57 protein-coding genes (1 of these 57 cut by a window edge) are annotated in these 56,416 nt (G+C 70.1%); 37 read left to right on the top strand and 20 right to left on the bottom strand.

The genetic code is table 11. The features are described from left to right. From rplF to rplQ, 15 genes are all read left to right on the top strand, one after another. On the top strand, positions 1–474 hold the 3' portion of the coding sequence (gene rplF, locus ASG95_RS16415; RefSeq protein WP_056923988.1) for a 50S ribosomal protein L6. Its footprint begins 63 nt before the window's first position; only the last 474 of its 537 coding nucleotides appear in the window; its start codon lies off the left edge, out of view; its stop codon occupies positions 472–474. A gap of 3 nt (positions 475–477) precedes the next feature. After that, a complete protein-coding gene (rplR, locus tag ASG95_RS16410; RefSeq protein WP_056923987.1) occupies positions 478–852 on the top strand; it encodes a 50S ribosomal protein L18 in 375 nt (124 codons plus the stop codon). Positions 853–892: 40 nt separating this feature from the next. After that, on the top strand, positions 893–1,549 hold the full coding sequence (gene rpsE, locus ASG95_RS16405) for a 30S ribosomal protein S5 (protein ID WP_056923986.1): 657 nt from the start codon (positions 893–895) through the stop codon (positions 1,547–1,549). Then, positions 1,546–1,728, top strand: a complete 183-nt coding sequence (gene rpmD / locus ASG95_RS16400; RefSeq protein ID WP_056924254.1) for a 50S ribosomal protein L30 — start codon at positions 1,546–1,548, stop codon at positions 1,726–1,728. Before rpsE ends, rpmD begins: the two co-directional genes overlap by 4 nt. A 2-nt stretch (positions 1,729–1,730) precedes the next feature. Beyond that, positions 1,731–2,216 (top strand): 50S ribosomal protein L15, encoded by a 486-nt coding sequence (gene rplO / locus ASG95_RS16395; protein ID WP_057378149.1) that lies wholly within the window; start codon positions 1,731–1,733, stop codon positions 2,214–2,216. 159 nt (positions 2,217–2,375) lie between these two features. Beyond that, positions 2,376–3,689 (top strand): preprotein translocase subunit SecY, encoded by a 1,314-nt coding sequence (secY, locus tag ASG95_RS16390; protein ID WP_056923984.1) that lies wholly within the window; start codon positions 2,376–2,378, stop codon positions 3,687–3,689. Next, on the top strand, positions 3,689–4,264 hold the full coding sequence (locus ASG95_RS16385; protein ID WP_057378148.1) for an adenylate kinase: 576 nt from the start codon (positions 3,689–3,691) through the stop codon (positions 4,262–4,264). The genes secY and ASG95_RS16385 overlap by 1 nt, the downstream gene beginning before the upstream one ends. Continuing rightward, on the top strand, positions 4,264–5,106 hold the full coding sequence (gene map, locus ASG95_RS16380; protein WP_057378147.1) for a type I methionyl aminopeptidase: 843 nt from the start codon (positions 4,264–4,266) through the stop codon (positions 5,104–5,106). Before ASG95_RS16385 ends, map begins: the two co-directional genes overlap by 1 nt. Before the next feature lie 263 nt (positions 5,107–5,369). Then, entirely contained in the window at positions 5,370–5,591 is a 222-nt protein-coding gene (gene infA, locus ASG95_RS16375; RefSeq protein WP_006946284.1) for a translation initiation factor IF-1, read from the top strand. A gap of 76 nt (positions 5,592–5,667) precedes the next feature. Next, positions 5,668–5,781: a 50S ribosomal protein L36 gene (gene rpmJ / locus ASG95_RS16370; RefSeq protein ID WP_010148647.1), complete on the top strand. Its 114-nt coding sequence runs from the start codon at positions 5,668–5,670 to the stop codon at positions 5,779–5,781. Between the two features lie 236 nt (positions 5,782–6,017). Further along, positions 6,018–6,395: a 30S ribosomal protein S13 gene (gene rpsM, locus ASG95_RS16365; protein ID WP_056923981.1), complete on the top strand. Its 378-nt coding sequence runs from the start codon at positions 6,018–6,020 to the stop codon at positions 6,393–6,395. Continuing rightward, on the top strand, positions 6,395–6,799 hold the full coding sequence (gene rpsK / locus ASG95_RS16360) for a 30S ribosomal protein S11 (RefSeq protein ID WP_057378146.1): 405 nt from the start codon (positions 6,395–6,397) through the stop codon (positions 6,797–6,799). Before rpsM ends, rpsK begins: the two co-directional genes overlap by 1 nt. 35 nt (positions 6,800–6,834) lie before the next feature. Beyond that, positions 6,835–7,443: a 30S ribosomal protein S4 gene (rpsD, locus tag ASG95_RS16355; protein ID WP_056923979.1), complete on the top strand. Its 609-nt coding sequence runs from the start codon at positions 6,835–6,837 to the stop codon at positions 7,441–7,443. Positions 7,444–7,594: 151 nt separating this feature from the next. Next, complete coding sequence (locus ASG95_RS16350; protein WP_056923978.1) at positions 7,595–8,629, top strand: DNA-directed RNA polymerase subunit alpha; 1,035 nt, start codon at positions 7,595–7,597, stop codon at positions 8,627–8,629. Between the two features lie 69 nt (positions 8,630–8,698). After that, positions 8,699–9,436 (top strand): 50S ribosomal protein L17, encoded by a 738-nt coding sequence (rplQ, locus tag ASG95_RS16345; RefSeq protein WP_056923977.1) that lies wholly within the window; start codon positions 8,699–8,701, stop codon positions 9,434–9,436. A gap of 280 nt (positions 9,437–9,716) precedes the next feature. On the opposite strand, the gene ASG95_RS16340 is transcribed toward rplQ, so the two are convergent. Further along, complete coding sequence (locus tag ASG95_RS16340; RefSeq protein ID WP_235543945.1) at positions 9,717–10,910, bottom strand: MFS transporter; 1,194 nt, start codon at positions 10,908–10,910, stop codon at positions 9,717–9,719. A gap of 64 nt (positions 10,911–10,974) precedes the next feature. Between ASG95_RS16340 and truA the strand changes: the two genes are divergently transcribed. Then, a complete protein-coding gene (truA, locus tag ASG95_RS16335) occupies positions 10,975–11,856 on the top strand; it encodes a tRNA pseudouridine(38-40) synthase TruA (protein WP_057378145.1) in 882 nt (293 codons plus the stop codon). Here the strand turns inward: truA and ASG95_RS16330 are convergent. Beyond that, positions 11,853–12,392 carry a cupin domain-containing protein gene (locus tag ASG95_RS16330; protein ID WP_162259413.1) on the bottom strand — a complete coding sequence of 180 codons (540 nt, stop codon included), beginning with the start codon at positions 12,390–12,392 and terminating at the stop codon, positions 11,853–11,855. The two genes, truA and ASG95_RS16330, sit on opposite strands and share 4 nt — an antisense overlap. 104 nt (positions 12,393–12,496) lie before the next feature. Here ASG95_RS16330 and ASG95_RS16325 point away from each other — a divergent pair, with 104 nt between their 5' ends. Continuing rightward, the gene (locus tag ASG95_RS16325; RefSeq protein WP_057378143.1) at positions 12,497–13,150 is read left to right on the top strand and encodes a TetR/AcrR family transcriptional regulator; all 654 of its coding nucleotides are present in this window, start codon (positions 12,497–12,499) and stop codon (positions 13,148–13,150) included. Positions 13,151–13,180: 30 nt separating this feature from the next. On the opposite strand, the gene ASG95_RS16320 is transcribed toward ASG95_RS16325, so the two are convergent. Continuing rightward, entirely contained in the window at positions 13,181–14,047 is an 867-nt protein-coding gene (locus tag ASG95_RS16320) for a hypothetical protein (protein ID WP_157582190.1), read from the bottom strand. Between the two features lie 190 nt (positions 14,048–14,237). On the opposite strand from ASG95_RS16320, the gene ASG95_RS16315 reads away from it, so the two are divergent. Together ASG95_RS16315 and pulA are read left to right on the top strand one after the other, a co-directional pair. After that, a complete protein-coding gene (locus tag ASG95_RS16315) occupies positions 14,238–15,962 on the top strand; it encodes an ABC-F family ATP-binding cassette domain-containing protein (RefSeq protein ID WP_057378141.1) in 1,725 nt (574 codons plus the stop codon). Positions 15,963–16,055: 93 nt separating this feature from the next. Then, a complete protein-coding gene (gene pulA, locus ASG95_RS16310; protein ID WP_057378140.1) occupies positions 16,056–21,848 on the top strand; it encodes a pullulanase-type alpha-1,6-glucosidase in 5,793 nt (1,930 codons plus the stop codon). A gap of 31 nt (positions 21,849–21,879) precedes the next feature. On the opposite strand, the gene ASG95_RS16305 is transcribed toward pulA, so the two are convergent. Beyond that, positions 21,880–22,383: a MarR family winged helix-turn-helix transcriptional regulator gene (locus ASG95_RS16305; protein ID WP_057378139.1), complete on the bottom strand. Its 504-nt coding sequence runs from the start codon at positions 22,381–22,383 to the stop codon at positions 21,880–21,882. 77 nt (positions 22,384–22,460) lie between these two features. Between ASG95_RS16305 and ASG95_RS16300 the strand changes: the two genes are divergently transcribed. Then, positions 22,461–23,693 (top strand): MFS transporter, encoded by a 1,233-nt coding sequence (locus ASG95_RS16300; RefSeq protein ID WP_057378138.1) that lies wholly within the window; start codon positions 22,461–22,463, stop codon positions 23,691–23,693. 23 nt (positions 23,694–23,716) lie between these two features. Here ASG95_RS16300 and ASG95_RS16295 read toward each other — a convergent pair whose 3' ends face one another. Next, on the bottom strand, positions 23,717–25,000 hold the full coding sequence (locus ASG95_RS16295) for an MFS transporter (RefSeq protein ID WP_057378137.1): 1,284 nt from the start codon (positions 24,998–25,000) through the stop codon (positions 23,717–23,719). Beyond that, the gene (locus ASG95_RS16290) at positions 24,997–25,608 is read right to left on the bottom strand and encodes a helix-turn-helix domain-containing protein (RefSeq protein WP_157582187.1); all 612 of its coding nucleotides are present in this window, start codon (positions 25,606–25,608) and stop codon (positions 24,997–24,999) included. The genes ASG95_RS16295 and ASG95_RS16290 overlap by 4 nt, the downstream gene beginning before the upstream one ends. A 270-nt stretch (positions 25,609–25,878) precedes the next feature. Between ASG95_RS16290 and rplM the strand changes: the two genes are divergently transcribed. The 3 genes from rplM (at position 25,879) to glmM (ending at position 28,342) form a co-directional block, all read left to right on the top strand. After that, the gene (rplM, locus tag ASG95_RS16285) at positions 25,879–26,322 is read left to right on the top strand and encodes a 50S ribosomal protein L13 (protein ID WP_056923968.1); all 444 of its coding nucleotides are present in this window, start codon (positions 25,879–25,881) and stop codon (positions 26,320–26,322) included. A gap of 9 nt (positions 26,323–26,331) precedes the next feature. Then, a complete protein-coding gene (gene rpsI, locus ASG95_RS16280) occupies positions 26,332–26,838 on the top strand; it encodes a 30S ribosomal protein S9 (protein WP_056923967.1) in 507 nt (168 codons plus the stop codon). Between the two features lie 148 nt (positions 26,839–26,986). Then, complete coding sequence (glmM, locus tag ASG95_RS16275) at positions 26,987–28,342, top strand: phosphoglucosamine mutase (RefSeq protein WP_057378136.1); 1,356 nt, start codon at positions 26,987–26,989, stop codon at positions 28,340–28,342. 177 nt (positions 28,343–28,519) lie between these two features. On the opposite strand, the gene lhgO is transcribed toward glmM, so the two are convergent. Further along, positions 28,520–29,764 carry an L-2-hydroxyglutarate oxidase gene (gene lhgO, locus ASG95_RS16270; RefSeq protein WP_057378953.1) on the bottom strand — a complete coding sequence of 415 codons (1,245 nt, stop codon included), beginning with the start codon at positions 29,762–29,764 and terminating at the stop codon, positions 28,520–28,522. A gap of 129 nt (positions 29,765–29,893) precedes the next feature. Between lhgO and ASG95_RS16265 the strand changes: the two genes are divergently transcribed. After that, a complete protein-coding gene (locus ASG95_RS16265; protein WP_056924248.1) occupies positions 29,894–30,316 on the top strand; it encodes an Ohr family peroxiredoxin in 423 nt (140 codons plus the stop codon). Between the two features lie 94 nt (positions 30,317–30,410). On the opposite strand, the gene ASG95_RS16260 is transcribed toward ASG95_RS16265, so the two are convergent. The 4 genes from ASG95_RS16260 to glpX are packed head-to-tail and all read right to left on the bottom strand — an operon-like array spanning position 30,411 to position 34,631. After that, entirely contained in the window at positions 30,411–30,929 is a 519-nt protein-coding gene (locus tag ASG95_RS16260; RefSeq protein WP_056923965.1) for a carbonic anhydrase, read from the bottom strand. A 14-nt stretch (positions 30,930–30,943) separates the two neighbouring features. After that, on the bottom strand, positions 30,944–32,623 hold the full coding sequence (locus ASG95_RS16255) for a fumarate hydratase (RefSeq protein ID WP_057378135.1): 1,680 nt from the start codon (positions 32,621–32,623) through the stop codon (positions 30,944–30,946). Between the two features lie 50 nt (positions 32,624–32,673). Further along, on the bottom strand, positions 32,674–33,588 hold the full coding sequence (locus ASG95_RS16250) for a carbohydrate kinase (protein WP_056923963.1): 915 nt from the start codon (positions 33,586–33,588) through the stop codon (positions 32,674–32,676). Then, positions 33,585–34,631, bottom strand: coding sequence for a class II fructose-bisphosphatase (gene glpX, locus ASG95_RS16245; protein ID WP_057378134.1), 1,047 nt, complete (start codon positions 34,629–34,631; stop codon positions 33,585–33,587). The genes ASG95_RS16250 and glpX overlap by 4 nt, the downstream gene beginning before the upstream one ends. Positions 34,632–34,728: 97 nt before the next feature. Between glpX and ASG95_RS16240 the strand changes: the two genes are divergently transcribed. Beyond that, positions 34,729–35,286 carry a DUF4245 domain-containing protein gene (locus ASG95_RS16240; protein WP_235543936.1) on the top strand — a complete coding sequence of 186 codons (558 nt, stop codon included), beginning with the start codon at positions 34,729–34,731 and terminating at the stop codon, positions 35,284–35,286. A 41-nt stretch (positions 35,287–35,327) separates the two neighbouring features. Here ASG95_RS16240 and ASG95_RS16235 read toward each other — a convergent pair whose 3' ends face one another. From ASG95_RS16235 to ASG95_RS16225, 3 genes are read right to left on the bottom strand one after another with little or no spacing between them, the layout of a single operon-like run. Further along, positions 35,328–35,594, bottom strand: coding sequence for an exodeoxyribonuclease VII small subunit (locus tag ASG95_RS16235; RefSeq protein ID WP_056923960.1), 267 nt, complete (start codon positions 35,592–35,594; stop codon positions 35,328–35,330). Between the two features lie 11 nt (positions 35,595–35,605). Continuing rightward, complete coding sequence (xseA, locus tag ASG95_RS16230; protein WP_057378132.1) at positions 35,606–36,868, bottom strand: exodeoxyribonuclease VII large subunit; 1,263 nt, start codon at positions 36,866–36,868, stop codon at positions 35,606–35,608. 9 nt (positions 36,869–36,877) lie between these two features. Beyond that, positions 36,878–37,600, bottom strand: a complete 723-nt coding sequence (locus tag ASG95_RS16225; protein ID WP_057378131.1) for a TetR/AcrR family transcriptional regulator — start codon at positions 37,598–37,600, stop codon at positions 36,878–36,880. A gap of 111 nt (positions 37,601–37,711) precedes the next feature. Between ASG95_RS16225 and ASG95_RS16220 the strand changes: the two genes are divergently transcribed. The 3 genes from ASG95_RS16220 (at position 37,712) to ASG95_RS16210 (ending at position 40,682) form a co-directional block, all read left to right on the top strand. Further along, positions 37,712–38,080, top strand: a complete 369-nt coding sequence (locus ASG95_RS16220) for a DoxX family protein (RefSeq protein WP_057378130.1) — start codon at positions 37,712–37,714, stop codon at positions 38,078–38,080. A 95-nt stretch (positions 38,081–38,175) separates the two neighbouring features. After that, positions 38,176–39,201, top strand: a complete 1,026-nt coding sequence (locus ASG95_RS16215; protein WP_056923956.1) for a 4-hydroxy-3-methylbut-2-enyl diphosphate reductase — start codon at positions 38,176–38,178, stop codon at positions 39,199–39,201. A 194-nt stretch (positions 39,202–39,395) separates the two neighbouring features. After that, entirely contained in the window at positions 39,396–40,682 is a 1,287-nt protein-coding gene (locus tag ASG95_RS16210; RefSeq protein WP_056923955.1) for a cytochrome P450, read from the top strand. Here ASG95_RS16210 and ASG95_RS16205 read toward each other — a convergent pair. Then, complete coding sequence (locus ASG95_RS16205) at positions 40,619–41,815, bottom strand: DNA recombination protein RmuC (protein ID WP_082592710.1); 1,197 nt, start codon at positions 41,813–41,815, stop codon at positions 40,619–40,621. The two genes, ASG95_RS16210 and ASG95_RS16205, sit on opposite strands and share 64 nt — an antisense overlap. A gap of 93 nt (positions 41,816–41,908) precedes the next feature. Beyond that, a complete protein-coding gene (locus ASG95_RS16200; protein ID WP_057378128.1) occupies positions 41,909–42,790 on the bottom strand; it encodes a LysR family transcriptional regulator in 882 nt (293 codons plus the stop codon). A gap of 144 nt (positions 42,791–42,934) precedes the next feature. Here ASG95_RS16200 and ASG95_RS16195 point away from each other — a divergent pair, with 144 nt between their 5' ends. Next, complete coding sequence (locus ASG95_RS16195; protein ID WP_057378127.1) at positions 42,935–43,795, top strand: aldo/keto reductase; 861 nt, start codon at positions 42,935–42,937, stop codon at positions 43,793–43,795. A gap of 41 nt (positions 43,796–43,836) precedes the next feature. Here the strand turns inward: ASG95_RS16195 and ASG95_RS16190 are convergent, their stop codons facing one another. Beyond that, positions 43,837–44,031 carry a hypothetical protein gene (locus ASG95_RS16190; RefSeq protein WP_057378126.1) on the bottom strand — a complete coding sequence of 65 codons (195 nt, stop codon included), beginning with the start codon at positions 44,029–44,031 and terminating at the stop codon, positions 43,837–43,839. Positions 44,032–44,155: 124 nt separating this feature from the next. Between ASG95_RS16190 and ASG95_RS22120 the strand changes: the two genes are divergently transcribed. The 5 genes from ASG95_RS22120 to ychF all read left to right on the top strand — a co-directional run bounded on the left by ASG95_RS22120 (position 44,156) and on the right by ychF (position 50,368). Next, on the top strand, positions 44,156–45,073 hold the full coding sequence (locus ASG95_RS22120) for an NUDIX hydrolase (protein WP_082592709.1): 918 nt from the start codon (positions 44,156–44,158) through the stop codon (positions 45,071–45,073). Positions 45,074–45,266: 193 nt separating this feature from the next. Further along, positions 45,267–45,923, top strand: a complete 657-nt coding sequence (locus ASG95_RS16180; RefSeq protein ID WP_057378125.1) for a hypothetical protein — start codon at positions 45,267–45,269, stop codon at positions 45,921–45,923. Positions 45,924–45,944: 21 nt separating this feature from the next. After that, entirely contained in the window at positions 45,945–48,326 is a 2,382-nt protein-coding gene (locus tag ASG95_RS16175; RefSeq protein ID WP_057378124.1) for a hypothetical protein, read from the top strand. Between the two features lie 71 nt (positions 48,327–48,397). Further along, positions 48,398–49,270 (top strand): thioesterase family protein, encoded by an 873-nt coding sequence (locus ASG95_RS16170; protein ID WP_235543934.1) that lies wholly within the window; start codon positions 48,398–48,400, stop codon positions 49,268–49,270. Positions 49,271–49,282: 12 nt separating this feature from the next. Continuing rightward, positions 49,283–50,368 carry a redox-regulated ATPase YchF gene (gene ychF, locus ASG95_RS16165; protein ID WP_057378122.1) on the top strand — a complete coding sequence of 362 codons (1,086 nt, stop codon included), beginning with the start codon at positions 49,283–49,285 and terminating at the stop codon, positions 50,366–50,368. A 20-nt stretch (positions 50,369–50,388) separates the two neighbouring features. Here the strand turns inward: ychF and ASG95_RS16160 are convergent, their stop codons facing one another. Genes ASG95_RS16160 through ASG95_RS16150 form a run of 3 tightly spaced genes read right to left on the bottom strand, consistent with a single transcriptional unit; the run spans position 50,389 to position 53,264 of the window. Beyond that, positions 50,389–51,498: a site-specific integrase gene (locus ASG95_RS16160; protein WP_056923946.1), complete on the bottom strand. Its 1,110-nt coding sequence runs from the start codon at positions 51,496–51,498 to the stop codon at positions 50,389–50,391. Position 51,499: 1 nt separating this feature from the next. Next, entirely contained in the window at positions 51,500–51,727 is a 228-nt protein-coding gene (locus tag ASG95_RS22225) for a helix-turn-helix domain-containing protein (RefSeq protein ID WP_082592705.1), read from the bottom strand. Continuing rightward, positions 51,696–53,264, bottom strand: coding sequence for a replication initiator (locus ASG95_RS16150; RefSeq protein ID WP_200961352.1), 1,569 nt, complete (start codon positions 53,262–53,264; stop codon positions 51,696–51,698). Before ASG95_RS16150 ends, ASG95_RS22225 begins: the two co-directional genes overlap by 32 nt. 439 nt (positions 53,265–53,703) lie before the next feature. Between ASG95_RS16150 and ASG95_RS16145 the strand changes: the two genes are divergently transcribed. The 3 genes from ASG95_RS16145 (at position 53,704) to ASG95_RS16130 (ending at position 56,104) form a co-directional block, all read left to right on the top strand. Continuing rightward, positions 53,704–54,339: a hypothetical protein gene (locus tag ASG95_RS16145; RefSeq protein WP_157582184.1), complete on the top strand. Its 636-nt coding sequence runs from the start codon at positions 53,704–53,706 to the stop codon at positions 54,337–54,339. A gap of 130 nt (positions 54,340–54,469) precedes the next feature. Continuing rightward, positions 54,470–55,150 carry an SRPBCC domain-containing protein gene (locus ASG95_RS16140; RefSeq protein ID WP_082592703.1) on the top strand — a complete coding sequence of 227 codons (681 nt, stop codon included), beginning with the start codon at positions 54,470–54,472 and terminating at the stop codon, positions 55,148–55,150. Between the two features lie 585 nt (positions 55,151–55,735). Further along, positions 55,736–56,104 (top strand): hypothetical protein, encoded by a 369-nt coding sequence (locus ASG95_RS16130; protein WP_057378119.1) that lies wholly within the window; start codon positions 55,736–55,738, stop codon positions 56,102–56,104. Positions 56,105–56,416: the final 312 nt, after the last annotated feature.

Below are 56,416 nucleotides of genomic sequence, written 5' to 3'. Positions count from 1 at the left end.
CAGTCCGTCACGGTGAAGGGCCCCAAGGGCCAGCTCAGCCACGTCGTGGCCGAGCCGATCACGGTCGAGAAGGGCGACGCTGACCTCGAGGTCAAGCGCCCCAACGACGAGCGCCAGTCCCGTGCCCTGCACGGCCTGACCCGCTCGCTCATCAACAACATGGTGCTCGGTGTGACCGAGGGCTATGAGAAGAAGCTGGAGATCCACGGCACGGGTTACCGCGTGGCCAACAAGGGCGGCGACCTCGAGTTCGCGCTCGGCTACAGCCACTCGATCACCGTCAAGGCCCCCGAGGGCATCTCCTTCGCCGTCGAGAACCCGACCCGCTTCGCGGTCCAGGGCATCGACAAGCAGCTCGTTGGCGAGGTTGCTGCGAACATCCGCAAGCTGCGCAAGCCCGACCCGTACAAGGGCAAGGGCGTTCGCTATGCGGGCGAGCAGATCCGTCGCAAGGTCGGAAAGGCCGGTAAGTAAGCCATGGCAATGATCGTCAAGCGCGCCAAGGGCAAGTCCGCTGCACGCGGCCGTCGCCACCTGCGCCTGCGCAAGAAGGTGACTGGTACGACTGTGCGTCCGCGCCTGGTCGTGTCACGCTCCTCGCGCCACGTCTTCGTGCAGATCGTCGACGACACCATCGGCAAGACCGTGGCGTCGGCCTCCACCATGGAGGCGGACCTGCGCTCGTTCGAGGGTGACAAGACCGCCAAGGCCCGCAAGGTGGGCGAGCTGCTCGCCGAGCGCGCCAAGAGCGCCGGTGTCGAGGCCGTCGTGTTCGACCGTGGTGGCAACAAGTACCACGGCCGCGTCGCGGCCATCGCCGAGGGCGCCCGCGAGGGTGGACTGGCCCTGTGAGCACCGTGACCGAAACTGTTATTGAGATGAGGAACATCTGATGCCCGGACCCCAGCGTCGAGGCACTGGTGCCGCTGCTGGCGGCGACGCAGCTCGTGGTGAGCGCGGCGACCGCCGCGGTGGCCGCGACAACCGTCGTGACGGCGGCCGCGACCAGGCCGAGAAGAGCGCCTACGTCGAGCGCGTCGTGACCATCAACCGCGTGTCCAAGGTCGTCAAGGGTGGTCGTCGCTTCAGCTTCACCGCCCTCGTGGTCGTGGGCGACGGCGACGGAACCGTCGGCGTCGGCTACGGCAAGGCCAAGGAAGTTCCCGCGGCGATCGCCAAGGGTGTCGAGGAGGCCAAGAAGGAGTTCTTCAAGGTCCCGCGCATCCAGGGCACCATCCCGCACCCCGTCCAGGGTGAGGCCGCTGCCGGTGTCGTCATGCTCCGCCCCGCCGCTCCCGGTACCGGTGTCATCGCCGGTGGTCCGGTGCGCGCGGTGCTCGAGTGCGCCGGCATCCACGACGTGCTGAGCAAGTCGCTCGGCTCGGACAACGCCATCAACGTCGTCCACGCGACCGTCGCGGCCCTCCGGGGTCTCGAGCGTCCGGAGGAAGTGGCTGCCCGCCGCGGCCTCCCGGTCGACCAGGTCGCCCCGGCCGCCATGCTGCGCGCCCAGGCTGCCGGTCGCGAAGCTGCGAAGGCAGGTGCCTGATGCGTCTCAAGGTGACCCAGACCCGTTCCGAGATCGGTGGCAAGCAGAACCAGCGTGACACGCTGCGCAGCCTCGGTCTGAAGCGCATTGGCGACGTCGTCGTCAAGGAGGACCGTCCCGAGATCCGCGGGATGGTCAAGACAGTGACCCACCTGGTCGCTGTCGAGGAGGTTGACTGACCATGGCAGAGAAGAAGGCCGCCAAGGCCGCTGCCGCTCCTGAGGGCACGGCCCTCAAGGTGCACCACCTGCGTCCCGCCCCGGGTGCCAAGACCGCCAAGACCCGCGTGGGTCGCGGTGAGGGCTCCAAGGGCAAGACCGCCGGTCGCGGCACCAAGGGCACCAAGGCCCGCTACCAGGTCCCGGAGCGCTTCGAGGGTGGCGCCATGCCGCTCCACATGCGTCTCCCGAAGCTGCGTGGCTTCAAGAACCCGTTCCGCGTGGAGTACCAGGTCGTCAACCTGGACAAGCTGTCCGCCCTGTTCCCCGAGGGTGGCGATGTGACCATCGCCGACCTCGTGGCCAAGGGTGCGGTCCGCGACAACTCCCCGGTCAAGGTTCTCGGCACCGGCGAGATCACCGTCAAGGTCAACGTGACCGCTGACAAGTTCTCGGCGACCGCCAAGGAGAAGATCGAAGCCGCTGGCGGCTCGGTCACCTCCGCCTGACCACGCCAGAACGACAGGGTATGCCGCGGGCTCACCGCTGAGGTGAGCGCGCGGCATACCCCGTTTGCTGTCCCCAGCCGTCACCCGGGGTAGCCTTCGTAGGATTGCCTGACCATCATCATCGCGTGGCCCCACGGGCCCGCGTCACCAGGAGGACCTGTGCTCACCGCCTTCACCCGTGCGTTCAAGACGCCGGACCTGCGCAGGAAGCTGCTGTTCACCCTCGCGATCGTCGTCGTCTTCCGGCTCGGCTCGCACGTGCCCGTCCCCGGCGTGAGCTACACCGCCGTGCAGGCCTGCATCAAGGGTGCTGACGCGACCACCGGCGTGCTGGGTCTGGCCAACCTCTTCAGTGGTGGCGCCCTCCTGCAGCTGTCGATCTTCGCGCTCGGCATCATGCCGTACATCACGGCGAGCATCATCGTGCAGCTCCTCACCGTGGTCATCCCGCGGTTCGAGGCCCTCAAGAAGGAGGGCCAGCAGGGCCAGACGAAGATGACGCAGTACACCCGCTACCTGACCATCGGCCTGGCGGTCCTGCAGTCCTCCACCCTCATCACGTTCGCCCAGAACCCGTCCGCGCTGTTCGGCCCGAACTGCACGAGCATCCTGCCCGACGAGTCGATCCCGACCCTGGTCATCATGGTGCTCACGATGACCGCCGGCACCGGCGTCGTCATGTGGCTCGGTGAGCTGGTCACCGACAAGGGCATCGGCAACGGCATGTCGCTGCTGATCTTCACCTCGATCGCCAGCTCGTTCCCCAGCTCGCTCTGGGCGATCCAGCAGCAGGACGGCCGCTGGGACGTCTTCATCGGCGTCATCCTGCTCGGCTTCCTCATCATCGCCCTGGTCGTGTTCGTCGAGCAGAGCCAGCGCCGCATCCCGGTGCAGTACGCCAAGCGCCAGGTCGGCCGCCAGATGTACGGCGGGACCTCGACCTACATCCCGCTCAAGGTCAACATGGCCGGCGTCATCCCCGTGATCTTCGCCTCGTCGCTGCTCGCGCTGCCCTCTTTGCTGTCACAGTTCAACAGGTCCACCACCGGCGACCAGCCCGGCTGGGTGACCTGGATCGACGCGCACCTGGTGCGCGGCGACCACCCGATCTACATGGCGACCTACATCGCGCTGATCCTGTTCTTCACGTTCTTCTACGTGTCGATCACGTTCAACCCGGTGGAAGTGGCCGACAACATGAAGCGCTACGGAGGCTTCATCCCAGGTATCCGCGCCGGGCGACCCACGGCCGAGTACCTCGACTACGTGCTCACCCGCATCACCGTTCCAGGGGCCATCTACCTCGGCCTCGTCTCGCTGATCCCGCTCATCGCACTGAAGCTCGTCGGCGCCAACCAGAACTTCCCGTTCGGTGGCACCTCCATCCTGATCATCGTCGGCGTCGGCCTCGAGACGGTGAAGCAGATCGAGTCGCAGCTGCAGCAGCGGCACTACGAAGGGTTCCTTCGGTAATGCGTCTGATCATCCTGGGTCCGCCCGGTGCCGGTAAGGGCACGCAGGCGGCCAAGATCGCCGACACGTTCGGCATCCCGGCGATCTCGACCGGCGACATCTTCCGCGCCAACATCAAGAACGAGACCCCCCTCGGTCTGCAGGTCAAGGAGGTGCTCGCGTCCGGTGGCTACGTCACCGACGGGATCACCAACGCGATCGTGCGCGACCGGCTGTTCGAGGACGACGCCGAGCAGGGCTTCCTGCTCGACGGCTACCCGCGCACGGCCGCCCAGGTCGAGACGCTCGACGCGATCCTGGCCGAGCACGGCCACGCGCTCGGTGCCGTCCTGGAGCTGACCGTGGACGAAGAGGCCGTGGTCCAGCGGCTGCTCAAGCGGGCCGAGATCGAGGGACGCGAGGACGACACCGAAGAGGTCATCCGCGAGCGCCAGGCGATCTACCGTCGCGAGACCGCCCCGCTGACCGAGGTCTACTCCGCCCGCGGCCTGCTCGTGCAGGTCGACGGCATGGGGTCGGTCGACGACGTCTTCACCCGCATCTCCGAAGCCCTCGAAGGGGTTGCTCGATCCTGATGTTCGGCAGGTCCCGCATCGAGACCAAGACCCCCGACCAGATCCTGCGCATGCGCAAGGCTGGTCTGGTGGTCGGTCAGACCCTCCAGCTGATGGCCCAGACGGTCCGTCCGGGGATGACCACCAAGCAGCTCGACGAGCTGGCCGAGGAGCACATCCGTGGGTGTGGGGCGACACCGTCGTTCCTCGGCTACCACGGGTTCACCGGCTCGCTGTGCACGTCGGTCAACGACGAGGTCGTGCACGGCATCCCCGGCTCGCGGGTGCTGGCCGAAGGTGACCTCATCTCGATCGACTGCGGGGCCATCGTGGACGGCTGGCACGGCGACGCCGCGATCTCCGTCATCGTGGGCGGCCGCGACGCCGGGCGCCCCGAGGACCTCGCCCTGATCGACGCGACCGAGGACTCCATGTGGGCCGGCATCGCCGCGCTCACCGTGGGGGAGTCGCTGTATGCCGTGGGCGCCGGGGTCGAGGACAGCATCGTCGCCTCTGGCGAGCGCGACGGGCACGACTACGGGATCATCGAGGACTACGTCGGCCACGGCATCGGCACCGAGATGCACATGGACCCCCAGGTGCCGAACTACCGCGTCCGCGACCGCGGTCCCACGGTGCGTTCCGGCGTGACCGTGGCGATCGAGCCGATGGTGACCCTCGGCAGCGCCGAGACCACCGTGCTCGAGGACGACTGGACCGTCGTGACCACCGACAAGTCCAGGGCGGCCCACTGGGAGAACACCGTGGCCGTCACCGACGCCGGGCTGTGGGTGCTGACCGCCCTCGACGGCGGCAAGGAGCGGCTGGAAGCCGCCGGCGCGGCATACGCCCCCTTGGCCTGACCCCCTTGGCCTGACCCCCCTTGGCCTGACCCCCTTCCGCACGCTCCTTCCCCCCACTTCTGGCCACTGGTGCGGCACCTGAGGCCGCAATCGGCGTCCTGGTGCGCCATGAGTGGCCAGAAGTCGGGTGATTGGGGGGCCTGGAGCGCGATTTCGTGCTCAGGCAGTCCTGGCGTAGACTGATCTGTCGGTGCGCGACCTCGCGTGCCGTATTCGTGTGTGCGCCCCAGCCGGGGGCGCCACGACGACAGATTGTGGAGGATATGGCCAAGAAGGACGGTGTCATCGAGATCGAGGGCACGATCGTCGAGGCTCTCCCGAACGCAATGTTCCGGGTCGAGCTCACGAACGGTCACAAGGTTCTCGCTCACATCTCGGGCAAGATGCGTCAGCACTACATCCGGATCCTCCCCGAGGACCGCGTGGTGGTGGAGCTCAGCCCGTACGACCTGACCCGTGGCCGGATCGTCTTCCGCTACCGCTAGACGCACGACCAGCACCACCCGTTAGACCTGTCGGTCCGCCCGGAGCGACAGTGCCAGATCGACTGAAGCAGAGGCTATGAAGGTCCAGCCGAGCGTCAAGAAGATCTGCGACAAGTGCAAGGTGATCCGCCGTCACGGCCGGGTCATGGTGATCTGCGAGAACCTGCGCCACAAGCAGCGCCAGGGCTGACCAGCTCCACCTGAGGCCCGGGTTCGGGACTCGCCCAGCACGACTCGCATCTCTTCGAGAAGCGCAGACAAGTGAATCGACCGCAGTACCCGGCCCCTGAGAGCAGCGTCGTCGACGCAGCCCAGGACGTCACCCCCGGCCCGGAGGCCGAGGACCGGTGCCCCGAGGAAAGCTTCGGGAAGCAGCCCGGAACGGTACTGCTCCAGACCTCCGGTGAAACAAAGGAAACACACAAGATGGCACGTCTTGTTGGTGTGGATCTCCCGCGCGAGAAGCGCGTCGAGATCGCTCTCACCTACATCTTCGGAGTGGGTCGTACCCGCTCCCAGCAGGCCCTGGCCGCGACGGGTGTCAACCCGAACACGCGCGTCCGCGACCTGACCGACACCGAGCTGGTCGCCCTCCGCGACCACCTCGAGGCGAACGTCAAGATCGAGGGTGACCTCCGTCGCGAGATCGCCGCCGACATCCGCCGCAAGGTCGAGATCGGCTCCTACGAGGGTCTGCGCCACCGCCGTGGCCTGCCTGTGCGCGGTCAGCGCACCAAGACCAACGCGCGCACCCGCAAGGGCCCCAAGCGCACCGTCGCCGGCAAGAAGAAGGTTGGTAAGTAATGCCTCCCAAGGCTCGTACGGCCGGCGCCAAGAAGGTGCGCCGCAAGGAAAAGAAGAACATCGCCCACGGGCACGCTCACATCAAGAGCACCTTCAACAACACGATCATCTCGATCACGGACCCCACTGGTGCCGTCATCGCCTGGGCCTCTGCCGGCCAGGTGGGCTTCAAGGGTTCGCGCAAGTCCACCCCGTTCGCCGCTCAGATGGCCGCCGAGGCTGCTGCCCGTCGCGCGATGGAGCACGGCATGCGCAAGGTCGACGTCTTCGTCAAGGGCCCCGGCTCCGGTCGTGAGACCGCCATCCGTTCCCTGACCGCGACCGGCCTGGAGGTCGGCGCCATCAGCGACGTCACCCCCTCGCCGCACAACGGTGTCCGTCCGCCCAAGCGCCGTCGCGTCTGAGCCGTCGGTAAAGAACAGGGAGATAGAGAAAACTCATGGCTCGTTACACCGGCCCCATCACCAAGAAGTCGCGTCGCCTCAAGGTCGACCTCGTCGGCGGCGACAAGAACTTCGAGCTCCGTCCCTTCCCGCCCGGCCAGCACGGCCGTCGCCGGATGCAGGAGAAGGAGTACCTCACCCAGCTGCAGGAGAAGCAGAAGGCTCGCTTCACCTACGGCGTCATGGAGAAGCAGTTCCGCGGGTACTACCAGGAGGCCTCGCGCCGCTCTGGCAAGACCGGTGAGACCCTGCTGCAGATCCTCGAGTCCCGCCTGGACAACGTGGTCTACCGCGCCGGCCTGGCCCGCACCCGTCGTGCGGCTCGCCAGCTCGTCACGCACGGCCACTTCGAGGTCAACGGCGTGCGCGTGGACGTCCCGTCCTACCGCGTCGAGCAGTACGACATCATCACCGTTCGCAAGCAGTCCGTGAACACCTTCCCGATCGAGCTGGCTCGCCAGACCTTCGGCGAGCGCCCCACCCCGGCCTGGCTCCAGGTCGTCCCGGGCACGCTGCAGATCATGATCCACCAGCTCCCGGAGCGTGCGCAGATCGACACGATCCTCACGGAGCAGCTGATCGTCGAGCTCTACTCGAAGAACTGACAACGAGCTTCGGTATGCCGCGGGCGCGCTCGTGCGCGCGGCATACCGAAGCGTTGTGGTCCACGCCGCAGACAGAGGTGGCATGGACAGCCGGTCGGACCGGCACATCATCGGCGTCATATAGCGGTCGCCGAAGAGAAAGGAAACACCCGTGCTCATTGCACAGCGCCCCTCACTCAGCGAAGACGTCGTTGCGGACAACCGCAGCCGCTTCGTCATCGAGCCCCTCGAGCCCGGCTTCGGCTACACGCTCGGCAACTCCATGCGCCGCACGCTCCTCTCGAGCATCCCCGGCGCAGCCGTGACCAGCATCCGCATCGACGGCGTGCTGCATGAGTTCTCCACGATCCCCGGGGTCAAGGAGGACGTCACCGAGATCATCCTCAACATCAAGGGCCTGGTCGTCTCCTCGGAGCACGACGAGCCGGTCGTCATGTACCTGCGCAAGCAGGGTGCGGGCGCCGTCACCGCCGCGGACATCGCTCCGCCGGCCGGCGTCGAGGTGCACAACCCCGACCTGCACATCGCCACGCTCAACGGCAAGGGCAAGATCGAGATGGAGCTGACCGTCGAGCGCGGTCGCGGCTACGTCTCGGCCAACCAGAACAAGTCCGGTGACCAGGAGATCGGCCGCATCCCGGTCGACTCCATCTACTCGCCGGTGCTCGCCGTGACCTACAAGGTCGAGGCGACCCGTGTCGAGCAGCGCACCGACTTCGACAAGCTGATCGTCGACGTCGAGACCAAGAACTCGATGGCCCCCCGCGACGCCATGGCCTCCGCCGGCAAGACCCTGGTCGAGCTGTTCGGCCTGGCCCGCGAGCTCAACGTCGAGGCCGAGGGCATCGACATGGGCCCGTCGCCGACCGACGCCGCCCTGGCTGCCGACCTGGCGCTGCCGATCGAGGACCTCGACCTCACCGTCCGGTCCTACAACTGCCTCAAGCGCGAGGGCATCCACACCGTGGGTGAGCTCGTCGGACGCAGCGAGGCCGACCTGCTCGACATCCGCAACTTCGGTGCGAAGTCGATCGACGAGGTCAAGGCCAAGCTCGTCGGCATGGGCCTGGCCCTCAAGGACAGCCCGCCCGGGTTCGACCCGTCCGCCATCGCCGACAACTACGGCGACTACGACGACGACTTCGTTGACGACGGCCGCGCCCTGGCCGAAGACGAGCAGCTCTGACCAACCGCCGCTGACCAGTCGGCACCGTCCGCGGTGCCGGCAGGTCACACACCAAGGAGAACCTGAACCATGCCTACCCCCACCAAGGGTCCCCGTCTCGGCGGCGGTCCGGCTCACGAGCGCCTGATCCTGGCCAACCTGGCCAGCTCGCTGTTCGAGCACGACTCGATCACCACCACCGAGGCCAAGGCCAAGCGCCTGCGCCCGCTGGCCGAGCGTCTCGTGACGTTCGCCAAGCGCGGTGACCTCCACGCCCGTCGTCGCGTCCTGTCGGTCATCTCCGACAAGGGCGTCGTGCACCGTCTCTTCACCGAGATCGCGCCCGACATGGCCGAGCGCCCCGGCGGCTACACCCGCATCACCAAGATCGGCGCCCGCAAGGGTGACAACGCCCCCATGGCCGTGATCGAGCTCGTCCGCGAGCCGCTGGCCAAGAAGGCGACGGTCAAGGAGGCGGAGGCCGCCACCAAGCGTTCCGCCAAGCAGGCCGAGGCCAAGCAGGCTGCGGTCGAGACCAAGGCTGCGGAGGACGACGCCAAGGCCGAGGAGACCACCGAGGCGACTGAGTCCACCGAGGCGACCGAGACCGAGACCACCGAGGCTGCCGCCAAGGAGGTCCCGGCCGGTGCCATCGCCGCGAACGAGGACGGCTCGTCCCCCGACGCGGAGTACACCGTCAAGGGCAACGCCGACTCCGGCAAGTTCCACGAGCCCGACGGCCAGTGGTACGACCAGACCCACGCGGAGTTCTGGTTCAAGTCCGCCGCCGACGCCGAGGCCGCTGGCTTCGAGAAGGCCGGCGCCTGACCCAGGCAGCCACCCGGCACCGACGAGGGCCGCTCACCCCATGGGGTGAGCGGCCCTCGTCGTCGTACCCCCGCCCCGCCCCACCCCCGGACTTGTTGCCACTGGTGCCTCACGGGACGGCGGTTCCGGGGGTCTGGTGAGGTGCTGGTGGCAGGAAGTGGGGGTGGTGCCCGACTTGTTGCCACCTGTGCCTCACGGGACGGCGGTTCTGGGGGTGTGGTGAGGTGCTGGTGGCCAGAAGTGGGGGTGGTCTGCCACCTGCGGGTGGCGGGTGCGCGGGTCAGGTCTGCCGGGTCGCCGGCTCGGTGCGGAAGGCCCCGGCGAGGGGGAGGATGGCCAGGATCAGCACCATGGGTACGGCGAACCCCGGCCGTAGCGACTGCGACCCGACCACGCCGGTCAGGACCGCCCCCAGCAGCCCTCCCACGTAGTTGAACTGGTTGAACCGGGCGATCACCGCATCCACCCGCGCCCGTCGCGCCTCGGGGTCCAGCCCGCCACCGGCGACCACCGCGGCGGCGGAGAAGGACAACGGCGCGATCACGGCCACCGAGCCACCGAGGATGGTGAACCCGAGGACGGCGACCCACCACGACGGGGAGAAGACGATGACGGCCAGGGCCCCGCACGCCACGACCGCACCGCCGCGGAGCAGGGACACGGCCCCGACCCTGGCGACCGCGGCGTCACCGGCGAGCCGGGTGGCCAGGCTGGCGACGAGGTAGGGGAGGGTGGCGAGCGGGAGCAGCCAGTCGGGGGCGTCGTGGACCGACTTGAGGAAGACCGGCCCCCAGGTCGTCGCGGCGGTGTCGACCATGTAGAAGAGCACCATCGCGGCACCGAGCAGGAGGATCTTGCGCCACGGGACGTCCAGGCCGGGCGCAGTCGTCACCGGCGGGTCGGCGCTCGCGGGTAGGAGGGGGGCGGCCAGCAGGATGAGCGCCACGGCGCACAACGGCAGCAACCCGGCGAGCAGGCCGACCTGCGTCACCGCGATCGTGACGACGGTCGCAACGATCCCGCCCGCCGTCCAGGCGCCGTGGAACGACGGCAGGATGGTGCGGCCGTAGCGGTGCTCGACCGCCACCGCCTGCATGTTGGAGGCGGCGTCCACCACGCCGAGGCCCAGGCCGTAGAGAGCGAGCCCGCCCACGAAGACACCCCGCTGTGGCGCCCCGGCGACCGCGGCCAACCCGAGGGCCTGCAGGACGAACCCGACCCGCAACGTCGTGGCACTGCCCCGGCGGGTGGCGGCCAGCTCGGCCAGGGCCGACCCGGCGCCGGCCAACAGCACGACCATCAGCAGGAGCCCGGACACGAACAGCTCCGACAGGTCCCACCGGTCCTGGAACCTCGGCAGCCGGGTGGTCAGGGAGATGAACAGCAAGCCCTGGACGGCGAAGGCGGCGGCGACGGCCGCGCGGTGCCGGGCCAGCCCGGCAGCGGTCGGCGCCGCGGTGGTGGCGATCCTCACCCGCCCACTCTGGCAGACCGCCGGCCGGCATCGTCGGAGCCGTGCCCGTGGCTAGGCTGGCGGGATGGACGACGAGCAGGGCGTGGAGCCGACCGCGCCCCTGCGGATCCGCCTCGACCTCGGCTACGACGGCACCGACTTCTCCGGCTGGGCGGCCCAACCGGGTCTGCGCACCGTCGAGGGGGAGCTCTCGGCCGCCCTGACCACCCTGCTGCGCTCCAGCGAACCGGTGCGCCTCACCGTGGCGGGGCGCACCGACGCCGGCGTGCACGCCCGCGGACAGGTGGCTCACCTCGACGCAGACCCGTCGGCCTGGGCGGCCCTGCGCGGTCGGTCGGAGCGCTCCGCCGAGGCGGCGGCGCTGTCGCGACTGCGCGGCATACTCCCCGCAGACATCGGCGTGCGGGCGGTCGGCGTCGTGCCCGAGGGCTTCGACGCGCGGTTCTCGGCGCTGCAGCGCCGCTACCTCTACCGACTGTGCGACCGACCCGCGACGGCCGACCCGCTCCGGCGACGTGACACGGTCCTCACCAAGCGTGAGCTGGACGTCGAGGCCATGCACTCCGCGGCGCAGAAACTGTTGGGGCTGAACGACTTCGGCGCGTTCTGCAAGAAGCGGGACGGCGCCACCACGGTGCGCACGCTGCTCGACTACTCGTGGCGCAGGGCCGCGGACGGCACCCTCGAGGCGACCGTCGTGGCCGACGCGTTCTGCCACTCGATGGTGCGGTCGCTGGTCGGGGCGGTGCTGCCGGTCGGCGAGGGGCGTCGGTCGGTCGAGTGGCCCGCCGAGGTGATGCGCGCCGCCGTCAGAGACACCGGCGTCACCGTCATGCCACCCCACGGCCTGTCGCTGGAGGAGGTCACCTACCCCGACGACACCGGGCTGGCCTCCCGTGCGGACGAGGCGCGGGCCGTGCGCACCCTGGGCGAGCGGAGGGGCTAGGAGCCCTCGGGCAGGGGCGGTCCGACCACCTCGAGCCCGTACCGCGGGCCCACGACGTTCCACCGGGCGATCTCCTCAGGCATCGGGCGACCATCCGCTCCCGGCAGCCGGTGCTCGAGCGCAGGCAGCCCGACCTCGTCGTAGAGGTCGAACAGGTGCCCGGGGTCGGTGAGGCCCAGGAACCGGACCGGCCGGTCGCCGGTCACCCGGAAGGCGTGGGGCAGCATCGCCGGCAGCCAGATGAAGTCACCGGCCGCGAGGTGGAAGACCTCGTCCCCGGCGCGGTAGGTCATGGTGCCATCGAGGAGGTAGAAGGCCTCTGCCTCACGGGTGTGCCGGTGCAGCGGGGTGGCGATGCCGGGGGGCTGGGTCACGATCGCGACGCCGAGTCGCCCGCCCGACTCGTCAGCAGTGAGGAGGTGCTCGAACAACGAGCCCATCGCCCACGTCCCCCGTCCCGTGCCCGCCGGCCGGTGGACCACCCCGGGGCCATCGTCGGTGGTGGGAGTCGTGGCGGTCGTCCCGAGCTCGCTCATCTGACGCTCCTCGTGCTGCATCCGGGCCACGGCTCCCGACCCGTCGTCGGGCCAAGCCATTTCATCCGAATCATCTTCGGACGAATATTGCTAAGGTAGGCCCGATGACCAGGCCCGTCAAGACCCGCACCTACCGGTCGACGCTGCGCGCCGAGCAGGCACAGCGCACCCGGCTCGCCGTCCTGCGCGCAGCCAAGGACCTGTTGACCGAGCACGGCTACGAGGCGACGACCGTGGCGATGGTCGCGGCTGCGGCCGGCGTCTCGGTCGACACCGTCTACACCAGCGTGGGGCGCAAGCCCGAGCTGGCGGTCGCCGTGGTCGACATGGTGCTGGGTTCCAGCGACCAGCCGGTGCCCGCCCAGGAGCGCGACTACGTGCGGGCCGTGCAGGCCGCCCGCACCGGCCGGGACAAGCTCGCGGTGTATGCCGCGGCGTTGCGGACCCTCGTGCCGCGCACCGCCCCGCTGCTCGAGGCTCTGCGCAGGGCGGGGGAGTCCGACCCCGCCTCGGCCTCGGCCTGGGCGATGGTGATGGACCGCCGGGCCGCCAACATGCTGCTGCTGGCCGCCGACCTGCGCGCGACGGGCGACCTGCGGGCAGACCTCACCGACCACGAGGTGGCCGACCTGATCTGGTCGACCAACTCACCCGACTACTGGCTGCTGCTCCGCTCGCGCGGCTGGTCGGCCCAGCGCTACGCCGACCTGCTCGAGGACCTGTGGTGCCGCCTGCTCCTGGAGCCCGAGAGGCCCTGAGCCCCAGCGGAGGAAGTCCGGGGGGACCGGTCAGCCGGTGACGGCCGCGTAGCCGACCGAGTCGTGGATCGCCAGCCCCGCGAACGCGGGGGAGCCCGAGAACGCGTCCCGCACGAGCGCGAGCTGGGCGTCCATCTGCGCCAGCGTCATGCCGTGGAAGGTCTGCTTGACCTCCGTCGGGTCGGCGCCGAGGAAGTTCGTCTCCTGACCGACCCGCACCGGGCGGCCGAGCAGTGCGCCCGCGGCCAGCTCGGCCGAGGCGAGGGCGATCGTGCCGTCGGTCCCGTCGGCGGTGTTGCGGTAGGCCATCACGGTGACCGCGTCGGTGCGACGCATGATCTCGCGGTCCAGCGTGGAGCCGTTCGCGGCGATCTCGTCGAACCAGAACGGGATGTCCGCCTCGATCGGGGTTGCTGCGGCGGCGGCGCCGAGCGTGTCGAGGGTCGTGAGGTACTTCTTGATGACGGCCTTGCGGTTCTTCGTCCACGCGGGGGTCGTGTAGGGCTCGATGTCGACGTGGACCCCGGTGAACAGTCCGGTGGCGAGCGCCGGCTGGAGCCAGTTGGTGACCACCCACGTGGGGTTGTCGACCCAGCCCGGGTCGCCGCCGAGCGCGTCGACCCGCAGCCCCGCGGCGTCGGCCAGGGCGACGAGCTGCTGGAGCTCGGCGAGCTTCGGTGAGCCGTCCACGTGCGGGGGGACGGCGGCATACAGCTGACCGATGCCCCGAGCCGCGGCGAGGCTGACGACCGCCTGCGGGTCGGACGTGTCCCAGACCCACATGGCTCGCGCAGCGGCCGGCCGACCGGTGCGGTCCACCTCCGGGGCAGCCATCGCCTGGCCTGCCACCGTCACGCCGACGGCACCGACGATCGCCACGAGGGCGACCATAGCCATGAGGCGCAGGGGGGAGGCAGAGCGGGGCACGGGATGTCCTTTCGGGGTGAGGTTTCCATGGTCGGGGGTCTGGACCGGTGCTCCCTGCCAACTTTGACAAGCCTTTACCTTCGTCTAGTCCCTTCGTCCGGCGTTGGCCGCCAGACAACTGAGATGACGGGCGGGGGTCGCGTGCAGCACCCTTGACCCCGTGGGACACCTCGACATCAACACCGTGAGCTTCGTGCTGCCGGACGGCCGGCCCCTGCTGAGCGAGGTCTCCCTCCGCGTGGGTGAGGGCGCCAAGGTGGCCCTCATCGGTCCCAACGGCACGGGTAAGACGACGCTGGGCCGGATCATCGCCGGTGACCTCGTGGCCCACGAGGGCGCGGTGACGCGCTCGGGCGGCCTCGGGGTGATGCGGCAGTTCGTGGGCTCGGTGCGCGACGACTCGACCGTGCGCGACCTGCTGCTGTCGGTCGCGCCGGAGCCGGTGCGCGAGGCCGCCGCCGAGATCGACCGCACCGAGATGCTGATGATGGAACGCGACAGCGAGGCCGACCAGATGGCCTACGCGCACGCCCTCGTCGCGTGGGGCGACGTGGGTGGCTACGACTACGAGACCCTGTGGGACGTCTGCACCGTGGCAGCCCTCGGTATGCCGTTCGACAAGGCCCAGTGGCGCAAGGTCACCACCCTGTCGGGCGGGGAGCAGAAGCGGGTCGTCCTCGAGGCGTTGCTGCGCGGGCCCGAGGAGGTGCTGCTGCTCGACGAGCCGGACAACTACCTCGACGTGCCGGCCAAGCGGTGGCTCGAGGAGCAGCTCATCGCCTCGCCGAAGACGGTGCTGTTCGTCAGCCACGACCGGGAGCTGCTCAACCGGGTCGCGACGCGGGTCGCCACCCTCGAACCCGGGGGTGCCGGCTCGACCCTGTGGGTCCACCCGGGGCGGTTCGTGACCTACCACCAGGCCCGGGAGGACCGGAACTCCCGCCTCGAGGAGCTGCGCCGGCGCTGGGACGAGGAGCACCAGAAGATCAAGGACCTGGTGCAGATGCTCAAGGTCAAGGCCAAGTACAACGACGGCATGGCGCCCCGCTACCACGCTGCCCAGACCCGCCTGCGCAAGTTCGAGGAGGCCGGCCCACCGCAGGAGACGCCGTTGCGGCAGAACGTGAACATGCGGCTCAAGGGTGGTCGCACCGCCAAGCGCGCCGTCATCGCCGAGCGGCTCGAGCTGAAGGCGGGGGCACCTCCCGATGGCACGCTTTCTCCCGCCATGGGGGGCCTCATGAAGCCGTTCGACCTCGAGATCTGGTTCGGGGAGCGGGTCGCGGTCCTCGGCAGCAACGGCTCGGGCAAGTCGCACTTCCTGCGCCTCGTGGCGGCCGGTGGGAGCGACCCCGACGCCGAGCACCGCCCGGTCGGCGACCTCCAGCCGGTCTCGGTGACCCACACCGGTCGGCTGCGACTGGGGTCGAGGGTGCGGCCGGGCTGGTTCGCCCAGACGCACGAGCAGCCCGCCCTCGTCGGCCGCACGCTCCTCGAGATCCTGCACCGGGGCGACGAGCACCGCGCCGGACGGCCCCGCGAGGAGGCCGCCCGGGTCTTGGACCGCTACGGCCTGGCGCGGGCCAGCGAGCAGACCTTCGACTCGCTCTCCGGTGGCCAGCAGGCACGGTTCCAGATCCTGCTGCTCGAGCTGTCGGGTGCGACCTGCCTGCTGCTCGACGAACCCACCGACAACCTCGACCTGCACTCGGCCGAGGCGCTCGAGGAGGGCCTCGAGGCGTTCGAGGGCACCGTCATCGCAGTGACCCACGACCGGTGGTTCGCGCGGGGCTTCGACCGGTTCCTGGTGTTCGGGTCGGACGGCCGGGTCTACGAGTCGGACGAGCCGGTCTGGGACGAGGGCCGGGTGGCCCGCGCCCGCTGAGCCGGACCCGTCGTTCTCGGCGAGCGCTGCGGGCCGGGCGGGAATACATTGCCTTGGTTCCCCCGAACTCCCGTTGACCAGGACGGTGCTGTCATGGCGCGTACCAAGACCCTTCTTGCTGCCCTCAGCAGCGCTGCCGTCATCTTCGCCGGGGTGGGGGTGCCGTTGGCGGCCGGTCCCGCGTCCGCCGCGGACCCGGTGCCCCGGACGGCCACGCTGGCCGGCTCGTTGCAGAGCGAGCTCGGCTGCCCCGGTGACTGGGCTCCGGACTGCACGACGACGGACCTGACGCAGGTGGGCAACACCACGGCATACGCGAAGGTCTTCGACGTGCCCGCGGGCTCGTACGAGTTCAAGGTGGTCATCAACCACTCCTGGGACGAGAACTACGGTGCGGGTGGGGCGAAGAACGGCGGCAACATCCCGCTGGTCCTCAAGGGTCCGGCGCGCATCGAGTTCTCCTACGACGACGTCAGCCACCAGGTGGGCATGCGACCGGTCCAGCTGTCGGGGCCGGCCACCAGTGCCGACCAGGCGTATGCCGCGGACTCGTTGCGCGAGCCGCTCACCAAGGAGCGGTACTACTTCGTCATGGCGGACCGGTTCGCGAACGGGGACCCGACCAACGACAAGGGTGGGCTGACCGGCGACAAGTTCCAGACCGGCTACGACCCGACGAACAGCGGGTACTACCACGGTGGTGACCTCAAGGGGATCCAGTCGAAGCTCGACTACATCAAGGGTCTGGGCACCACGGCCATCTGGCTCACGCCGTCGTTCAAGAACCGTCCGGTGCAGGGCGCGCCGCCGAACGACAGTGCCGGCTACCACGGGTACTGGATCACCGACTTCACCCAGGTCGACCCGCACCTCGGCACCAACGCCGACCTCACGGCCCTGATCTCGGCAGCCCATGCGAAGGGGATGAAGGTCTTCTTCGACATCATCACCAACCACACGGCGGACGTCATCAACTACTCCGAGGGCCAGTACTCCTACATCGACAAGGCGACCTCTCCCTACAAGGACGCCGATGGGAACGTCTTCGACGACAAGGCGTATGCCGGCAAACCCGGCTTCCCGGCCCTGGACCCGAACACCTCGTTCCCGTACCACCCGGTCTTCAACACCCCCGCCGACGCGACGGTGAAGGTGCCGGCGTGGCTGAACGACCGGACCAACTACCACAACCGGGGCGACTCCACCTTCGCCGGTGAGTCCTCGGAGTACGGCGACTTCGTGGGGCTCGACGACCTGTTCACCGAGCAGGCCGACGTCGAGCAGGGCATGGAGGACATCTACAAGGCGTGGGTGGACTTCGGCGTCGACGGCTTCCGGATCGACACCGTGAAGCACGTCAACATGGAGTTCTGGCAGAAGTTCAGCCCGGCGATGCTGGAGCAGGCCAGGAAGGACGGCAACGACGACTTCTTCATGTTCGGCGAGGTCTTCGACTCGCGGCCGTCCTACATGTCGACCTTCACGACCACCGGCAAGCTCCCGGCCACGCTCGACTTCGGCTTCCAGGCGCAGTCGGTCAACTGGGTGCAGGGCAAGTCGGGGACCGACCTGCGCGACCTCTATGCCGACGACGACTACTACACCGACACCGACTCCAACGCCTACGAGCTGCCGACCTTCACGGGCAACCACGACATGGGTCGGGTCGCCATGCTCCTCAAGGGTCCCAGCGCGGACGCCGCAGACCTCATGCGTCGCGTCAAGCTGGTCGACTCGTTGATGTTCCTCACCCGGGGCCAGCCGATCACCTACTACGGCGACGAGCAGGGCTTCATGGGCTCCGGTGGCGACAAGGCGGCCCGGCAGGACATGTTCGCCACCCAGGTCCCCACCTACGCGAGCGAGCAGGTGCTGGGCGGGGAGCCGGGCGCCAAGGAGCGGTTCGACACCAGCGCGCCGCTCTACCAGCACATCAAGGAGCTGTCCGCGGTCCGGGCGGCCAACCCCGCCCTCGCCGACGGTGCGCAGGTGCACCGCTACGCCAGCAGCAACGCGGGCCTGTTCGCCTTCTCCCGCATCGACAAGGACCAGCGCGTCGAGTACGTCGTCGCCCTGAACAACGCGACGACGGCCAAGTCCGCGACCTTCGCGACGTACGGCCACAACCAGACGTTCGCGCCCGTCTACGGCACCACGTCGTCGGTGCGCTCGGCCAAGGACGGCCGCCTCGCCGTCACCCTCCCGGCGCAGTCGGTCTCGGTGTGGAAGGCCACGAGCCCGATGGACAAGCCCAAGTCGGCGCCCGCGGTCTACCTGACCTCGCCGGGTGCCGGTGACGTCGTCGGCGGCCGTGCCGAGATCGGCGCGGGCATCGCGGACAACACGTTCGCGCAGGTCTCCTTCCTCGCCCGCCCCGTGGGGACGACCGCGTGGCAGGAGCTGGGCACCGACGACAACGCGCCCTACCGCGTCTTCCACGACGTCAGCGACCCGACGGCCTGGCCCAAGGGCACGCTGGTGGAGTACCGCGCGGTGGCCAAGGACTCGGTGGGCCACCTCTCGGCGTCGTCGAGCTACGGCATCGTGGGCGACCCGAAGGCCGCCGGCGGCGGTGGCAACGTCGGGCCGGTCACCCAGCCGGATGCAGCCAGCGTCCCCGGTGACCACAACTCCGAGATGGGGTGTGCCGCGGACTGGTCGCCGGACTGCCCGCAGGCCCAGCTCGCGCTCGACCCCAAGGACCAGATCTGGAAGGGCACCTACACCACCCTCCCGGTCAAGACCTATGCCTACAAGGTCGCGATCAACAAGTCCTGGGACGAGAACTACGGGGCCGGAGGAGTGCCGGGGGGTGACAACATCGGCTACACGCCGCCCGCCACCGGCGTGACGTTCTACTACGACCACGGCACGCACTACGTGACCTCGGACGCCCAGGGTCCGATCGTCACCGCGCCCGGGTCGTTCCAGTCCGAGCTGGGCTGCCCGGCCGACTGGAGCCCGGACTGCATGCGACCGTGGCTGCAGGACCCCAACGGCGACGGCATCTACACCTGGTCTAGTGACCAGGTGCCGGCCGGCACCTACGAGTTCAAGATCACCCACGGCCTGAGCTGGGACGTGAACTTCGGCGCCGGTGGCGCGCCGGGTGGTGGCAACATCTCGCTGACCGTGCCGGCCGACGGCATGGTGGTCTCGATCTCCTACGACATCAGCACGCACGTCGCGACGGCCAAGGCGGCCAGGGCTGGGGCTGCCCCCGACCTGACCAAGCAGCGGGCGGGCTGGGTCGGCAAGGACCTCATCGCCGTGCCTGCCGGCATGGTCCCCGAAGGCGCCAACCCCGCGCTGCTGCGCTGGCGGCTGGCCTGGTCGGCGACCGGTGGGCTCAGTGTCGACGCGGAGGACATCGTCGGCGGCTCGTCGGCCCCGCTGACGTGGGACCCGCGGGGACTGTCGGCCGCGGTGGTCGCCGCCCATCCAGAGCTCGCCGGCTACCTCGCGCTGCGGCTCGATGACAAGACCGCCAAGCAGGTGCCCGAGATCCTGCAGGGACAGGTCGCGGTCGGGGTCTTCGACTCCCTCAACCGGGTCATCGACGCCACGGGTGTGCAGATCGCCTACGTCCTCGACGACCTGTATGCCGCGGACGCGGGCAAGCGCGTCTACGGCGTCACCTTCGCGGGGCGCTCGCCGGCCTACCGGATCTGGGCGCCCACGGCACAGCGGGTGGACCTGCTCACCTGGGCCCCTGGCGCGGCCGCCGATGCGCCGGCCAGCGCCGCGACCCGGACCCACCTGGCGCGCGGGTCCGACGGCTCGTGGTCGGGGTCTGCAGGGGTGCGCAACGCGCGCTACCTCTACGAGGTGACCGTCTACGTCCCCAGCACCGGAAAGGTCGAGACGACGCAGGTGACCGACCCCTACTCGGTCGCCCTGACCCTCGACTCGACCCGGTCGGTGGCCGTCGACCTCAGCGACGCGGCATACCAACCCGCGTCGTGGCGCACGGCCAAGGCGCCGGCGCTGGCCAAGGACGTCGACTCGACCATCTACGAGCTGCACGTCCGTGACTTCTCGGTCAACGACCCGACGGTGAGCGCCGAGAACCGCGGCTCCTACCTGGCCTTCGCGGAGAACGGCAACGGCACCAAGCACCTCAAGGCGCTCGCGGCCGCGGGGCTCAACACGGTGCACCTGCTGCCGACCTTCGACATCGCGTCGATCCCCGAGGACCCGGCCAACCAGCAGACCCCGGGCTGTGACCTCAAGTCCTACCCGCCGGACAGCGACCAGCAGCAGGCGTGCATCGACGCCATCCGCGCCAAGGACGCCTTCAACTGGGGTTACGACCCGTGGCACTGGATGGCACCCGAGGGCTCCTACGCCTCGACGGCAGCCAAGGCCGACGGGGGAGCGCGGGTCGCGGAGTTCCGGACCATGGTCGGGGCGCTCCACCAGGACGGGCTGCGCGTCGTCCTCGACCAGGTGTTCAACCACACCCCCACCTCGGGGCAGGCGCAGACCAGCGTGCTCGACAAGGTCGTGCCGGGCTACTACCAGCGCCTCAACGCCAGTGGTGCCGTCGAGACGTCGACCTGCTGCCAGAACGTCGCGACCGAGCACGCCATGGCCCAGAAGGCGATGGTCGACGCGGTCGTGCTGTGGGCCCGGGACTACAAGGTCGACGGCTTCCGGTTCGACCTGATGGGGCACCACAGCAAGGCCAACATGCTGGCCGTCCGGGCTGCCCTCGACCAGCTCACGCTGAGCAAGGACGGCGTCGACGGCAAGTCCGTCTACGTCTACGGCGAGGGCTGGAACTTCGGCGAGGTCGCGAACAACGCGCGGTTCGTGCAGGCCACCCAGGGCCAGCTCGGCGGCACCGGGATCGGGACGTTCTCGGACCGGTTGCGTGACGCCGTGCGGGGTGGCGGACCGTTCGACGACAACCCGCGGGTCCAGGGGTTCGGCAGCGGTGAGGCCACCGACCCCAACGGCGACCTCGGGGCGAACCCGGATGTGGCGACCCGGCTCAAGCACGACACCGATCTCGTCGAGCTCGGTCTGGCCGGCAACCTGAGGTCATTCTCGTTGCGGCTCAACGAGAATGGCTCCGTGGTGACCGGCAAGGACGTGGACTACAACGGCCAGCCGGCGGGCTATGCCGACCAGCCGGACGAGGTGATCACCTACGTCGACGCCCACGACAACGAGGCGCTGTTCGACAGCCTGACCTACAAGCTGCCGGTGGCGACCTCGATGAGCGACCGGGTGCGGATGAACACGCTCTCGCTCTCGACGACCGCCCTCGCCCAGACTCCGTCGTTCTGGCACGCCGGCGCAGACCTGCTCCGGTCGAAGTCACTGGACCGCAACAGCTATGACAGCTCGGACTGGTTCAACACGCTCGACTGGACCGGCGCCGACAACGGCTTCGGCCACGGGCTGCCGCTCAAGGGCGACAACGAGTCGAAGTGGTCGTTCCAGAAGCCGTTGCTGGCCAACCCGGCGCTCAAGCCGGCAGCAGCAGACGTGCAGAGCGCCACGGCGCAGGCCCAGGACCTGCTGCGGCTGCGGTTCTCCACCCGGCTGTTCCGGCTGGGCAGTGCCTCGGCGATCAACGCCAAGGTCTCCTTCCCGGCCAGCGGCACGGCCGACGCCCACCCCGGGGTGATCGCCATGCGGATCGACGACACCAAGGGCGCGGACGTCGACCCGCAGCTCAAGGGCCTGGTCGTGGTCTTCAACGCGTCGCCGACGGCCGTGACGCAGAAGGTGCCCGGCCTGGCCGGCGCCACCCTGGCTCTGTCGCCGGTGCAGCAGCAGGGCTCGGACGCCGTCGTCAAGACGTCGACGTGGAACGCGGCCGCGGGCACCGCGACCGTGCCGCCGAGGACCGTGGCGGTCTTCCTCCAGCCCTGACGACTCGGGACCTGGCCCCGACTCGCCGGGGTCAGGTCTCGAGGCCGAGGACGATGCGGCGCAGGAGGGCGTTGAGCTGGACCTTCTCGGCCTCGCTCAGCACCCCCAGGGTCTGCTTCTCGCGGACCACGGCCAGCTCGAGGGCCTGCTTCCACACGGCCCGTCCGGCCTGGGTGGGCCGGACGATGATCCGTCGCCGGTCGAGGGGGTCGCTCTCGCGGGTGACGTAGGCCAGCTCGACCAGCCGGTCGAGCCGCGAGGTCATCGCAGCGCGAGTGACGTGGCACGCCTCGGCGAGCTGGGCGGGGGTCGTCTCGTTGGGCTCGGGCTGGATGAGCAGGGTGTGGAGGGTGTCGTACTCGGCCGGCCCCAGCCCGAGCTCACCGAAAGCCGTGGCGTTGGCGCGCTTCACGTGCCGGTTGATCGCCCCGATCCGCACGAGGGCGCCCTCGACCTCGGGGTCGAACCCCCGGAAGGTCCGCCGCCAGCGCTCGACGTGCTGGTCCACCCAGTCCTGCTCCTGCTGCTCGGCCATGGGACCAGTGTGGCAGATCTGGATACCGTCTGAGAGTTAGATGGCAGATAGTTAGACGATGTACTAATATCTCTCGCATGACCTCCAGTCCAGCCCCCAGCGGATTCCGCCTCCTGGCCGTCGGCCAGGGCCTGTCGTGGTTCGGCGACGCGTTCGCGCCGATCGCCCTGGCCGTCGCCGTCCTCGCCGGCGGGGGCAGCGCCAGCGAGCTCGGTCTCGTCCTCGCAGCCACCATGGCGGCCCGCCTGGCGGGGACGCTCGTGGGCGGCGTCTGGGCCGACCGGGCGTCGCCGGGAGGGATCATGGTCGCCAGCGACGTCGTGCGGGCCCTGAGCGCCCTCGGCACCGCCGGCTACTTCGCGACCGGCCAGGACAGCGTGCCGCTGCTCTGCGGGCTGGCGGCCGTGACCGGTGGTGCCGCCGCCTTCTTCGGGCCGGCCTTCGTCTCGCTACGCCCGCTGCTGGTGGCGGCGGACCGGCGGCACGCGGCGAACGCCACCCTCAACATCCTCCAGAACTCCGCCTTCATCCTCGGCCCCGCCGCGGCCGGCGTGTTCGTCGCGTGGGCCGGCGCCCCCTGGGCCTTCGTGGTCAACGCCGCCTCCTTCCTCGTGTCGGCGGGCACGGTGGCAGCCATCCGCGTCGACGCCCCGCGCGCCGCGCGCGTGGGCCTGCTCGCGGAGCTCCGGGAGGGGTGGCACGAGGTCACCAGCCGCAGCTGGTTGCTGGCCGGCCTGCTGGCCGCCACGGCATACCACGCAGCCTTTGGGGCGGTGACCGTGCTGGTCGACGTCATCGCGGTGCGCGACCTGGGCGGCCCCACCGCCCTCGGGTGGATCTCCGCGGCCTCCGGCGCCGGGGGGCTGGTGGGTGGCCTGCTGGCGCTGCGTGTGCCGCCGAGTCGCCCGCTCTTCGTCGGCTGGCCCTGCGTGGCGCTGATGTCGCTGTTCGCGGCGGCGTTCGCGTGGCCGGGCCACCTGGCCGTGGTCATCGGCGCGGCGGTGGTCGCCTTCGGTGGGCTGATGTACTTCTCGGTCTGCTGGGACACCGCGCTGCAGGACGGTGTACCGCACTCGGTGCTGGCGCGGGTGTCGTCGTGGGACATCCTGACGTCGTTCGTCGCGATCCCGGCCGGCAACGCCCTCGCCGGACCGCTGGCGCACACCTACGGGACCGGTCGGGTGATCCTGGTGGCCGCCGTCGTGATGGCGCTCGCGTCGTTCGCACCGATGCTGGTCCGCGGGTCGCGCGAGCTGCGCCGGACGACGAGTGTCCCCGCGCCCGAGCCGGCCCTCGCGACCCTCGGTTGAGGCCGTCCACCCACGCGACGGAGCTAGGCGGTGGTGGCGTCCTCGACCTCGAGCTCGTCGACCGGCTCGAGCCGGCCACGGCGCCAGGCTGGGAGGAAGCAGACGAAGCCCACGGTGCTGACGGCACCGGCGACGACCATCGCGGTCGCGATCGAGGTGTGGGCCGCCAGCAGACCCAGGAGGGGGCCGGCCACCGCGCCACCGGCCTGCATGACCAGGGAGCCCAGCGAGAGGATCGTCGCGCGGTTCCGCGCACTCGCCTCGCGGTGCATCAGGCCCATGTAGGCGGGGCTCGCGGCGCCGTGCAGCGAGTAGGTCACGAGGTAGGCCGCGATGAGCGCGGCGGGTCCGAGGACCAGGCCCATCGCCACGACGCCGAGGCCGTTGAGCACCCGACCCAGCACAGCGGCCTGCACCAGCCCGAAGCGGTCGGCCGCGCGGCCACCGAGCCACGAGCCGACCGAGAACAGCGCCCAGCCGCCGGCCGCAGCCGGGCCCATCCAGGCGCCGGCCTCGGCCTCCGAGCCGAGCAGGTCGGACAGGCGCAGGGGCATCAGCGTCTCGTAGGCCATCATCCCGATGACCCAGAACAGCTCGACGGCGACCAACCCGGCCAGCACGCGGTTGCGCGTCACGAGGCGGATCCCGTCGCGCACCACCACCGGGGTCTCGCGCACGGAGTCGGCCAGCCGGGCCCGCATCCGGTCGTCACTGCGCGGGGTCTCGCGCAGGAGCGCGATGGTCGCGACGAGGTGCACGACGCACAGCGCCACGAAGACCTGGATCGGCAGGAGCAGGGCGCTCGAGTCACGGAACGGGTGCCAGGCCACGAGCCCACCGGACACCAGGGCGCCCCCACCCATGCCGACGCCGACCAGCACGCCCTGCGCCGACATGGCGCGGTGGACGTCGGCGCCGGGCTCGCGCTCGTGCACGGTGTCGACGTACCACGCCTCCAGGGGGCCGGAGTCCAGCGCCCGGTAGACCCCCATCAGGCCCGCGGACAGGGCGAACTGCCAGAACGACTGGGCGAAGAGGAAGGCCACGCCCGCCGCGATGTTGACCACCCCGGCGAGCAGCAACAGCGGACGCCGCCCCAGTGCGTCGGCGAACCCGCTGGTCGGCAGCTCGAGCAGGAAGACCATGATCCCCTGCGCGGTCATGTAGAGGGTGATCTGCTGGATCGTGAGGCCGCGCTCGCGGGCCACGAGGGTGAAGATGCCGACGACGAAGCCGACCGGGAGCCAGCGGGTCGTGCTGAGGGTGAGGAAGACCCGCTTGGCCGCAGTGGGGGAGAGGCTGCTCATGACACGTCCTTGCCGGTCGGGACCCGGTCGAGGTCGAGTGGGTATGCCGCGTAGTAGACGGCGAGGCGGCGTGCCTTCGGGTTGCCCTGCCCGACCCGTCGGTACCTCAGGAGGAGCTCGTCGAGCTCGGCCTTGAGCTGCTCGACCTGCTCCGGGGTGGCGACCACGAAGTTGTCGCTCATGCCGGCGGCGTCGCGCCACTCCAGCGGCCAGGTCTCCTGCACGTCGAGCCACTGCTCGAACTTCTCGGAGAAGTGGCGGGCGTAGTCGCGGACCAGCCAGTTGAGCGCCGTCTCGGAGTCCTCATCGCCGGCGAAGTCGCTGGCCTCCCAGGTGTGGAAGTCGGTGGCCGCCTGCCAGAGCCGGCGCTTGCCCTCGCCCTCGCCGTTGTCCGAGACCAGCCCCACCGACTCGAGCTTGCGCAGGTGGTAGGAGGTCGCCCCGGAGTTGGTCGAGAGTCGCGCGGCCAGTGCTGTGGCGGTCGCGGGCCCGTCGACGCGCAGGGCGCTGAGCAGCCTGGAGCGCAGGGGGTGGGCCAGGACCTTGAGGGCGGCGGCGTCGAGGCGCAGGCCCGTCATGTCGCCGATCTGGGTACGAGAAGTGGCCATGCGTGCACAATACCTTTGCACACTTCGTTTGCACAAGTATTTTGCACAGGAAATGTGCACGTGCATCACCGCAGGTCAGGGCCTGTTTGAGGCGGCCTCAACGGCGATTTGGGTGCACAGCGCGTTGCCCGTAAACTTGAGCACTGTTGTGCCGTGCGCCCTCGTAAGGCGACACCACCGATCCGCCCGGCGGATCGTGCGCCTCGGGCGCACGCGGCATACCGAACCATCGCATTTCCTCATGTAATTCCGATGTAAAGGTTCAGAACTTTGCGCACCTTCACCCCGAAGCCGGCCGAGGTCACTCGCACCTGGCACGTCATCGACGCCACGGACGTTGTCCTGGGTCGCCTGGCGAGCCAGACCGCGATCCTCCTGCGCGGCAAGCACAAGACCACGTTCGCCCCGCACGTCGACGGTGGCGACTTCGTCATCATCATCAACGCCGAGAAGGTCGCCCTCACCGGCGCCAAGCTCGAGCAGAAGAAGGCCTACCGCCACTCCGGTTTCCCGGGCGGCCTCAAGAGCACCTCCTACACCGAGCTGCTCGCCAAGAGCCCGGCGAAGGCCGTGGAGAAGGCCGTTCGCGGCATGCTCCCGCACACCACGCTCGGTCGTGAGCAGCTGACCCACCTCAAGGTCTACGCCGGCTCCGAGCACCCGCACAGCGCCCAGAAGCCCGTCCCGTTCGAGATCACCCAGGTCTCCCAGTAAGGATTTCTTGTGACTGACATCAACACTGAGACCCCTGTCGAGGGTGACGAGGTCGAGCTGACCGAGTACACCTCCGAGTCCGAGGGCCCTGTCTCCTCCGACGAGCCCGCGCGTCGCGCCAGTGCCACCGTGCCCGGCGCCGCGACCGGTCGACGCAAGCAGGCCATCGCCCGCGTGCGCATCGTCCCCGGCAACGGCGAGTGGAAGATCAACGGGCGCACGCTCGAGCAGTACTTCCCGAACAAGGTGCACCAGCAGATCGTCAACGAGCCGTTCACGCTGCTCGAGCTCGACGGTGCCTACGACGTGCTCGTGCGCGTCCACGGTGGTGGCCCCTCCGGCCAGGCCGGTGCGGTCCGCCTCGGCGTCGCCCGCTCCCTCAACGGGATCGACGAGGAGCTGAACCGTCCGGCCCTCAAGAAGGCCGGCTTCCTCACCCGTGACGCCCGCGTCCCGGAGCGCAAGAAGGCTGGTCTCAAGAAGGCCCGCAAGGCTCCGCAGTACAGCAAGCGCTGATCTGCCCCTGCAGTACCCGTCCGGAGGCGGCGCCCAACTCGGGTGCCGCCTCCGGCGTCTTTGGGGGTAGGTTCACGCCAGATGCCCGTGCGCCCGGCCCTGCCCACGCGGCGGCCGTCCGCGCACCTGATCGAAAGGCTTCCTCTTCATGCCCACCACGGCACGACTCTTCGGTACCGACGGGGTTCGCGGGCTCGCGAACGTCGACATCACGGCCGAGCTGGCGCTGCGGCTCAGCGTGGCTGCCGCCCACGTCCTCGGTGACGACGCGCGTCGAGCCGGGCGCCGCCCGAAGGCCGTCGTCGGTCGGGACCCTCGCGCCTCGGGAGAGTTCCTCTCGGCCGCCGTGATCGCCGGCCTGGCCTCGGCGGGTGTCGACGTCTACCACGCCAACGTCCTCCCGACCCCGGCGATCGCCTTCCTCACCGATGACACCCACGCGGACTTCGGCGTGATGCTCTCGGCGTCGCACAACGCCATGCCGGACAACGGGATCAAGTTCTTCGCTGCCGGTGGGCACAAGCTCGACGACCGGATCGAGGACGAGATCGCCGCCCGCCTCGACCAGGACTGGGAGCGCCCGACCGGCCCCGACGTGGGCCGGGTCGTGACGATGCCCGACGGCCACACGCGCTACATCTCCCACCTGCTCACCGTCCTGCCCAACCGTCTCAACGGCATCAAGGTCGTCATCGACGGCGCCCACGGTGCAGCCAGCCAGGTCTCGCCGGAGGTGTTCCGGCTGGCCGGCGCCGAGGTCTACGAGATCGGCACCGAGCCCGACGGCCTCAACATCAACGACGGCTACGGCTCGACGCACCTCGACCACCTCAAGGCTGCCGTCGTGGCCCGCGGCGCCGACCTCGGCATCGCCCACGACGGTGACGCCGACCGCTGCCTCGCGATCGACCACACCGGCACCGAGGTCGACGGCGACCAGATCATGGCGATCCTCGCCGTGTCGCTGAAGTCCCGCGGCGCGCTGGCCCAGGACACCCTCGTGGCGACGGTCATGAGCAACCTCGGCCTGCTGCAGGCGATGGAGCGCGAGAGCATCGCGGTGCGACAGACCGCGGTCGGCGACCGTTACGTCCTCGAGGACATGCGCGCGTCCTCCTACTCGCTCGGCGGCGAGCAGAGCGGGCACGTGATCTTCCTCGACCACGGCACCACCGGCGACGGCGTGCTCACCGGCCTGATGCTCGCCGCCCGCGTCGCCGAGACCGGAAAGCCCCTGGCGGAGCTGGCCACCGTGATGCGCCGGCTGCCCCAGGTCCTCATCAACGTCAAGGGCGTGGACAAGGCCCGGGTCGAGACGGACGACGAGCTCCAGGCGGCCGTCAAGGCCGAGGAGGAGGCGCTCGCCGGCAGCGGCCGCGTGCTGCTGCGCAAGTCCGGCACCGAGCCGGTCGTCCGCGTCATGGTCGAGGCCGCCGAGCAGGAGCAGGCCCAGGCCGTCGCCGACCGCCTGGTCGACGTCGTCAAGGCGCGCCTCTCGCTCTGACCGCCCCGCCACGCAGAGGCGGGGTATGCCGCGTGGTCACCACCCGGCATACCTCACCTGCCACAGCTTTATCGGGTCATGGGGGAACGTTGACCTTCGCTCGACTTCGGTTCTGGGGTGAAGGTCAAGCTTCTTGCTTGACCCGATAAAGTTGGGCGGGGAGGAAGTTGTTGCGGCTCAGGCGGATTCGTCGAGCAGGCGCACGATGTGGCGGGCGGTCTCGAAGGCGCTCGTGGCGGCCGGGGACGGCGCGTTGAGGACGTGGACCACCGACCCGGCGCGCTCGATCAGGAAGTCGTCGACCAACGAACCGTCGGCCCGCAGGGCCTGGGCGCGCACCCCGGCCGCGGCCGGCACGAGGTCGTCGTCACGCAGCTCGGGCACCAGCCGGCGCAGGCTCGCCCCGAAGCGGTGTCGGGACAGGGAGCGCGCCACCTCGGCGGCCCCGGCCCGGTGGTGCCGGGCCACGAGTCGCCAGAAGCCCGGGTGGGTCAGGGTCTCGCGCAGGTCGGGCCAGCGCACGGTGCGCCAGTCGTACCCCTCGCGGGCCAGGGCCAGCACCGCGTTGGGGCCGGCGTGGACGTGCCCGTCGGTGCCGCGGGTGAGGTGGACGCCGAGGAACGGGAAGTCGGGGTCGGGCACGGGGTAGACCAGGTGCCTGACCAGGTGGGTCGCCTCGGGACGCAGCTCGAAGTACTCGCCCCGGAAGGGGACGATCCGCGCCGAGGGCCGGTGGCCGAGCCGTCGCGCCACCAGGTCGGCCTGCAGGCCCGCGCACGAGACGACCAGGTCGGCCCGCAGGTCGCCGCGGCTGGTCCGCACGACGATGCCCCCGGCTCCCCGAGCGCCCACGACACCTCCCACGACACCGCCCAGGCCCGCGCCGCTGCCCAGGCCCAGGACCTCGGTGTCGAGCAGCAGGGTGGCACCGGCTCGCTCGAGTCGGCGCACCAGCGCCGCGCACACGGCGGGGTAGTCGATGATTCCGGTCTCGGGGACGTGCAGTGCGGCGAGGGCGTCGACGTGGGGTTCGTGCGCGCGGGCCTCGTCGCGGGTGAGCCGGGTGACGGCGAGTCCGTGGGCCAGGCCGCGCTGGTGCAACCGGTCGAGTCCGGGCAGCTCGTCGGCCCTGGTCGCCACGACGAGCTTGCCGCAGATCTCGTGGGGGATGCCCTCCTCCCGGGCGAAGGTGGTGAGCGAGGCCGCCCCGGCGCGGCAGAAGGCTGCCTTGAGCGAGCCCGGCGGGTAGTAGAGGCCCGAGTGGATGACCCCGCTGTTGCGGCCGGTCTGGTGGGTGGCCCAGGTCGACTCCTTCTCGACCACGGTGACGTCGGCACCGGGATGCTCGCGGCACAGCCGTTCGGCCACGGTGAGCCCGATGATCCCGCCGCCGATGACGAGGTGGCGCACCGGTGTCGGCATCGTCACAGCCTAGGACGAGCGGGTGATGGGGCCGTTCTGGAATCACGGATGCACCGCCCCCGTTGTCCTGAGCGGCATCCGCCCCGAGGATGTCCTCATCCGTCGCCCCACCGAATGCGAGCCCCGCTGATGCCCCACGAGTCCCTGACCGAACCGCTCTACTCGATCGCCGCCACCGCCCAGGGTGGCCGGGCCGGGCACGTCACGAGCGCGGACGGCGTCGTCCACCTCAAGCTCGGCAAGCCCGGCAGCAAGGCCAACCCCAAGGCCAACCCCGAGACCCTCTTCGCCGCCGGGTATGCCGCCTGCTTCGGCAACGCCCTCAACTCGGTGGCCACGGCGATGGGGCTGGACACCTCCGACTCCACCGTCACGGCCACGGTGACCCTCGGGAAGACCGACACGGGTGTCGGTCTCGCGGTCGCGCTGGTCGCGGAGGTGCCCGGCCTCGACCGCGGCACCGCCCAGCAGCTGGTCGACGCGGCGCACGAGCGGTGCCCCTACTCCAAGGCGACCCGCGGCAACATCGACGTCACCGTCGCCCTCGCCTGACGGCGTAGACCGCCGACGCGCCCACGACGCGACGCGGGGTATGCCGGGTGGTCACCACCCGGCATACCCCGCGTCTGCGTCGGCGCGCGGCCGCTCAGACCAGCTGCTCGAGCAGCCCCGTGTCGACGTCGTAGATGAACCCGCCGACCGGGACCTGGTCGCCGATCAGTGGGTGCGAGCGCACGGCTCGCACGTCGGCCATCAGGGCCTCGCGCTGGTTGTCGATGACGTGGAACCCCTGCCACGACGCGTCCTGGCCGGCCGAGGCGCCGACCCGCTCGCGCAGCTCGGCCTCGGTGTTGCTCGCCATGGCGCAGCGGGTGTGGGGCACGATGAGGATCCGCTCGACCCCGAGCAGGTGCACGCCGAGGACCAGCGCCTCGAGGGCGTTGGCGGTCACGCGGCCACCGGGGTTGCGGAAGATCTTGGCATCGCCGGGCTTGAGCCCGAGCAGTCGCAGCGGGTCGATCCGGGAGTCCATGCACGTGACGATGGCGACGCCGGCGTGCGCGATGCCGTCGAAGCCACCCGTCGCGAAGTCGGTCGACGCATAGGTGCGGTTGGCGTCGAGCAAGTCGTCGAAATCGCCTGCGGTCGTTGGGTTCTCGCTCACAGCGTGGTCCTCGCTCACAGTAGTCCGGGGCGCTTGGGGATGGACATGGCCATCGGCTTGATCGTCGAGGCGAAGAAGTCGTTGCCCTTGTCGTCGACGACGATGAACGCCGGGAAGTCCTCGACCTCGATCTTCCAGACCGCCTCCATGCCGAGCTCGGGGTACTCGAGCACCTCGACCGACTTGATGCAGTCCTGCGCCAGCCGGGCCGCCGGACCGCCGATCGACCCGAGGTAGAAGCCGCCGTGGGTGTCGCAGGCGTCGGTGACCTGCTTGGAGCGGTTGCCCTTGGCGAGCATCACCATCGAGCCGCCGGCGGCCTGGAACTGGTCGACGTACGAGTCCATCCGACCAGCCGTGGTCGGGCCGAACGACCCGCTCGCGTAGCCCTCGGGCGTCTTGGCCGGACCGGCGTAGTAGACGGCGTGGTCCTTGAGGTACTGCGGCATGCCGTCGCCGGCGTCGAGCCGCTCCTTGATCTTGGCGTGCGCGATGTCGCGGGCGACCACCAGCGGTCCGGACAGCGACAGCCGGGTCTTCACCGGGTACTTGGTGAGCTCGGCGCGGATCTCGTCCATCGGCCGGTTGAGGTCGATGCGCACGACGTCGTCGCCCTCGTCCTCGAGGTGCTCGTCGGTGGTCTCGGGCAGGAACCGCGCCGGGTCCTTCTCGAGCACCTCGATGAAGACGCCCTCGGGAGTGATCTTGCCGAGCGCCTGCCGGTCGGCCGAGCACGAGACCGCGATCGCGATCGGCAGCGAGGCGCCGTGCCGGGAGAGACGGACCACCCGCACGTCGTGGCAGAAGTACTTGCCGCCGAACTGCGCCCCGATCCCGAAGTTGCGGGTCAGCTCGAGGACCTGCTCCTCCAGCTCGGTGTCGCGGAAGCCGTGTGCGGTGATCGACCCCTGGCGGGGCAGCTCGTCGAGGTACTTGGCCGACGCGTACTTCGCCGTCTTCAGGGCGAACTCGGCGCTGGTGCCGCCGATGACGATGGCCAGGTGGTAGGGCGGGCAGGCCGAGGTGCCGAGGCTGCGCAGCTTCTCGTCGAGGAAGGCCAGCATGCGCTCGGGGTTCAGGACCGCCTTGGTCTCCTGGTAGAGGAACGACTTGTTGGCGCTGCCGCCGCCCTTGGCCATGAAGAGGAACTTGTATGCCGTCTCGTGCCCCTCGGCGGTGTCGGCGTAGAGCTCGATCTGGGCCGGGAGGTTGGAGCCGGTGTTCTTCTCCTCCCAGGTCGTGATGGGGGCCATCTGCGAGTAGCGCAGGTTGAGCCGGGTGTACGCGTCGTAGACGCCCTCGGCGAGGGCCCGCTCGTCGGAGCCCGAGGTCAGGACCTGCTGGCCACGCTTGCCCATGATGATCGCGGTGCCGGTGTCCTGGCACATGGGCAGCACGCCGCCCGCCGCGATGTTGGCGTTCTTGAGCAGGTCGAGCGCCACGAACTTGTCGTTGTTGCTGGCCTCCGGGTCGTCGATGATCCGGCGGAGCTGGGCCAGGTGTGCCGGACGCAGGTAGTGCGCGATGTCGTGCATCGCCGTCTCGGTCAGCGTGCGCAGTGCCTCGGGCTCGACCTGGAGGAAGGTGCGGCCGCCGGGACCCTCGACCGTGGAGACGCCCTCGGTGGTCAGCAGCCGGTACTCGGTCTGGTCCGGACCGGTCGGCAGCAGGTCTTCGTACTCGAACTCGGCCATCGGCTCGTCGTGCTCCTGTCTTCGGGGCTACTGCTCTTACAGCTCGAGCTCTACAGCTCGTCCAGTGCGGGGGCGTACGCGCCGGCCCGGCCGACGGTCACAGCACTGGTGGCCAGGCCGCGCTCGACGGCGGGCCGGACCTCCTCCAGTGTCGCGGTGCGCAGCCGCTCGCGCGCACCCGGGTCACCCAGCAGTCCGGCGGCCACGAGTCCGGAGACCAGCCCGGCCATGAACGAGTCACCCGCCCCCACGGTGTCGACGACCTGCTCGGCCCGGGTGTCGGCGCGGGCGACCGTGTCGTCGCCGGACACCCGGTAGGCGACACCGTCGGCGCCGAGGGTCACCACGGCGATGCCGGCCCCGAGACCCACCCACGCCGCCATGACCTGCTCGGGTGACTGACCGGCATACAGGAGGGCGAGGTCGTCCTCGCTCGCCTTGACCACGTCGCTGAGGGCCACCAGCTCCTCGACCCGGGCTCGCACCGGGTCGAGGTCGCCCATGATGCTGGGGCGGATGTTGGGGTCGTAGGAGACCGTGCCCTGCGACCGCACGGCCTCGAGGGCCGCGGTGACGCTGGCCGCACCGGGGAGCAGGACCGTGGCGATCGACCCGGTGTGGACGTGCCCGGTGCCCTCGGGCAGCGCGATCGTCGGCAGGTTCCAGTGCAGGTCGAAGTCGTAGGACGCGGCGCCGGTGTCGTCGAGGGTCGCCACGGCGGTCGACGTCGGGTCGTCACCGAAGCTCTCCGGCAGGACGTGGACGCCGTGGTCGGCGAGGTGGGCGGAGATCCGCTCGCCCCGCTCGTCGCGGCCGAGCCAGCCCGCGAAGTCGACGTCGTGCCCCAGTCGCGCCAGGCCCATGGCCACGTTGGCCGGGCTCCCGCCGACGTGCTCGGTGCGCTCCCCGGACGGCTCGGCGACGATGTCGACCAGAGCCTCGCCGACGACGAGCAGGCGGGTCACGAGGCACCGCCCGGGCCGGCGCGGTCGAAGTCCACGGAGGAGTAGGCACGCAGCTTGGCCAGCTGGTGGTGGCTCTCGATGAGCCGGATCGTGCCCGACTTGGAGCGCATCACCAGGGAGTGGGTCGTGGCCCCTCCCGCGCGGTAGCGGACACCCTTGAGCAGCTCGCCGTCGGTGATGCCGGTGGCCACGAAGAAGCAGTTCTCGCCGGTGACGAGGTCGTCGGTCGACAGCACGCGGTCCAGGTCGTGCCCGGCGTCGAGGGCGCGCTGGCGCTCGTCGTCGTCCTGCGGCCACAGCCGACCCTGGATGACCCCGCCGAGGCACTTGATGGCGCAGGCGGTGATGATGCCCTCGGGGGTGCCGCCGATCCCCAGTAGCAGGTCGATGCCGGTGTCGTCGCGGGCCGCCATGATCGCGCCGGCGACGTCACCGTCGGAGATGAACCGCAGCCGCGCCCCGGCGTCGCGCACCTCGTCGGCGAGCTCCTGGTGTCGGGGGCGGTCGAGCATGACGACCGTGACGTCCTCGACCGTCTCCTTCTTGGCCTTGGCGATCCGCTTGATGTTCTCGGCAACGGGCAGGCGGATGTCGACGACGTCGGCCGCCTCCGGACCGGTCACGAGCTTGTCCATGTAGAAGACCGCGGACGGGTCGTACATGCTGCCGCGATCGGACACCGCGAGCACCGACACGGCGTTGGACTGTCCCTTCGCGGTCAGCGTCGTGCCGTCGATCGGGTCGACGGCGACGTCGCACTCCGGACCGTTGCCGTCGCCGACCTCCTCGCCGTTGTAGAGCATCGGGGCGTCGTCCTTCTCGCCCTCGCCGATGACGACGACACCCTTCATCGAGACCGTGCTGATCAGGGCGCGCATGGCCTCGACCGCGGCCCCATCGGCGCCGTTCTTGTCGCCCCGGCCGACCCAGCGGCCGCCGGCCATCGCGGCCGCCTCGGTCACCCGCACCAGCTCGAGGGCGAGGTTGCGGTCGGGCGCCTCGACGCCGACGCGCAAGGACGAGGGGAGGTGCTGCTCGGACATGCGATGGATCCTTCACGCGACGGCGGGTGAGCGCCCGAAGCCTATCGGTGGTGGGGGCGGTTGGCGCCGGGGTGCCCCGGTCGTGGACGATGGGAGCGTGAGCACGCCCGCCCCCCGCAGTTCCTACGCCAACGGCTCCGTGGCCAACATGGTCCGGTCGCTCGTGGTGATCGGCGTGATCGTGGCCGCCCTCATCGCCATCGTGCCCCGGGTCAACAGCGTCTCGCAGCCGCCCGTCGACGTGGCCGGGACCTCGGTCGAGATGGCGCGCACGAGCGGCTGGCCGATCGACCGGCCCGAGGCGCTGCCGGACGGGTGGAAGGCCACGAGCGTGCGCTACGTCCGCTCCACCGGTGGCCTGATGACCTGGCACGCCGGCTACCAGTCGCCGACCGGCAACTACGTCGCGATCGAGCAGACCAAGGACGCCACCGACGAGTGGGTGTCGGCGCAGACCAACCGCGCCGCCAAGACCGGTGAGGTGCAGGTGGCGGGCCAGACGTGGGGCACCTACGTCCGCAGCGGCAAGGTGCAGAACAGCCTCGTCCACCGCGCGGAGACCGCTTCCGAGCTCACGACGATCGTGACCGGCACCGGCACGTTCGACGAGCTGACGGCCTTCGCCGAGACGCTCCGTCCCGTCCCGACCAGCTGACCTGCGCAGGACCATCCGGGTCGGGCAGCCCCGGCCGGGCCTCAGTCCTCGGGGTCGTCCTGGGCGAGGGCGGCCTCGGCGCCGTCGAGCCAGGTGCTGCAGTGGGCCGCCAGCGCCTCGCCCCGCTGCCACAGGCGCATGCTCTCCTCGAGCCCGAGCTGGCCACCCTCGAGCTGGGCGACCACGCTGATCAGCTCGTCGCGGGCCTGCTCGTAGGACAGCTCCGCGATGTCGTCGAACGCGCCGTCCGTCTCGACGGTGCGGTCGGTCTCGACGGCGGGTGTCGCCTTCTCTGCTCCCTTGGCCATGGTGGAGGAGCCTAACCGGAGCTGCCGGGCAGGCCGACGACGCTCGCGGCGAAGTCGCCACGCGCCACGCGCACGCGGAGCACCTCGTCGACCGTCACGTCGGCCCGGTCCATGACGACCCGCCCGTCGCGGTGCTGCACGACGGCATACCCACGCTCGAGGGTGGACAACGGCGAGAGGGTGCTGACCTGCGCACGCAGGTGGGCGACCTGGTCGGCCGCCCGGTGGACCGAGGCGAGGACGCGACGGTGGGCCCGGTCGGTCAGGGCGTCGAGCTCCTGGCGACGGGCGTCGATCATCGCCGCCGGGCGGGCCATCACCGGGCGCGAGCGCAGCGCGATGAGGTGCCGTCGCTCGCTGGCGATCCGCGCGTGCAGCGCGCGCCGCCCTCGGTCGCGCGAGTGGCGTATGCCGTGCCGCTCGGCCTGCGCGTCGGGCACCACCCGCTTGCCCGCGTCGGTGGGCGTGGAGGCACGCCAGTCAGCCACGTGGTCGAGCAGGGGAGTGTCGACGTCGTGGCCGATCGCCGAGACGACGGGGGTGCGGGTGGCGGCGACCGCGCGCACCAGGGCCTCGTTGCTGAACGGGAGGAGGTCCTCGACCGAGCCGCCCCCACGCGCGATCACGATGACGTCGACGTCGGGCCGCCCGTCGAGCTCCTGGAGCGCGGCCATCACCTCCTGCACCGCGTTGCCGCCCTGCACGGCGACCTCACGGATCTCAAAGCGGACCGTGGGCCAGCGGCGACGGGCGTTCTCGACGACGTCCTTCTCCGCGGCCCCCGCCCGCCCACAGACCAGCCCGACGGTGCGGGGCAGGAACGGCAACGGCTTCTTGCGCTCGGGGTCGAACAGGCCCTCTGCGGCGAGGGTCCGCTTGAGGTGCTCGACCCGCGCGAGGAGCTCGCCCACGCCCACGGGCCGGATCTGGCGGGCGTCGAGCATCAACGAGCCACGCTGGGTCCAGAAGACCGGCTTGGCCTGGAGGACGACCCGCGCTCCCTGGGTCAGGGGCGTCGCCATCGCGTCGAGGGCGTTGACCTGGATCGCGACCGAGAGGGACATGTCGACATCGGGGTCGCGCAGGGTGAGGTAGGCGGTGCGCTGGCCGGGGCGGCGGGTGAGCTGGACGACCTGCCCCTCGACCCAGAGCACCGACATCTTCTCGACGTACTCGGCGATGCGCATGCTCAGCAGCCGCACCGGCCACGGCGACTCCGCCGAGGTGTCGGCGGCCTTCTCGGGCAGCGCCGGGCGCTGGTCTGGGCCGCTCACGCGTCCACTCTAGGAGGTGGGCCCGTCACCGGAGCGCGACCCACGACCTTGCCGCCGACGGGACGAGCGCAGCATGGCGCGCTGGAGACCGGCCGGCTCCGCTGCCGGCGGCAGCGCGGACGGTCTGTGGCGCCGGCCGTCGGGCCTGCTGCCGGCAGGGCGGCAGCCGTCGAGGAACAGCGCCACGTGGCGTCGCCAGGCGTCGGGCAGGTCGTCGCGGGTCGTCTCGATCACCCCCGCGAGGGCGAACGAAAGGATCGGCAGGTCCTCGGGGCTGAAGTCGTCGCGCAGCACCCCGGCCTCCTTCGCGCGCCGGATCACCTCGAGCACCTTGCGGTAGCTGCGCTCGCGGGCGCTGGTCCCGGTCCGACCCATCGGCATCGACGACTGGATGAGGTGGGCGAACCCGAGGTTCTCCGCCTGCAGGGCGCCCATCCGCTCCGCGAGCCCCGCGAACCCCTCCCACGGGTCGTCCTCCGCGAGGGCCTGGTCGGCGCTGGCGTCGTAGCGGTCGAAGGCGTCCTCGAAGGCCTCGCTGACCAGGGCGGCACGGTCGGGGAAGCGGCGGTAGAGCGTCGCGATCCCGACGCCGGCGCGGGCGGCGACCTCACTCAGCGGCGCGGACACCCCCTGCTCACCGAAGACCTGCTGGGCGGCGGCGAGGATCCGGCTCCGGTTGAGCTCGGCGTCCGCGCGCAGGTGTCGCGACTCGCACTCCGGTGTGCTCGGCATCGGCCCAGCATAGGTGGGCTCGAGGTAAGTGGAATACATCCTCCACATCGATGGTTTCCCGCACGGAGAGAGTGGAGGATGGCCTCCACTTCCGGGACCGTGAGGGAAACCATGAACACCGTGCTGTGGATCGTGCAGATCATCCTGGCCGTCGCCTTCGGAGTGGCCGGCGCGCTGAAGTCGACCCGGGGTCGCGCGCTGGAAGGCACGATGCCGTGGGTCGAGGATTTCTCCGACCGCGCCGTGCGGTTCATCGGCGTGATGGAGCTGCTCGGCGCGATCGGGCTGGTCCTCCCCGCCGCCACGGGGATCGCGGCCTGGCTGACGCCGCTGGCCGCGACGGGGCTCGTCGTGGTGCAGGTGCTGGCGGTGGTCACCCACCTGCGCCGCAAGGAGCCGCAGGTGGTGCCGGTCAACGTCGTCCTGGGGCTGCTCGCGGCGTTCGTGGCCTGGCAGCGCTTCGGGCCGCACTCCCTCTGAGCTGGCGCCCGGGGCGGGGTATGCCGCGTGGTGACCACGCGGCACACCCCGCCCGCGGATTGGGGTGGCCGGCGACGGCCACCTACGATGGAGCCATGACCCAGACGACTGACCAGGCCACCAAGCGCGTGCTGCTGGCCGCCCCGCGGGGGTACTGCGCGGGCGTCGACCGGGCCGTCGTGACCGTCGAGAAGGCCCTCGAGCTCTATGGGCCCCCGGTCTACGTGCGCAAGGAGATCGTGCACAACAAGCACGTCGTCACCACGCTCGAGAAGCGTGGCGCGATCTTCGTCGAGGAGACCGACGAGGTGCCCGAGGGCGCGACCGTCATCTTCTCCGCCCACGGGGTCGCCCCGGTCGTCCACGAGGAGGCCAAGGCCCTCAGCCTGAAGACGATCGACGCGACCTGCCCGCTGGTCACCAAGGTGCACCGCGAGGCGGTCCGGTTCGCCAACGACGACTTCGACATCCTGCTGATCGGCCACGAGGGGCACGAAGAGGTCGTCGGCACCTCGGGCGAGGCTCCTGAGCACATCACCCTGGTCGACGGCCCCGACGACGTCGCCAACGTCACCGTCCGCGACCCGGAGAAGGTCGTCTGGCTCTCGCAGACGACGCTGTCGGTCGACGAGACGATGGAGACGGTGCGGCGGCTGCGCGAGCGGTTCCCGTCCCTGCAGGACCCGCCCAGCGACGACATCTGCTATGCGACCCAGAACCGTCAGCTGGCCGTGAAGCAGATGGCGCCGGAGTGCGACCTGATGATCGTCGTGGGCTCGCGCAACTCGTCCAACTCGGTGCGGCTCGTCGAGGTCGCGATCGAGCACGGGTCCCGCGCCGGCCACCTGGTCGACTACGCCGACGAGATCGACGAGGCGTGGCTCGAGGGCGTCTCCACGGTGGGGGTGACCTCCGGGGCGTCGGTCCCCGAGCTGCTGGTCCGGGACGTGCTCACGTACCTCGGCGAGCGGGGCTACGCCGACGTGAAGCCCGTCGTGGCTGCCGAGGAGAGCCTGCTCTTCTCGCTGCCCAACGAGATCCGCAGGGACCTCAAGGCCCGTGGGCTGAGCGACAAGATGCGCCACGACGGAGCGTTCGAAGAGGCCGGCTCACTCCACTGACGGTGGGTTTCGTGAGGTCGCGGAGGCCTCCGACTTCTGGCCACCAGTGCGTCTCCAGGTAGCGCATTTCGGGCGTTGGTGCGGGATGGGTGGCCAGGAGTCGGGGGTTGGTGCGGGAGGCGTCGGTCGCGACGCGCACCCGGATCTAGGGAGCCTGTCCGTCGCGACGACGCCACGCGGGTACCGTCTGACCCATGATCGGCTTGACCTCTGCGCGGGCGCGCCTCACGCAGCGGCTCATCGCCCGTGCCACGGGCGGCGGCCCGGTCGACCTCTCGAGCCTCGACGCCGTGCCCCGCCGCCTGCTCCGCCCGCTGCGGCGCTCCGGCCTCGATCCGGTGCACCGGATCGGGACGACCGCCCCGGAGCCGGTCCACCGGCTCGCGCACATGTTCGGCATGAACATCTGGCTGGTGTCGGGCCACGAGGAGGCCAAAGCCGTCCTGGCCGACCAGCGCAGGTTCAGCAACGACATCCGGCCGTACGTCGGCGCGGCAGGAGCCAGCGTGGGCGGGCTGGGTTTCACCGACCCGCCCGAGCACACCCGACTGCGGGCCCTGCTCACGCCCGAGTTCACCATGCGCCGCATCAACCGGCTGGCTCCGAGGATCGAGGCCATCGTCGATGACCAGCTCGACCGGATGGAGGCGAACGGCCCGGTCGTCGACCTCGTCGAGGACTTCGCCTTCCCCATCCCGTTCCTCGTCATCTGTGAGCTGCTCGGTCTTCCCGTGGAGGACCGTGAGCGCTTCCGCACGCTGAGCCACGCCCGCTTCGACGTCACGGCCGGGGGTGCGGGTGCCTTCGGCGCCATCTCGCAGAGCCAGCTCTTCCTGCTCGACGCCACCCGCAAGCAGCGGGTCGACCCGGGCGACGGGCTCCTGGGCCGGATCCTCGCTGCGGTGGGCGACGAGGTCAGCGACGAGGAGGTCGCCGGGCTCGCCGACGGCGTCTTCACCGGCGGCTACGAGACGACCGCCAGCATGCTGGCCCTGGGGTCGCTGGTGCTGCTGCGCGACCGCAAGCACTTCGAGCTCGTCCGCGACGACGACAGCTCCATCGACCGGGTCGTGGAGGAGATGCTGCGCTACCTCAGCGTCGTGCAGATCGCCTTCCCGCGGTTCGCCAAGGAAGACCTCGACCTCTTCGGCAAGACGATCCACAAGGGCGACGTGGTCATCGCAGCCCTGAGCCGGGCGGATCGCGACCACCGGATCGGTCCCGACCTGGGCACCTTCGACCCCAACCGCCCGCCGTCACCGCACGTGGCATTCGGGTACGGCTTCCACCGCTGCGTCGGAGCCGAGCTGGCCCGGCTCGAGCTGCGGATCGCCTTCCCCCGACTGGTCCGCCGCTTCCCGGAGCTGGCGCTCGCCGCAGCCCCGGAAAGCCTGCAGTTCCGCGACCAGTCGATCGTCTACGCGGTCGACTCCCTGCCGGTCCACCTCGGCGGGATCTCGACGTCGTCGAAGTCCAGCTGAGGTCGCTCGGCGTCGGCCGTGGCGGCCTCGATCAGCTCCATCGCCGTCAGCACCCGCGGGCCGGTCTCGAGCGGCAGCGGGGTGGGCAGTGGCCGCTCGACGATCCCTGCCTCGTGCATCCGCCGCGCTGACACCAGCACCCGCGACTCGAGGGCCCCGACCATCTGGTTGTAGGCCTCGACCGAGCGCTGCAGGGCGGTGCCCATGCGCATCGTGTGGCTGCCCAGCGTGCCCAGCCGGTCGTAGAGGTCGCGCCCGAGGGTCATCACCTCGCGGGCGTGCGCCGTCAGGGCATCCTGCTGCCACGTGAACGCCACGGTCCGCAGCAGCGCGAGCAGCGAGCCCGGACCGACGAGCACCACGCGGCGGGACATGGCGTCCTCGTGCAGGGCCGGGTCGGCCGACAGGGCCGCAGCGAGCATGGCGTCGCTGGGGACGAAGCAGACCACCATCTCGGGAGAGTTGTCGAAGGCAGTCCAGTAGTCCTTGGCGGCCAGCGACGTCACGTGCGACTTGAGCGACGCGGCGTGCGACCGGAGGAGCTCCTTGCGCTCACCGGCCGGGACGTCGTCGGCCTGGGCGCCGAGGAAGGCACCCATCGGGGCCTTGGCGTCGATGACGAGGTACTTGTCGCCGGGCAGGCGCACCACGACGTCGGGGCGCACCTGGCGCTGGTGCCGGCTCACGCGGCACACCTGCTCGTCGAAGTCGCACCGCGCGAGCATGCCGGCGTGCTCGAGCACCCGTCGCAGCTGGACCTCACCCCAGGCCCCCCGCACGGTCGAGGAGTTGAGCGAACCGGCCAGCGACTGGGTCTGGCGACCCAGGGCGGTGGTCGACTCGTGCACCGCCGCCATCGTCGTCTCGAGCGCCGCGAACTGGCTGGTGCGGTCACGCTCGAGCGTGCCGACCTGCTGCTCGACCCGCACGAGGGCGTCGCGGAGGGGCAGGAGGGCCGCTGCGGTCTGGGCGTCGTCGGAGACCGCGGCCTCGAGGTCGACCACGCGCTCACGCAGGAGGTCGGCCTCGGTGCGCGCCGACGCCAGGGCGGCGGAGGCGGACCCGCGCGCGCTCCACCAGCCGGCGGCTGCGCCGACGACCAGGCCGAGGATGAGGATGCCCACGAGTTCCATGGACAGGACCATCCCATCAGCCACCGACACGGCACGGCGCGACACGGGCTCAGCCGCGTGAGTGCCCCGCTGGATCTTCGGTCAGCCCGTCCCTCAGGGGTGGAACCGTTGGCGGATGGGTGCCAGGAAGATCTCGCCGGCGGCGGTGGTGGCGCTGGCCGGCAGCGCGATGGTGACGTCCCAGGTCGGCGCATCCGCGGGCAGCGGCACGGCGATCAGCTTCCCAGCCTTCTTGGCGGCGATGTGCTTGGGCACGACGGCGATGCCCAGGCCGTGCTCGACGAGGTCGAGCAAGGTGTGGACGTCATTGACCTCCGAGGCGATCCGCCGGGCGACTCCTGCCGCCGCAAAGGCCCGGTCGGCCACCTGCCGGGAGCCCCAGTCGGTGTTGAAGTCGACGAACGTCTCACCGCCCAGCGCCTTCCACCCCAGCCGCTTGGCGCGGGTCAAGCCGTGCTCGGGTCGGCAGACCACGGTCATGGGTTCGCTCTCGAGCCGCTCGAACCTCACGTCGTCAGGAGCGCCGGCCGACCCTGCGACGAAGGCGATGTCAAGACGTCCGGTGTGCACCTCGTCGACCAACCGGGCCGACCCCGCCTGCTGGACCACCAGCTCGACGCCGGGGTGCGCGGAATGGAAGGTGGCGAGCTCCCTGGGCACGTCGACCGCACCCAGGCACTGCTCGGTCCCGACCCGCAGTCGGCCCCGTCGCAGGCCCTGGACTGCGGCGACGGCATCCCGCGCAGCCACCACGCTCGCGAGGGTCCGTCGCGACTCCTCGAGCAGCGCCTGTCCCGCGTCGGTCAGCTCGACCCGGCGGGTGTTGCGGTCGAACAGCTCCGCGTCGAGCTCCTTCTCGAGTGCCCTGATCGACGCGGACAGCCCGGACTGGGAGATGAACAGCCGTTCCGAGGCGCGGGTGAAGTGCCGCTCCTCGGCCACGGTGACGAAGTGCTCGAGCTGCCGCAGGTCCATGATCCAGAAGTGTAAATGGATACTGCCAGCACTTTCTACTGTTGGACTTGTCAATCGTTGACAGGGATCCTTGACGACGTCACCAACCCGCTGAAACTCAGGGCCGGACCCGCCGGCCACCCGCCCACCGCAAGGAGCCACCCCATGCAGCTGCGCCAGATCGGCGACACCAAGGTCAGCGCCATCGGACTCGGCGGGATGCCGATGTCCATCGAGGGGCGTCCCGACCGGTCTCGCTCCCTCGCCACGATCCACGCCGCCCTCGACGCCGGCATCACCCTGATCGACACCGCCGATGCGTACCACCTCGATGCGAGCGACGTCGGTCACAACGAGACCCTCATCGCCGAAGCGCTGGCCTCCTACGGCGGTGACACCTCCGGCGTGCTCGTCGCCACCAAGGGCGGGCACCTGCGCCCCGGTGGCGGCGCCTGGACCCTGGACGGCACCCCCGCCCACATCAAGGCAGCGTGTGAGGCGTCCCTGCAGCGCCTGGGAGTCGACGCCATCGGGCTCTACCAGTTCCACCGCCCCGACCCCACCGTCCCCTACGAGGACTCGGTCGGCGCCATCGCGGACCTGCTCGACGCAGGCAAGATCCGCATGGCCGGCATCTCCAACGCCAACCCGGACCAGATCCGCAGCGCCCAGCAGATCCTCGGCGGGCGACTGGTGTCCGTGCAGAACCAGTTCTCGCCCGCTTTCCGGTCGAGTGAGCCAGAGCTCGAGCTGTGCGACGCACTCGGCATCGCGTTCCTGCCGTGGAGCCCACTCGGAGGCATCAAGAACGCCGCCGACCTCGCCACCACCTACCAGCCCTTCGCCGAGGTCGCCGCCGAGGTCGGCGCCACCGCACAGCAGGTGACGCTCGCGTGGATGCTGGCCAAGTCCCCAGTGGTCATCCCCATCCCCGGATCCAGCCGCCCCGAGACGGTCCGGGCCTCCGCCGCCGCGACCGACATCGCGCTCACCCCCGCACAGGTCAGCCGACTCGACCAGTCCTGAACCGCGAAGCCCCGAGCCCAGCTCGCGTCGACCAGCGGACGCTACGAGGCAGCCGCGACGTCCTCGGCGCCTGGTGGCCGCACGGGCTGAGGATGCAGGCCCAGGGCCAGGTCCACCTCGGGGTCGGTCAGGGGCCGGTCCGCACTGCCTGCCGCCACCACCAGGTCGGCGAGGAGGTCGATCTCCTCGAGGAGTGCGACATCGTTGAGCTCCTCTTCGGGACCGGTGGAGGTCACGGGGGCACTCCTTTGCCTGACGGGACGGTTACGGGGACAACGAGCGCTGGGTCGCACCGTTCCGCCCCCCGGTGACAATTCAGCCGAACGGATGAGGCTGGGGCGGCTCGTCTAGGGTTGGCCCGTGGCTGAACCCGGGACGGCGCTGGTCGACGGCGACCTGACCCTGCGGGCCGTCGACGGCGACGGCGGCGACCCCGACCCGACCGGTGAGCTGGGTGACCACGCGTTCTCCGTCGAGTGGCAGGGCGAACAGGTGGGGCGCGTCGAGGTGATCGACGACGGGTCCGGTGACGCCGACCTGATCTGGGCGGTCGTCGCCGAGTACCGCGAGGTCGGCATCGTCGAGCGCGCCCTGAGACTGGCCGTCGCCTGGACCTTCGACGCGCTCGAGGTGCACCGCATCGAGGCCCGGGTGCCCGACGCCGACCGATCGGGGGTGCGGGCCGCGCTGCGCGCCGGGATGCGCAAGGAGGGGGTCGCCCGCGGCGCCCTCGCGGGTCCCGGTGAGCGGGTCGACACGATGGTGCTCGCCCGGCTGCGCGACGACGCGGAGCCCGACAGCCGCGACGGCTTCATCGCCCTGCTCAACTCGTCACTGCCCACCAAGCGCGCCATCGCCCAGGGCGTGCTGCGCGACCCTGCGGGTCGGGTGCTGCTGTGCGAGCTCACCTACAAGGCCGAGTGGGACCTGCCCGGTGGCGTGGTCGACCCCTCGGAGTCGCCGGCCGAGTGCGTGGTCCGCGAGGTCAGGGAGGAGCTCGCGATCGACGTCGAGGTCCGCGCCCTGCTCGCGGTCAACTGGCTGCCACCGTGGCGAGGGTGGAGCGACGCCACGGTCTTCGTCTTCGACCTCGGGGTCGCCGACGAGGAGCTCATCGCGCGGACCACCTTGGAGCGCAGGGAGATCCGCTCGCTGCACTTCGCCGCCGAGGAGGAGTGGGAGGAGCGCGTGGCGCCCTACAACCAGCGCCTGCTCGCCTTCCTCGCCGCCCATGCCGGCCCCACGGCATACCTCGAGGACGGACTCCCGGCGCTGTGAGGTGAGGTCGACCAGGTATGCCGCGCGGCGGCCGTTCGTCGCCCACACCGGTTGCAGTGGTCAGCCGCCTGGCTGAGTGCTCGCAGGGGCATCGTCGCAGGTCAGGGCCTTGCCCCGATGTGCATCGTGAGGCAGCGAGGGGTACTGTCGCCGTGTCATTGGGCCGGGGGAAACCGTCGACACGGAGTGCACCATGACTGACTCGAGCATGCCGCCACTGACCGCGGACGAGCTGGCCGCCGAGGCCGGCACCGCCCTGCCCGACAAGGAGGTCATCAGCCTCCTCGACCTGAACGCGGACCTGGACATCGGCCTCGACGCCGCTGCGCCGATCGACCTCGCCGTGGCCGCGAACGCCAACGTGGCGGCGCCGATCGACGCTGCGGTCGGCGCGAACATCCTGTCCGTCGGCTCCGAGGCCCAGGCCATGGCAGACCAGGGCGTCATCATCGACCAGGGCATCACGGGTGAGGCCGTGGCCGATGCCGGCCAGGACTCCACGATCGACCAGGCCGCCGAGACGCCCGCCACCACGGACGCTCCCGCCGACGCGACGACGTCCCCGACCGACGGCGCGACCGACGCGGTCACCAGCAACGGCGCGCTGGACGGCAACCTGCTCAACGTCGATGTCGACCTGGCCGCCGACCTCGACCTCGCCGCGCCGATCGCGGGTGCGGTGGCGGCCAACGCCAACGTGGCTGCCCCGATCGACGCGGCGGTTGCCGCGAACATCGGGTCGATCGACTCCGATGCCGTGGCGCTGGCCCAGCAGGACGCGATCATCGTCCAGGACATCGACGCCGACGCGAACGCGACGACCGACCAGTCGTCCGACATCTCCCAGTAGTCGGCGCGAGCTCTCGCTGACGTGACTCCCTTCGAGGGGCCGGGTGCCCCCGACGCGCCCGCAGTCGTCCACGACGAGGCGACCGCACCCCCACCGAGTGGTGGGGGTGCGGCACCCGTGCGCGCCGACGGGGTGCAGCTCCTCGGCGAGGTGCCCGGTTCCGGCTACCGCGTCGCCCCCGCCCTGGTGCGCCGGGGTGACGGCCAGGCGATCCAGCTGACCCCTCTGCTCTACTCCGTGCTGGAGCACGTGGACGGGCAGCGGTCCCACGCCGAGGTGGCCGAGGCCATGGGGGCAGCCCTGGGACGCCAGGTGTCCGGGGCAGACGTGGAGACGCTGTGCGACAAGCTGCGCACCCTCGGGGTCCTCACGAAGGCGGACGGTTCGGAACCCGAGGTCCGGCGCTCGAACCCGTTGCTGGCGTTGCGGTTCAAGTACGTCGTGTCCGATCCGGAATCGACCAGGCGGATCACCGCCCCCTTCGCCCTGCTCTTCGCACCGGTCGTCGTGGTGGTGCTGGTCGGCGCGTTCCTCGCAGTCTGCGCCTGGGTGCTGCTCGACAAGGGACTGGCGTCGGCCACCCATCAGGCCTTCGACCAGCCGGCCCTGCTGCTGGCCGTGTTCGCGTTGACGGTCGTCTCGGCCGGCTTCCACGAGTTCGGGCACGCAGCGGCCGCGCGCTACGGAGGCTCGACACCCGGGGCCATGGGCACCGGTTTCTACCTCGTGTGGCCGGCCTTCTACACGGATGTCACCGACAGCTACCGGCTCGGCCGCGCCGGACGAGTGCGCACCGACCTCGGTGGTCTCTACTTCAACGCCATAGTGGCCGTGGCGATGTTCGGCGCTTGGTGGGGCACGGGCTGGGACGCGATCCTGCTGATCATCGCGACCCAAGTGCTCCAGATGGTGCGCCAACTGGCTCCCCTCGTGCGGTTCGACGGCTACCACGTCCTGGCCGACCTCACCGGGGTGCCCGACCTCTACCACCGGATCAAGCCGACCCTCGTGGGCTTGCTTCCCCGGCACTGGAACGACCCGGAGGCCACGGTGCTCAAGCCCTGGGCCCGGGCCGTGGTCACCGTCTGGGTGGTCGTCGTCGTGCCCGTCCTGCTGTTCTCCCTCGTGATGATGGTCCTGAGCTTCCCCCGCGTCGCGGGGACCGCGTGGGCCTCCGTCGGCAGGCAGTGGGCGCGGCTCGAGACGCAGCTCGCCGACGGTGACGTGCTCGCCGTCGTGGTGCGGGTGCTGTCGATCGTCGCCATCGCCCTGCCGGTGCTGGGCGTCGTCTTCATCGTCACACGTGTCACCAAGCAGGTCGCGACCGGCACCTGGCGGGCCACCGAGGACCGACCGATGCGGCGCGCGCTGGCCGGCGTGCTGGCGCTCGCAGTCGTGGCCGGGCTGGCCTGGTCCTGGTGGCCCCAGCCGGGCACGTACCGGCCCATCCAGGCCTACGAGCGCGGGACGCTGGCAGACGGCGTCGCCAGCACCCTGCGCTCAGGGACCCCGACCACGCTGCAGCAGGGTCGGCAGGGTGCGGGGCGAGCCGTGTGGCCCCGCGATGCGGCGCTGCCGACTGCGGAGTCGCCGGAGCTGGCGGTCGTCATGGTGCCCCGAGGGGGCCGGGCGGCGGACGGGGACCAGCAGCTGCCGACCTGGGTCTTCCCGTTCAACCGCCCGCTCCCTCCGGGCGAGGGTGGCAACCAGGCCATGGCCGTGAACACCAAGGACGGGTCCTCGCTCTACGACGTGGCCTTCGCCCTGGTCTGGGCCGATGGTGACACGGTGTCGAACAGCAACGAGGCCTACGCGCTGGCGTCCTGCACCGGGTGCCAGACCGTCGCAGTGGCCTTCCAGGTCGTCCTCGTTCTGGGAAACGCCAACGTCGTCGTCCCCGAGAACGTCGCCGCGGCCGTCAACTACGGCTGCGTGCAGTGCGTCACCCAGGCCCTCGCGACCCAGCTGGTGGTGACGTTGTCCGGCCCTCTCAGCGCCCAGACCAGTGCCGAGCTCGCGGAGCTGTGGAAGGAGATCTCCGCCTTCGGGGACTCCATCCAGGATGTCCCCCTCAGCGAGCTCCAGGAGCGGCTGACCGAGTTCGAGCGCCAGATCCTGGCCATCGTGCAGCAGGACCCTGCCTGGGTGAAACCGGCCACGGGTAGCACGCCGACCGCGCCCACGACCACCGGGCCGGCTGGCTCGACGTCGCCCACGACTGGTGCCACCGGGTCCTCGACCGGGGGTTCGCCCTCGGCCAGCTCCTCATCGACCGCCCCCGGGTCGTCGTCGAGCGCGAGCAGCACCTCGGATCCGGCGAGCACCACTGACCCCACTACCTCCCCGACCCAGCCGACGACGGCCACCGCCGAGGACGTGGCGGAGGCCACGGCCACGCCCTGACCGGCCGTTGCGCGGCATACCCTCCAGTGACGTCAGGTATGCCGCGCGCAGCGCAGGATGGGAGCAGCCAAGTGGTCAGTGGGGCGAGTGAGTTCGACACGGGTTCAGCGGTTTCCGCACGCGACGGCGAGGGGGGCGTCTACGACGCGGCCCTGGGCGAGGGGTGGCGGATCGGCGGCGGAGTCAACGGCGGGGTGCTGCTGGCCATCGCCGGTCGGGCGCTCGCCGCGGAGTTCGGCACTGTGGACGGTGACCGTCCGGCCCACCCGGACCCGTTGGCGATCAGCGCCTACTACCTGACGCCGGGTGCCCCCGGACCCGCGACCGTGCGCACCTCGGTGGTCCGCCGGGGCCGGGCCGTGTCGACCGGACAGGCCTCGCTGCTGCAGGACGACGGGCAGGGCGGCGAGGTGGAGCGGGTCCGTTTCCTCGCGACCTACGGCGACCTCGCCTCGGTCGACGGCGACCTCACGACGTCCGCCCAGCCGCCCGACCTGCCGCCGCCCGACCGTTGCGTGTCGGCGGCCCAGGCGCCGCCGGACTTCCTCAAGCACGCCTCCCTCCTCCAGCGCCTCGACATGCGCCTCGACCCGGCGACCACCGGCTGGGCGATGGGCAAGCCGTCGGGCAACGGCGTCATCCGCGGGTGGCTGCGGATGGCCGACGGCCGCGAGCCCGACCCGCTCCTGCTGCTCCTGGCCGTCGACGCCCTGCCGCCGGTCGCGTTCGAGCTCGGGCTGCCCGGCTGGACGCCCACCCTCGAGCTCACGGCGCACGTCCGCGCCCGTCCGGCCCCGGGCTGGCTGCGGGTGAACCTCACGAACCGCACGCTGGCCGGTGGCTTCCTCGAGGAGGACGCCGAGGTCTGGGACAGCGAGGGACGGCTCGTCGCGCTGTCTCGGCAGCTCGCCCGGGCGTCCGTGCCTGCCCCTGACCGCCGGTAGACTCTCGGCCTTGTGGCTCTCACTATCGGAATCGTCGGCCTGCCCAACGTGGGCAAGTCCACGATGTTCAACGCCCTGACCAAGAACAACGTGCTCGCCGCGAACTACCCGTTCGCGACGATCGAGCCGAACGTCGGGGTGGTCCCGCTGCCGGACGCCCGCCTCAAGCGGCTGGCCGAGATCTTCGGCTCCGAGCGCATCCTGCCCGCGACGGTGTCGTTCGTCGACATCGCCGGCATCGTGCGCGGGGCCTCGGAGGGTGAGGGCCTGGGCAACAAGTTCCTCGCCAACATCCGTGAGGCCGACGCGATCTGCCAGGTGGTGCGCGCGTTCGAGGACGGCGACGTCGTCCACGTCGACGGCAAGGTCTCGCCCGAGTCCGACATCGAGACGATCCACACCGAGCTGATCCTCGCCGACCTGCAGACCCTCGAGAAGGCCGTGCCGCGGCTGGAGAAGGAGTCGCGGATCCAGAAGGAGAAGAAGGCCACCCTCGACAACGCCGTGGCGGCGCAGAAGGTGCTCGAGGAGGGCCACACCCTGTATGCCGCGGGCGCGGCTGCCGGGGTCGACCTCGCCGAGGCGCGGGGCCTGGGCCTGCTGACGACCAAGCCGTTCATCTACGTGTTCAACCTCGACGAGGACCAGCTGTCCGACGCCGCGCTGCAGGACTCCCTGCGCGCGCTGGTGTCGCCCGCCGACTCGGTGTTCCTCAACGCCAAGCTCGAGATGGACCTCATGGAGATGGAGCCGGAGGAGGCCATGGAGCTGCTCGAGTCGTTCGGCGCCGAGGAGTCCGGGCTCGACCAGCTCGCCCGCACCGGGTTCCACACGCTCGGCCTGCAGACCTACCTCACGGCCGGCCCCAAGGAGTCGCGCGCGTGGACCATCGGTCAGGGCTGGACCGCGCCGCAGGCCGCCGGGGTCATCCACACCGACTTCCAGCGTGGGTTCATCAAGGCCGAGATCGTGTCCTACGAGGACCTCGACGCCATGGGCTCGATGGCTGCGGCCAAGGCCGCGGGCAAGGTCCGCATGGAGGGCAAGGACTACGTCATGTCCGACGGCGACGTCGTGGAGTTCCGCTTCAACGTTTGAAACACGGCCATTTCCGCAGGTCAGCGACCTGCGACCTCCTCGTGGGGCACGGACGGGGCACACGAGGCCCAAGCACTTTCGATCGCTCGGCGGGTTCGGTCCTCGGAATCGGGCATCAGGTGGCCATACGTGGACAGCACCAGGCTCGCGTTGTGGTGGCCCAGGCGCTCGGCCACCGCGATGACCGACTCGCCTTGTGCCAGGAGCACCGAGGCGTAGTGGTGCCGCAGGTCGTGGGACGTGGTCGACTTGGGCAGGCCGCTCCTGGCGACCGCCTCGGCGAAGATCCGTGTCCCGTAGTAGTCGTGCCGGTATGGCGCCCCGAACCGAGTGGTGAACAGGGTGCCGTCGTAGCCCGGCGCGAACTCCTCGAGATGCACCGACAGCGCTTCGGCCACCACTTGGGGGAGCGGAAGGGTCCTCGTTGAGCGCCGCGTCTTCGGGGCGCTGCGCGTCTTCTGCCCGGGGGCCAGTTGCCACTCGATGCGCACCGACCTGCGCATGAAGTCGACGTCTTGGACCCGCAGGCTCAAGAGCTCGCCGATCCGAAGGCCGAGGCCGGCTTGGGTGATGACCATCGCCCGGTTACGCCTGGGCATCGCTTCGGACAGAGCCAGGACCTGCTCGATCGATAGGGGCACGACTCGCTCCCGATGTGTCGGGGGAAGCGACAGCCGAACCACGGGCGACGTCGCCACCAACCGATCAAGCACTGCCGAGGCATATACCGAGCGCAGCAGGCTCACCAGGTTGCGCAACGTCGTCGGTGCCAAGATCTGCGCTCGGTCCGATGCCCAGGCCTGCACCTCCGACGGCGTGACCGCCGCAAGTCGTCGCGCCCCCAAGCTGGTCCCAGCAACATGAGTAGAGATCATGCTCTCCACCCGCCGAGCCGTCGTCGGTCGGTGGATCCTCGCCGCGGCCCAGCGACGGGCATACTCCAGCACCGTTGTGGTGTCCGACGGATCGACGTACTGACCTCGCAGCATGTCCGCCTCGATCTGCGTGACGAAGCGCTGGGCGTCGATCTTGCGCCTGAACGACCTCTTGCGCTGACGACCGGTGTCGTCACGCCATCGCGCCAGCCACGTGACTGCGCCACCGCGTTCGCGCTTGTCGATGCTGGCCATGTCATGCCCCAGACTCGGAGAGCCAGGCCCTGACCCGGTCGGGATCGAAGCGGATGTGGCGGCCAACCTTGAACGCTGGTGGACCCTCGCCGCGGACCCGCCACTGGTAGAGCGTCCCCATCGGCACGTTCAGGAAGTCCGAGACGTCCTGGAGGGTCCACAACCGAGCGCAGCTCGGCGGTCGCGACGTGGTTGCTTCACCTGCCGGTGAAGATCTTCGAACTGTCATCAGTGTTTCCTCTCAAGCGGTTTCTGTTGTGCTCACTTCGAATTCGGGCTCGCTCCTGGGCGTACTCGCGGGCTCGGGAGGCGGCTGCGGTGGCGAGGGCGGTTTCGCCGTCGTTGGCCCATCCGGTGCCGGCGTAGGCCCAGGATCCGATCACGACGGTGGCCTCGTCTTCGACGTCGGCGAGGAGCTCTGCCTCGATGGCGCGGAGGTCGATAGGGGTGCCTGTGCGGTTGGCCTCGACGATCCGGGCCTGAGCGCGTTGCCGGGCCCGGCGGAGGGCGCCGAGGGTGACGGAGTAGCGGCGGGACTTGGTCGCGAAGTGGCCCCGGAAGCCGAGCGTGTGTGCCCATTTGCCGAGCAACCCATAAGGGGCCGTCGGGTCCTCCTCGGCGCTGACGGCACGCGCGGCCATGCTGCGGGCGGTGGCGTGTAGGCGGCGCAGGTGGGTGGAGTCCTTGGCCTCGGTGTCGGAGGCGGACTTGGTGGCGTACTTAGCCAGGTACCCGGCGACCTGCTCGGGGGTGAGCTCGCGGTCGGGGTCGTCGGTGCGTGACGAGGTCCGCACCGGGCGGGTGTCGACCTGGACTCCCAACGCCAGCACGCGCGGGACATCGCCGTCGTGGACCGGGTCGGCGGTGACCCGGACCGCGCGGACGGCCTGCTCGACGAGCGCGGACAGCACTCGGGCGGTCACCTGGGTGGGGGCGTGAGCGAAGCCGTCAGTGGTTTGGGGGCCGTCGAGGCGGACAAGGGCGTGGAAGTGCACCGCGCCGCGCAGCTGGTACTCGGCGACCTTCGCGTACTGCACGCTCGCCACATCGCCGAGGTGGGCGGGCAGCACGCCCACGTGGTGGGCCAGCATCCGTCGCAGGGTGATCGTGAAGCGTCGCCACAGCTCGGGCGCCCACCACTGCCACACCACCTGGGAGGCGTAGTCGTAGCAGTCCGGACACAACGGCTGCCCCACGGCTATGTCCTCATCGGCGTGAATCGCCATGCAGGACAACGGTCTTCCGTGCGGGCAGCGGGCTCCGGTATCGCGTCGTGGCCGGCACCTGCCGTTGTTGGGGCGGACGCCGTGGACCGGCCCGAACGACGGGGCGGTCAGGGTCGCGAACACCAGCGGGTTCTCGCCAACGGTCGCCGGGACGCCCTTTCCGCCGGTCACCCCTGAGCGGATCAGGTGGAACGTGTCCGCCGCGTACAGCCGCGAGCAAGACTCGCACTCGGAGGCGCGCCGGTTGCCGCAGCGCACGAACGTCACCCCGGTCGGCTCATCCGCCGACGCGTAACACCGGACCAATTCACCAGTCGTCTTGTCGAAGGTGCGGGACTGGCCGACCAGGCGGATTGGCTTGGCGCAGAACCCGACCCGGGATGCGGCCACCGACCAGGCGTCGAAGTCCGGCGACAGCAACCGGGCCACCACCTGCGCCTGCGTCGCGGCGTCCAGCTGCGGCAAGTCCAGCGGGCGGTCGTCCCGATCGCCGATCGGGGGCAGCGCCGTCCACACCTGGTTGCGGGTCGTCGAGGTCACGACCACCACGCCCTTTCCCAAGGGTGTGCCGCGTGGAGCTAGTGCGACCCGTTCCACACGACACACCCGGTACTGGGGCGGCCACTAAGGGTGGTGCTCACCGACGCTGGGGGTCGCTCAAACGCCGGACACAGAAGAATCAGGGAGGTGCGGACGAAGAGTTTTGTCTGTGTGTGTTTGAGCGGCTGTCAGTTTGTGTGCGGCCTCTGGCCAAGGGTGGGGAGCCGACCCCCAGGGATATACCCGTCAAATTTGTGTGTTTGTTTTGTATGGAATTGTCCGCTGCTTCGAGGATGACACCCACCACGGACAGCAATCCACCTTTACCCCCGACCACCGGCCATCCTTGACCAACTCCTTACCCAACTAGGCGGGGATGGAACGTCCGCTCATGCCGATGTGCGTGCACACGTGTGTCGTGGCCGCCATAGTTGCCACGGTGACCGTTCAGCAGCCGGAGTGGCTGGCCCCCCTACCCCACATGAATTGGCTCGTCGCGGCGGGTGGCTTGGCCGCATTCGGTTGTGTGTTGCTCTGGATCGGTCGCGAGAGTCAAACGGCTCAGCCGCGGCACGCCGCCGACGGGACGGTAACAATACCGGGAGACTTCCACCGCGCGGCCTACGTCGCGGGAGCATGGGCCATCGGTGGAGGGGTGCTCGCCCTGGTTGACTGGGCTACAGCATCGGCGGCGCCGCCATACGCCCCCTTAATGACTTGTCTCTGGGTGATCCTCATGTTCGCGTCGTTGGCGGGGATGGGCTTGGCGTTGCGGTACTCGGCCGTGTTCTCCGCAGAGGGTCTCGCGGTGCGTCACCCCTTCGAGTCGTTCTTCCTGCCGTGGCACGCGTTCGAAGGGCTTGAGGACGGACCGTCGTTCACTCTGCGTGTGCTTGTCGGCTCCCACGAAGGGGTGGTCGTGCGGCGTCCCTTCAGCAGGCTGTTCGGTGAGCCAAGGGTGCCCAACTCGTTCGTCGTGTCGCCGGAGGCTTTGGTTGGCGGCGCCTCGACGTTTCGATCGGAGCTCGATCTCGCGCTCGAGACGTTCATGGGCGGGCCGGACGTCGAGCGATGACGGCGGTCAGACGGCTCACCGAGGTCGTCGGGCTTCAGTCACCCACTCGCTGAACTGCTCGACGTACGTGGTCGCGATCGTGCCGAAAACATCCGATCATGCCGCGTAGCGCACGGTCGGTCATGTCGATGTGCGGACACGCCTCTTTGGCGTGCGGAGATGCCGATGGAGGTATTCGCCATGCGAGCTTGTGGTAGCGATTTCAACGGGACCGTCCCACACCTACAATCCACGCACGTCGCAGGGGAACTGGGTCGAACGGTTGGGTCGTCGATGGGACAGCCGCCGGGAGGCTGCGAGCAAGGTTGAGCGCCATGCCTTCGAGGCAAGCGTGGTGATCGCCGCAGACGTCGAGACGGTCTGGGAGTTCGTCACCGAGCCCGCGTCCAACAGTGAGCTGGAGCAGGGCTTCGTCAAAACTTTCCCCGTACCCGGCACTCCGACATTCGGTGTCGGACATCAGTACTGCAATGTTCACGAAGACGAAGCCGGGAACCAGAGGGTCCTGCTGACAGAGATTGAGGAGGTTGAGCGACCCAGGCATCTCAAGCGGCGGATCCTCAACAATGGTACCGACCTCGTCCGCGTCTTGACGCTCGAGAAGGTGGACGCGGGCTGTCTGTACACCGTGCGCACGGAGACGATGGCACCCACCGCGGACGTCGAAATAGCAAGGCATCTGGTCGAAGGGAAGATGCGGCAGACCTTGATGAAGGTCAAGCAGGTGATCGAGTCGGATCGTATCCCCGCCCTCTCCGACGCCGCCGAGCGACTGATACGCCCCAGCGGAATCACTAGACTGACCGAGTGACCTGGATTCGGGGGGTGGCCGCGATCGCGATGGTCTGCCTGCTCGTGAGCGGGTGCCAGGAGCCAGGCACGTCCGCGCCGTCGGTGCCGCCCTCGGCGGCAGATGCTGGTGGCCGCACACGCCACATCACCCGCGACGAATACAACGCCCTGAACAAGAGCACAGCTGCCTGGCCGCTCACGGTTGAGGGAGGGACGCTGTCATGCGAACTGGTCCCAGGGGAGGGATCGACGCTCCACAGCGTTGTGTTCACCACTGACGATGGCACCCAGTATGGCGTGAACGGCGCAGCAGGTGACTTGGAAAGGTATCGAGAGATCCATGACATTTGGGCCCCTGGCGTGGGGTCGGCCCTCAGGGACATCACCGGCCTCATTGCCATGGGCACTCAGTTGTGCCCGGACGCGTCCACGACCTCTTAGCTAACATCCTTCACGGCTCGTCGGGGAAACCGGGAAGAGTGCCCGACGATTCGCCTCGGGTTCAATGCAACCGGGACGATGGTGCGAGCCACACGCCCGGATCTGCCGCGATCCGCCTGTGCCGACAAGCTGAGCACCCACGGCGCTGTGCCACACTCCGCGCATGTGGAACGAGGTCGGTTGGGCACCCGGTGCCGCCGCTGTCTTGTGCGCGTTCGTGATTGTGGTCCTGAAAGTCATCACGCCGACGTTGCGGCGCGCGCGTGACGCCGGTCTGGAAGACGACTCGGTTAGGAGTAGCGCAGAGGAGATCCAGTCCCTCGCGGCGGCACTCGATGATGTAGAGGGACAGCTGCGGAGCATGCCGACGCACGAGTTGCTGGCCGACGAGGATCTTGAGCGGTCTATTGGAACCGTTTTCATTGAGGCTCGGGTGGTGACCGTCAGACCTCTCGTGATCGCACTGGAGGCGTCACGAGGGGTGCCCCTCCGCGTATCCCAAAGCAGGACCGTGACCTTGGACTCCGAGTAGCCGCGCAACGTCCGCTCATGCCGCTCTGCGCGCGATCAGGCGCACGCTACTGCCGCCGGTCGTGCCTATGACGGCACACCTGCGGGGCCGTCTTAGCGTGGTCGATCGCTGGGCCGAGCGGCCGGTGACGAGGTTCGAGCGCAAGGGGACTGCCGCCGGCCGCGGCATCGCCGACCTGCGGTCCCGACGGACAGCCTGACCGATCGGGCGCAGCGCGGATCGGATACGTCAGCCGCCCCCGGCGATGTTGACCAGCCACGAGGTCCCGAACCGGTCGACGCACATCCCGAACTCGTCGCCCCACGGCTGGGT

Source organism: Phycicoccus sp. Soil803 (assembly GCF_001429685.1).
Taxonomy (GTDB): Bacteria; Actinomycetota; Actinomycetes; order Actinomycetales; family Dermatophilaceae; genus Pedococcus.
The sequence above is the reverse complement of the archived record's forward strand: the minus strand, read 5'-3'. Positions and strand labels throughout refer to the sequence as shown.

Bases quoted from the DNA above. Each gene is read 5' to 3' on its own strand.
- rplR (WP_056923987.1), top strand. From the start codon at position 478: ATGGCAATGATCGTCAAGCGCGCCAAGGGCAAGTCCGCTGCACGCGGC.
- rpsK (WP_057378146.1), top strand. From the start codon at position 6,395: ATGCCTCCCAAGGCTCGTACGGCCGGCGCCAAGAAGGTGCGCCGCAAG.
- ASG95_RS16220 (WP_057378130.1), top strand. From the start codon at position 37,712: ATGAACACCGTGCTGTGGATCGTGCAGATCATCCTGGCCGTCGCCTTC.
- rpsD (WP_056923979.1), top strand. From the start codon at position 6,835: ATGGCTCGTTACACCGGCCCCATCACCAAGAAGTCGCGTCGCCTCAAG.
- ASG95_RS16195 (WP_057378127.1), top strand. From the start codon at position 42,935: ATGCAGCTGCGCCAGATCGGCGACACCAAGGTCAGCGCCATCGGACTC.
- ASG95_RS16330 (WP_162259413.1), bottom strand. From the start codon at position 12,392: ATGAGCGAGCTCGGGACGACCGCCACGACTCCCACCACCGACGATGGC.
- map (WP_057378147.1), top strand. From the start codon at position 4,264: ATGTTCGGCAGGTCCCGCATCGAGACCAAGACCCCCGACCAGATCCTG.
- ASG95_RS16320 (WP_157582190.1), bottom strand. From the start codon at position 14,047: ATGGCTATGGTCGCCCTCGTGGCGATCGTCGGTGCCGTCGGCGTGACG.
- ASG95_RS16210 (WP_056923955.1), top strand. From the start codon at position 39,396: ATGATCGGCTTGACCTCTGCGCGGGCGCGCCTCACGCAGCGGCTCATC.
- ASG95_RS16200 (WP_057378128.1), bottom strand. From the start codon at position 42,790: ATGGACCTGCGGCAGCTCGAGCACTTCGTCACCGTGGCCGAGGAGCGG.
- ASG95_RS16180 (WP_057378125.1), top strand. From the start codon at position 45,267: ATGACTGACTCGAGCATGCCGCCACTGACCGCGGACGAGCTGGCCGCC.
- pulA (WP_057378140.1), top strand. From the start codon at position 16,056: ATGGCGCGTACCAAGACCCTTCTTGCTGCCCTCAGCAGCGCTGCCGTC.
- glpX (WP_057378134.1), bottom strand. From the start codon at position 34,631: ATGTCCGAGCAGCACCTCCCCTCGTCCTTGCGCGTCGGCGTCGAGGCG.
- rplQ (WP_056923977.1), top strand. From the start codon at position 8,699: ATGCCTACCCCCACCAAGGGTCCCCGTCTCGGCGGCGGTCCGGCTCAC.
- glmM (WP_057378136.1), top strand. From the start codon at position 26,987: ATGCCCACCACGGCACGACTCTTCGGTACCGACGGGGTTCGCGGGCTC.
- ASG95_RS16160 (WP_056923946.1), bottom strand. From the start codon at position 51,498: ATGGCCAGCATCGACAAGCGCGAACGCGGTGGCGCAGTCACGTGGCTG.
- lhgO (WP_057378953.1), bottom strand. From the start codon at position 29,764: ATGCCGACACCGGTGCGCCACCTCGTCATCGGCGGCGGGATCATCGGG.
- ASG95_RS16265 (WP_056924248.1), top strand. From the start codon at position 29,894: ATGCCCCACGAGTCCCTGACCGAACCGCTCTACTCGATCGCCGCCACC.
- ASG95_RS16305 (WP_057378139.1), bottom strand. From the start codon at position 22,383: ATGGCCGAGCAGCAGGAGCAGGACTGGGTGGACCAGCACGTCGAGCGC.
- rpsE (WP_056923986.1), top strand. From the start codon at position 893: ATGCCCGGACCCCAGCGTCGAGGCACTGGTGCCGCTGCTGGCGGCGAC.
- ASG95_RS22225 (WP_082592705.1), bottom strand. From the start codon at position 51,727: ATGACAGTTCGAAGATCTTCACCGGCAGGTGAAGCAACCACGTCGCGA.
- ASG95_RS16385 (WP_057378148.1), top strand. From the start codon at position 3,689: ATGCGTCTGATCATCCTGGGTCCGCCCGGTGCCGGTAAGGGCACGCAG.
- ASG95_RS16255 (WP_057378135.1), bottom strand. From the start codon at position 32,623: ATGGCCGAGTTCGAGTACGAAGACCTGCTGCCGACCGGTCCGGACCAG.
- ASG95_RS16235 (WP_056923960.1), bottom strand. From the start codon at position 35,594: ATGGCCAAGGGAGCAGAGAAGGCGACACCCGCCGTCGAGACCGACCGC.
- infA (WP_006946284.1), top strand. From the start codon at position 5,370: ATGGCCAAGAAGGACGGTGTCATCGAGATCGAGGGCACGATCGTCGAG.
- rplO (WP_057378149.1), top strand. From the start codon at position 1,731: ATGGCAGAGAAGAAGGCCGCCAAGGCCGCTGCCGCTCCTGAGGGCACG.
- rpsM (WP_056923981.1), top strand. From the start codon at position 6,018: ATGGCACGTCTTGTTGGTGTGGATCTCCCGCGCGAGAAGCGCGTCGAG.
- ASG95_RS16130 (WP_057378119.1), top strand. From the start codon at position 55,736: ATGTGGAACGAGGTCGGTTGGGCACCCGGTGCCGCCGCTGTCTTGTGC.
- truA (WP_057378145.1), top strand. From the start codon at position 10,975: ATGGACGACGAGCAGGGCGTGGAGCCGACCGCGCCCCTGCGGATCCGC.
- ASG95_RS16295 (WP_057378137.1), bottom strand. From the start codon at position 25,000: ATGAGCAGCCTCTCCCCCACTGCGGCCAAGCGGGTCTTCCTCACCCTC.
- ASG95_RS16225 (WP_057378131.1), bottom strand. From the start codon at position 37,600: ATGCCGAGCACACCGGAGTGCGAGTCGCGACACCTGCGCGCGGACGCC.
- ASG95_RS16325 (WP_057378143.1), top strand. From the start codon at position 12,497: ATGACCAGGCCCGTCAAGACCCGCACCTACCGGTCGACGCTGCGCGCC.
- ASG95_RS16205 (WP_082592710.1), bottom strand. From the start codon at position 41,815: ATGGAACTCGTGGGCATCCTCATCCTCGGCCTGGTCGTCGGCGCAGCC.
- ASG95_RS16215 (WP_056923956.1), top strand. From the start codon at position 38,176: ATGACCCAGACGACTGACCAGGCCACCAAGCGCGTGCTGCTGGCCGCC.
- ASG95_RS16290 (WP_157582187.1), bottom strand. From the start codon at position 25,608: ATGGCCACTTCTCGTACCCAGATCGGCGACATGACGGGCCTGCGCCTC.
- rpmJ (WP_010148647.1), top strand. From the start codon at position 5,668: ATGAAGGTCCAGCCGAGCGTCAAGAAGATCTGCGACAAGTGCAAGGTG.
- ASG95_RS16300 (WP_057378138.1), top strand. From the start codon at position 22,461: ATGACCTCCAGTCCAGCCCCCAGCGGATTCCGCCTCCTGGCCGTCGGC.